Source organism: Rhodococcus triatomae (assembly GCF_014217785.1).
GTDB lineage: Bacteria > Actinomycetota > Actinomycetes > Mycobacteriales > Mycobacteriaceae > Rhodococcus_F > Rhodococcus_F triatomae.
This window is the reverse complement of sequence record NZ_CP048814.1, coordinates 3,023,217-3,078,573: the sequence shown is the minus strand read 5'-3', so window position 1 is coordinate 3,078,573 and position 55,357 is coordinate 3,023,217. Positions and strand designations below refer to the sequence as shown.

The 55,357-nt window shown below is 68.5% G+C and carries 62 protein-coding genes, 2 pseudogenes and 1 riboswitch (2 of these 65 only partly in view); of the genes and pseudogenes, 15 read left to right on the top strand and 49 right to left on the bottom strand.

Going from position 1 to position 55,357, the window contains the following annotated elements:
* Positions 1–1,935 carry the 5' portion of a phosphate acetyltransferase gene (gene pta, locus G4H71_RS14560; protein WP_072738965.1) on the bottom strand. It extends 213 nt beyond the left edge of the window, so only the first 1,935 of its 2,148 coding nucleotides appear in the window; its start codon is at positions 1,933–1,935; its stop codon lies beyond the left edge, outside the window.
* A gap of 63 nt (positions 1,936–1,998) precedes the next feature.
* Between pta and G4H71_RS14555 the strand changes: the two genes are divergently transcribed.
* On the top strand, positions 1,999–2,511 hold the full coding sequence (locus G4H71_RS14555) for a nitroreductase/quinone reductase family protein (RefSeq protein WP_072738964.1): 513 nt from the start codon (positions 1,999–2,001) through the stop codon (positions 2,509–2,511).
* Positions 2,512–2,526: 15 nt separating this feature from the next.
* Here the strand turns inward: G4H71_RS14555 and G4H71_RS14550 are convergent, their stop codons facing one another.
* The 13 genes from G4H71_RS14550 to G4H71_RS14490 all read right to left on the bottom strand — a co-directional run bounded on the left by G4H71_RS14550 (position 2,527) and on the right by G4H71_RS14490 (position 15,784).
* Positions 2,527–2,913 carry a VOC family protein gene (locus G4H71_RS14550; protein ID WP_072738963.1) on the bottom strand — a complete coding sequence of 129 codons (387 nt, stop codon included), beginning with the start codon at positions 2,911–2,913 and terminating at the stop codon, positions 2,527–2,529.
* On the bottom strand, positions 2,910–3,221 hold the full coding sequence (locus G4H71_RS14545; protein ID WP_217631333.1) for an ArsR/SmtB family transcription factor: 312 nt from the start codon (positions 3,219–3,221) through the stop codon (positions 2,910–2,912). The genes G4H71_RS14550 and G4H71_RS14545 overlap by 4 nt, the downstream gene beginning before the upstream one ends.
* 116 nt (positions 3,222–3,337) lie before the next feature.
* Positions 3,338–4,351 (bottom strand): glucose-6-phosphate dehydrogenase (coenzyme-F420), encoded by a 1,014-nt coding sequence (gene fgd, locus G4H71_RS14540; protein WP_072739035.1) that lies wholly within the window; start codon positions 4,349–4,351, stop codon positions 3,338–3,340.
* Between the two features lie 72 nt (positions 4,352–4,423).
* Positions 4,424–4,780, bottom strand: coding sequence for a YidH family protein (locus tag G4H71_RS14535; RefSeq protein ID WP_255314915.1), 357 nt, complete (start codon positions 4,778–4,780; stop codon positions 4,424–4,426).
* Positions 4,781–4,878: 98 nt separating this feature from the next.
* Positions 4,879–6,024, bottom strand: coding sequence for an LLM class flavin-dependent oxidoreductase (locus G4H71_RS14530; protein ID WP_072738962.1), 1,146 nt, complete (start codon positions 6,022–6,024; stop codon positions 4,879–4,881).
* Complete coding sequence (locus G4H71_RS14525; RefSeq protein ID WP_072738961.1) at positions 6,021–6,827, bottom strand: DUF1684 domain-containing protein; 807 nt, start codon at positions 6,825–6,827, stop codon at positions 6,021–6,023. The genes G4H71_RS14530 and G4H71_RS14525 overlap by 4 nt, the downstream gene beginning before the upstream one ends.
* Positions 6,824–8,203: an NtaA/DmoA family FMN-dependent monooxygenase gene (locus tag G4H71_RS14520; RefSeq protein WP_072738960.1), complete on the bottom strand. Its 1,380-nt coding sequence runs from the start codon at positions 8,201–8,203 to the stop codon at positions 6,824–6,826. The genes G4H71_RS14525 and G4H71_RS14520 overlap by 4 nt, the downstream gene beginning before the upstream one ends.
* Entirely contained in the window at positions 8,200–9,423 is a 1,224-nt protein-coding gene (locus tag G4H71_RS14515; RefSeq protein WP_072738959.1) for an LLM class flavin-dependent oxidoreductase, read from the bottom strand. Before G4H71_RS14515 ends, G4H71_RS14520 begins: the two co-directional genes overlap by 4 nt.
* Positions 9,416–11,047 (bottom strand): dipeptide ABC transporter ATP-binding protein, encoded by a 1,632-nt coding sequence (locus tag G4H71_RS14510; RefSeq protein WP_072738958.1) that lies wholly within the window; start codon positions 11,045–11,047, stop codon positions 9,416–9,418. Before G4H71_RS14510 ends, G4H71_RS14515 begins: the two co-directional genes overlap by 8 nt.
* Entirely contained in the window at positions 11,044–11,943 is a 900-nt protein-coding gene (locus tag G4H71_RS14505; protein WP_072738957.1) for an ABC transporter permease, read from the bottom strand. The genes G4H71_RS14510 and G4H71_RS14505 overlap by 4 nt, the downstream gene beginning before the upstream one ends.
* Positions 11,936–12,949 (bottom strand): ABC transporter permease, encoded by a 1,014-nt coding sequence (locus tag G4H71_RS14500; RefSeq protein ID WP_072738956.1) that lies wholly within the window; start codon positions 12,947–12,949, stop codon positions 11,936–11,938. The genes G4H71_RS14505 and G4H71_RS14500 overlap by 8 nt, the downstream gene beginning before the upstream one ends.
* A 5-nt stretch (positions 12,950–12,954) precedes the next feature.
* Positions 12,955–14,589 (bottom strand): ABC transporter substrate-binding protein, encoded by a 1,635-nt coding sequence (locus tag G4H71_RS14495; RefSeq protein WP_083343223.1) that lies wholly within the window; start codon positions 14,587–14,589, stop codon positions 12,955–12,957.
* Between the two features lie 142 nt (positions 14,590–14,731).
* A complete protein-coding gene (locus G4H71_RS14490) occupies positions 14,732–15,784 on the bottom strand; it encodes an LLM class flavin-dependent oxidoreductase (protein WP_072739032.1) in 1,053 nt (350 codons plus the stop codon).
* 63 nt (positions 15,785–15,847) lie between these two features.
* Positions 15,848–15,962: riboswitch (SAM riboswitch) on the bottom strand.
* Positions 15,963–16,137: 175 nt separating this feature from the next.
* Between G4H71_RS14490 and G4H71_RS14485 the strand changes: the two genes are divergently transcribed.
* The 6 genes and pseudogenes from G4H71_RS14485 to G4H71_RS14460 all read left to right on the top strand — a co-directional run bounded on the left by G4H71_RS14485 (position 16,138) and on the right by G4H71_RS14460 (position 19,158).
* Positions 16,138–16,899: a sulfite exporter TauE/SafE family protein gene (locus tag G4H71_RS14485; protein ID WP_072738955.1), complete on the top strand. Its 762-nt coding sequence runs from the start codon at positions 16,138–16,140 to the stop codon at positions 16,897–16,899.
* Between the two features lie 67 nt (positions 16,900–16,966).
* Positions 16,967–17,071, top strand: a pseudogene (locus tag G4H71_RS14480) (HAD-IIA family hydrolase); the annotation flags it as partial.
* A gap of 142 nt (positions 17,072–17,213) precedes the next feature.
* The gene (locus tag G4H71_RS14475) at positions 17,214–17,579 is read left to right on the top strand and encodes a hypothetical protein (protein WP_072738954.1); all 366 of its coding nucleotides are present in this window, start codon (positions 17,214–17,216) and stop codon (positions 17,577–17,579) included.
* The gene (locus tag G4H71_RS14470; protein ID WP_072738953.1) at positions 17,576–18,004 is read left to right on the top strand and encodes a hypothetical protein; all 429 of its coding nucleotides are present in this window, start codon (positions 17,576–17,578) and stop codon (positions 18,002–18,004) included. Before G4H71_RS14475 ends, G4H71_RS14470 begins: the two co-directional genes overlap by 4 nt.
* Positions 18,005–18,126: 122 nt before the next feature.
* Positions 18,127–18,267, top strand: coding sequence for a hypothetical protein (locus tag G4H71_RS14465; protein ID WP_169847173.1), 141 nt, complete (start codon positions 18,127–18,129; stop codon positions 18,265–18,267).
* 117 nt (positions 18,268–18,384) lie between these two features.
* On the top strand, positions 18,385–19,158 hold the full coding sequence (locus G4H71_RS14460; RefSeq protein ID WP_072739031.1) for an HAD-IIA family hydrolase: 774 nt from the start codon (positions 18,385–18,387) through the stop codon (positions 19,156–19,158).
* Positions 19,159–19,745: 587 nt separating this feature from the next.
* On the opposite strand, the gene G4H71_RS14455 is transcribed toward G4H71_RS14460, so the two are convergent.
* Positions 19,746–20,549 carry a TspO-related membrane protein gene (locus tag G4H71_RS14455; RefSeq protein ID WP_072738952.1) on the bottom strand — a complete coding sequence of 268 codons (804 nt, stop codon included), beginning with the start codon at positions 20,547–20,549 and terminating at the stop codon, positions 19,746–19,748.
* Positions 20,550–20,600: 51 nt separating this feature from the next.
* Positions 20,601–21,278, bottom strand: coding sequence for a TetR/AcrR family transcriptional regulator (locus G4H71_RS14450; protein WP_072738951.1), 678 nt, complete (start codon positions 21,276–21,278; stop codon positions 20,601–20,603).
* A gap of 109 nt (positions 21,279–21,387) precedes the next feature.
* On the opposite strand from G4H71_RS14450, the gene G4H71_RS14445 reads away from it, so the two are divergent.
* Together G4H71_RS14445 and G4H71_RS14440 are read left to right on the top strand one after the other, a co-directional pair.
* Entirely contained in the window at positions 21,388–22,890 is a 1,503-nt protein-coding gene (locus G4H71_RS14445) for an MFS transporter (protein ID WP_072738950.1), read from the top strand.
* A 13-nt stretch (positions 22,891–22,903) separates the two neighbouring features.
* On the top strand, positions 22,904–23,401 hold the full coding sequence (locus G4H71_RS14440) for a GtrA family protein (protein ID WP_072738949.1): 498 nt from the start codon (positions 22,904–22,906) through the stop codon (positions 23,399–23,401).
* A 77-nt stretch (positions 23,402–23,478) separates the two neighbouring features.
* On the opposite strand, the gene G4H71_RS14435 is transcribed toward G4H71_RS14440, so the two are convergent.
* Genes G4H71_RS14435 through G4H71_RS14420 form a run of 4 tightly spaced genes read right to left on the bottom strand, consistent with a single transcriptional unit; the run spans position 23,479 to position 26,195 of the window.
* Positions 23,479–24,063, bottom strand: coding sequence for a DUF3558 family protein (locus tag G4H71_RS14435; RefSeq protein ID WP_169847172.1), 585 nt, complete (start codon positions 24,061–24,063; stop codon positions 23,479–23,481).
* Between the two features lie 25 nt (positions 24,064–24,088).
* Positions 24,089–25,312 carry an O-succinylhomoserine sulfhydrylase gene (locus tag G4H71_RS14430; RefSeq protein ID WP_083343225.1) on the bottom strand — a complete coding sequence of 408 codons (1,224 nt, stop codon included), beginning with the start codon at positions 25,310–25,312 and terminating at the stop codon, positions 24,089–24,091.
* Entirely contained in the window at positions 25,309–25,728 is a 420-nt protein-coding gene (locus tag G4H71_RS14425) for a rhodanese-like domain-containing protein (protein WP_072738946.1), read from the bottom strand. Before G4H71_RS14425 ends, G4H71_RS14430 begins: the two co-directional genes overlap by 4 nt.
* A 50-nt stretch (positions 25,729–25,778) precedes the next feature.
* Entirely contained in the window at positions 25,779–26,195 is a 417-nt protein-coding gene (locus G4H71_RS14420) for an Rv0361 family membrane protein (RefSeq protein ID WP_072738945.1), read from the bottom strand.
* Positions 26,196–26,413: 218 nt separating this feature from the next.
* Here G4H71_RS14420 and G4H71_RS14415 point away from each other — a divergent pair, with 218 nt between their 5' ends.
* Positions 26,414–27,805, top strand: a complete 1,392-nt coding sequence (locus tag G4H71_RS14415) for an FAD-dependent oxidoreductase (protein ID WP_072738944.1) — start codon at positions 26,414–26,416, stop codon at positions 27,803–27,805.
* A gap of 116 nt (positions 27,806–27,921) precedes the next feature.
* On the opposite strand, the gene cobU is transcribed toward G4H71_RS14415, so the two are convergent.
* From cobU to G4H71_RS14340, 15 genes are all read right to left on the bottom strand, one after another.
* A complete protein-coding gene (gene cobU / locus G4H71_RS14410; protein WP_072739030.1) occupies positions 27,922–29,250 on the bottom strand; it encodes a bifunctional adenosylcobinamide kinase/adenosylcobinamide-phosphate guanylyltransferase in 1,329 nt (442 codons plus the stop codon).
* A complete protein-coding gene (locus tag G4H71_RS14405) occupies positions 29,250–30,080 on the bottom strand; it encodes an ABC transporter ATP-binding protein (RefSeq protein ID WP_072738943.1) in 831 nt (276 codons plus the stop codon). The genes cobU and G4H71_RS14405 overlap by 1 nt, the downstream gene beginning before the upstream one ends.
* On the bottom strand, positions 30,077–31,102 hold the full coding sequence (locus G4H71_RS14400) for a FecCD family ABC transporter permease (protein WP_072738942.1): 1,026 nt from the start codon (positions 31,100–31,102) through the stop codon (positions 30,077–30,079). Before G4H71_RS14400 ends, G4H71_RS14405 begins: the two co-directional genes overlap by 4 nt.
* On the bottom strand, positions 31,099–32,043 hold the full coding sequence (locus tag G4H71_RS14395; protein ID WP_072738941.1) for an ABC transporter substrate-binding protein: 945 nt from the start codon (positions 32,041–32,043) through the stop codon (positions 31,099–31,101). The genes G4H71_RS14400 and G4H71_RS14395 overlap by 4 nt, the downstream gene beginning before the upstream one ends.
* Before the next feature lie 81 nt (positions 32,044–32,124).
* Positions 32,125–32,388 carry a GlsB/YeaQ/YmgE family stress response membrane protein gene (locus G4H71_RS14390; RefSeq protein ID WP_072738940.1) on the bottom strand — a complete coding sequence of 88 codons (264 nt, stop codon included), beginning with the start codon at positions 32,386–32,388 and terminating at the stop codon, positions 32,125–32,127.
* Between the two features lie 83 nt (positions 32,389–32,471).
* Positions 32,472–32,693, bottom strand: a complete 222-nt coding sequence (locus G4H71_RS14385) for a hypothetical protein (RefSeq protein WP_139183310.1) — start codon at positions 32,691–32,693, stop codon at positions 32,472–32,474.
* The gene (locus G4H71_RS14380; RefSeq protein ID WP_072738938.1) at positions 32,683–33,237 is read right to left on the bottom strand and encodes a hypothetical protein; all 555 of its coding nucleotides are present in this window, start codon (positions 33,235–33,237) and stop codon (positions 32,683–32,685) included. Before G4H71_RS14380 ends, G4H71_RS14385 begins: the two co-directional genes overlap by 11 nt.
* On the bottom strand, positions 33,234–33,779 hold the full coding sequence (locus G4H71_RS14375) for a DUF6286 domain-containing protein (RefSeq protein ID WP_072738937.1): 546 nt from the start codon (positions 33,777–33,779) through the stop codon (positions 33,234–33,236). Before G4H71_RS14375 ends, G4H71_RS14380 begins: the two co-directional genes overlap by 4 nt.
* Positions 33,776–34,225, bottom strand: coding sequence for an Asp23/Gls24 family envelope stress response protein (locus tag G4H71_RS14370; RefSeq protein ID WP_169847171.1), 450 nt, complete (start codon positions 34,223–34,225; stop codon positions 33,776–33,778). Before G4H71_RS14370 ends, G4H71_RS14375 begins: the two co-directional genes overlap by 4 nt.
* An 11-nt stretch (positions 34,226–34,236) precedes the next feature.
* Positions 34,237–34,419, bottom strand: coding sequence for a hypothetical protein (locus G4H71_RS14365; protein WP_072738936.1), 183 nt, complete (start codon positions 34,417–34,419; stop codon positions 34,237–34,239).
* A 147-nt stretch (positions 34,420–34,566) separates the two neighbouring features.
* Entirely contained in the window at positions 34,567–35,106 is a 540-nt protein-coding gene (locus G4H71_RS14360) for a DinB family protein (RefSeq protein ID WP_059384781.1), read from the bottom strand.
* Between the two features lie 243 nt (positions 35,107–35,349).
* Positions 35,350–35,589, bottom strand: a complete 240-nt coding sequence (locus G4H71_RS14355; protein WP_226435577.1) for a hypothetical protein — start codon at positions 35,587–35,589, stop codon at positions 35,350–35,352.
* Between the two features lie 170 nt (positions 35,590–35,759).
* Entirely contained in the window at positions 35,760–36,836 is a 1,077-nt protein-coding gene (locus G4H71_RS14350; protein ID WP_072738935.1) for a flavin-containing monooxygenase, read from the bottom strand.
* The gene (locus G4H71_RS14345) at positions 36,833–38,068 is read right to left on the bottom strand and encodes an MFS transporter (protein ID WP_072738934.1); all 1,236 of its coding nucleotides are present in this window, start codon (positions 38,066–38,068) and stop codon (positions 36,833–36,835) included. Before G4H71_RS14345 ends, G4H71_RS14350 begins: the two co-directional genes overlap by 4 nt.
* Positions 38,069–38,073: 5 nt before the next feature.
* Positions 38,074–39,414 (bottom strand): FAD-dependent oxidoreductase, encoded by a 1,341-nt coding sequence (locus G4H71_RS14340; RefSeq protein WP_072738933.1) that lies wholly within the window; start codon positions 39,412–39,414, stop codon positions 38,074–38,076.
* Positions 39,415–39,514: 100 nt separating this feature from the next.
* Between G4H71_RS14340 and G4H71_RS14335 the strand changes: the two genes are divergently transcribed.
* On the top strand, positions 39,515–40,396 hold the full coding sequence (locus tag G4H71_RS14335) for a helix-turn-helix domain-containing GNAT family N-acetyltransferase (RefSeq protein ID WP_072738932.1): 882 nt from the start codon (positions 39,515–39,517) through the stop codon (positions 40,394–40,396).
* Between the two features lie 418 nt (positions 40,397–40,814).
* On the opposite strand, the pseudogene G4H71_RS22655 reads toward G4H71_RS14335, so the two are convergent.
* Both G4H71_RS22655 and G4H71_RS14325 read right to left on the bottom strand, forming a co-directional pair.
* Positions 40,815–40,976 (bottom strand): annotated as a pseudogene (locus tag G4H71_RS22655) (heat-shock protein HtpX); the annotation flags it as partial.
* Between the two features lie 249 nt (positions 40,977–41,225).
* Complete coding sequence (locus tag G4H71_RS14325) at positions 41,226–41,795, bottom strand: TetR/AcrR family transcriptional regulator (RefSeq protein WP_072738931.1); 570 nt, start codon at positions 41,793–41,795, stop codon at positions 41,226–41,228.
* Between the two features lie 98 nt (positions 41,796–41,893).
* Here G4H71_RS14325 and G4H71_RS14320 point away from each other — a divergent pair, with 98 nt between their 5' ends.
* Both G4H71_RS14320 and G4H71_RS14315 read left to right on the top strand, forming a co-directional pair.
* The gene (locus G4H71_RS14320; protein ID WP_072738930.1) at positions 41,894–42,154 is read left to right on the top strand and encodes a hypothetical protein; all 261 of its coding nucleotides are present in this window, start codon (positions 41,894–41,896) and stop codon (positions 42,152–42,154) included.
* The gene (locus G4H71_RS14315; RefSeq protein ID WP_246442139.1) at positions 42,130–42,687 is read left to right on the top strand and encodes a DUF2269 domain-containing protein; all 558 of its coding nucleotides are present in this window, start codon (positions 42,130–42,132) and stop codon (positions 42,685–42,687) included. The genes G4H71_RS14320 and G4H71_RS14315 overlap by 25 nt, the downstream gene beginning before the upstream one ends.
* A gap of 165 nt (positions 42,688–42,852) precedes the next feature.
* Here G4H71_RS14315 and relB read toward each other — a convergent pair whose 3' ends face one another.
* The 11 genes from relB to G4H71_RS14260 all read right to left on the bottom strand — a co-directional run bounded on the left by relB (position 42,853) and on the right by G4H71_RS14260 (position 53,115).
* The gene (relB, locus tag G4H71_RS14310) at positions 42,853–43,167 is read right to left on the bottom strand and encodes a type II toxin-antitoxin system RelB family anti-toxin (RefSeq protein ID WP_072739026.1); all 315 of its coding nucleotides are present in this window, start codon (positions 43,165–43,167) and stop codon (positions 42,853–42,855) included.
* A gap of 20 nt (positions 43,168–43,187) precedes the next feature.
* Positions 43,188–43,541, bottom strand: coding sequence for a type II toxin-antitoxin system RelE/ParE family toxin (locus G4H71_RS14305; protein ID WP_072738929.1), 354 nt, complete (start codon positions 43,539–43,541; stop codon positions 43,188–43,190).
* A 108-nt stretch (positions 43,542–43,649) separates the two neighbouring features.
* On the bottom strand, positions 43,650–43,997 hold the full coding sequence (locus G4H71_RS14300) for a metal-sensitive transcriptional regulator (RefSeq protein ID WP_072739025.1): 348 nt from the start codon (positions 43,995–43,997) through the stop codon (positions 43,650–43,652).
* A gap of 304 nt (positions 43,998–44,301) precedes the next feature.
* Entirely contained in the window at positions 44,302–46,539 is a 2,238-nt protein-coding gene (locus G4H71_RS14295; RefSeq protein WP_255314914.1) for a heavy metal translocating P-type ATPase, read from the bottom strand.
* Positions 46,540–46,566: 27 nt separating this feature from the next.
* Complete coding sequence (locus G4H71_RS14290) at positions 46,567–46,755, bottom strand: hypothetical protein (protein WP_072738928.1); 189 nt, start codon at positions 46,753–46,755, stop codon at positions 46,567–46,569.
* A gap of 52 nt (positions 46,756–46,807) precedes the next feature.
* Positions 46,808–47,017, bottom strand: coding sequence for a heavy-metal-associated domain-containing protein (locus G4H71_RS14285; protein ID WP_072738927.1), 210 nt, complete (start codon positions 47,015–47,017; stop codon positions 46,808–46,810).
* A 414-nt stretch (positions 47,018–47,431) separates the two neighbouring features.
* Positions 47,432–48,280, bottom strand: coding sequence for a F510_1955 family glycosylhydrolase (locus tag G4H71_RS14280; RefSeq protein WP_072738926.1), 849 nt, complete (start codon positions 48,278–48,280; stop codon positions 47,432–47,434).
* Between the two features lie 40 nt (positions 48,281–48,320).
* On the bottom strand, positions 48,321–50,513 hold the full coding sequence (locus G4H71_RS14275; RefSeq protein ID WP_083343217.1) for a copper-translocating P-type ATPase: 2,193 nt from the start codon (positions 50,511–50,513) through the stop codon (positions 48,321–48,323).
* 52 nt (positions 50,514–50,565) lie between these two features.
* Positions 50,566–51,228, bottom strand: a complete 663-nt coding sequence (locus G4H71_RS14270; protein WP_072738925.1) for a DUF305 domain-containing protein — start codon at positions 51,226–51,228, stop codon at positions 50,566–50,568.
* A 77-nt stretch (positions 51,229–51,305) separates the two neighbouring features.
* Positions 51,306–52,841, bottom strand: a complete 1,536-nt coding sequence (locus G4H71_RS14265) for a multicopper oxidase family protein (protein ID WP_072738924.1) — start codon at positions 52,839–52,841, stop codon at positions 51,306–51,308.
* Positions 52,834–53,115, bottom strand: coding sequence for an SHOCT domain-containing protein (locus G4H71_RS14260; RefSeq protein WP_072738923.1), 282 nt, complete (start codon positions 53,113–53,115; stop codon positions 52,834–52,836). Before G4H71_RS14260 ends, G4H71_RS14265 begins: the two co-directional genes overlap by 8 nt.
* 135 nt (positions 53,116–53,250) lie before the next feature.
* Here G4H71_RS14260 and G4H71_RS14255 point away from each other — a divergent pair, with 135 nt between their 5' ends.
* Together G4H71_RS14255 and G4H71_RS14250 are read left to right on the top strand one after the other, a co-directional pair.
* A complete protein-coding gene (locus G4H71_RS14255) occupies positions 53,251–54,030 on the top strand; it encodes a winged helix-turn-helix domain-containing protein (RefSeq protein ID WP_174561872.1) in 780 nt (259 codons plus the stop codon).
* Complete coding sequence (locus G4H71_RS14250; RefSeq protein ID WP_072738922.1) at positions 54,027–55,172, top strand: sensor histidine kinase; 1,146 nt, start codon at positions 54,027–54,029, stop codon at positions 55,170–55,172. Before G4H71_RS14255 ends, G4H71_RS14250 begins: the two co-directional genes overlap by 4 nt.
* A 139-nt stretch (positions 55,173–55,311) precedes the next feature.
* On the opposite strand, the gene G4H71_RS14245 is transcribed toward G4H71_RS14250, so the two are convergent.
* On the bottom strand, positions 55,312–55,357 hold the end of the coding sequence (locus tag G4H71_RS14245; protein ID WP_072738921.1) for an arsenate reductase ArsC. 389 nt of this gene lie beyond the right edge of the window; 46 of the gene's 435 nt are visible here — the last part of the coding sequence; its start codon lies off the right edge, out of view; its stop codon occupies positions 55,312–55,314.

Sequence of the window (55,357 nt, the reverse complement as noted above, 5' to 3'; positions counted from 1 at the left end):
ATCGGGGAAGATGAAGACGGTCGCCTTGCCTGCCACCTGCGAGTCGGGCATCTTCTGATCGGCCACACTCTGTTCGATCGCCGCGTCGTACTGGAGCGGCCCCTCCACCAGCAGTTCCGGTTCCCGCTCGCGGACGAGGGCGGTGGCGCTGCGCACCTTGTCGACGTCGGCCCCGTATCCGGAGTCGCCGGTCGAGTAGGACAGCATGGCGATGCGCGGGTCGATCCCGAACTGTGCGGCCGTCTGTGCCGACGAGATCGCGATGTCGGCCAGCTGTTCCGCGGTGGGATCCGGCACCACCGCACAGTCGCCGTAGGCGAGAACCCGGTCCGACAGGCACATCAGAAAGACGCTCGACACGGTCGACACCCCGGGCTCGGTACGAATGATCTCGAACGCCGGCCGGATGGTGTGCGCCGTCGTGTGCGCCGCGCCGGACACCATGCCGTCGGCAATCCCCATGTGCACCATCATGGTTCCGAAGTACGAGATGTCGGCGACGACCTCCCGCGCCCGTTCGAGCGTCATCCCCTTGTGCTCGCGGAGCTTGGCGTACTCGACCGCGAACGACTCGCTGTACGAACAGGACGTCGGGTCGAGAACCTGGGCGTCACCGATGTCTACTCCGAGTTCGGCCGCACGGCGACGCACCGACAGCTCGTCGCCGAGGATCGTGAGATCGGCGACCTTGCGTTGCAGGAGGCGTCCGGCAGCGCGCAGGATGCGGTCGTCACCCCCCTCCGGGAGCACGATGTGCTTGCGGTTGCGCCGCGCCCGGTCGATGAGCTGGTACTCGAACATCTGCGGGGTGACCACCGAGGGAATGGTCAGCTTCAGGCGGTCCAGCAAGGCCTGGGAATCGACCCGGCGTTCCATCAGGCTGAGCGCGGTGTCCACCTTCTGCTGCGACCCCACACCGACGCGGCCCCGGGTTCGTGCTGCGGCACTGGCGGTTTCGTACGTGCCGAGGTCGGTGGTGAGGATCGGCAGGCGGGGTTTCAGGCCGGCCATCAATTTCGCCACCGCCGGATGGGGCGCGATCCCGCCGTTCATGATGATCCCGGCCAGCGACGGGAACCCTTCGGCCTCGTGGGCGTTGACCAACGAGAGCAGCACGTCGGAGCGGTCGCCCGGGGCGACGACGACGATGCCCTCCTTCAGCCGTTCCAGAATGTGCTCCGCCGTCATACCGCCGACCATGACATCGAGCGCCTCCCGGTGCAGCAGCTCGGGGTCGCCGCTGTAGAGCTGCCCGTCGGTAGCGTCGAGGAGCTCCGCCATGGTCGGTGCCACCAGCAGGGGGATCTCCGGCAGGCTCCACGCCGGGACACCGGTGACCTTCAACGCCTCGGTCACCTCGTCCAGCTCGTGGGGATCGCACCGGTTGGCGACGATCGCGATGAGGTGCGCGTGCTGCGCGGCGAGTTCGACGGCGCACAGCTGCGCCAACTGGGCGACCTCCTCCGGCGTCCGGCGGGCCCCACGTACGGCGAGCAACACCGGTGCGCCGAGGTTGACCGCGATGCGGCCGTTGAACCCGAGCTCGCTGGGGCTGGCGACATCGGTGTAGTCGCTGCCGATGACGACCACGGCGTCACACTGGTCGGCGACCTCGTGATACCGCGCGACGATGGTGCTCAGCGCCGCGTCCGGGTCGCGGTGCACGTCCTCGTAGGTGACCCCGAGCGACTCCTCGTACCCGATGTCCGCGGTGGCGTGTTCGAGCATCAGCTCGAGGATGTAGTCGGACTCCTCGGTCGATCGGGCGATCGGCCGGAACACACCGACCCGCGCGACCGTGGCGCACAGCATCTGCAGGACGCCGAGCGCGATCGTCGACTTTCCGGTGTCGCCCTCCGGGGAGGCGATGTACACGCTCGACGGCGCGGGACGTGCCGGGCTGGTATCGGACTGCGATGACGCGGACGCTGCCATGGTCCTCAGCCTATCGGTGCCCGGCGATTGACAGGACCCGACTGCCCCGGGGCAAGATGTGACATGGCCGATTCCCCCTTCCCCGACGTGCGCTGGGGCAGCGAGACCACCGTGTTGCGTCGACCGGCCGAGGCATTCGCCTCCACCAAGGCCGGCTCCTGGCTGATCCGGGAGGCGGCGGGCCTGGACCGGCGCGTCCTCGAACGCACCGGGGGCCGATTCACGCTGCTCGGGCCGATCGGCGCCCCTGTCGTACTGCTGCGGACCACCGGGCGCAAGAGCGGACTGATCCGCACCTCACCATTGCTGTACTACCGGGAGGACCCCCGGATCTACGTCGTCGGCAGCAACTTCGGACAGGACAAGCACCCGGCGTGGTCGGGAAACCTGCTGGCCGAACCGCAGGCGTCGGTACTGATGGGCGGACGCGAGATCCCCGTGACCGCAACCCTGCTGGACGAACCCGAACGGAGCCGGATCTTCCGGGCGTTCGAGGAGATGGTCAGCGTGTACGGCGTCTACGGCAACCGCACCGACCGTGCGATCCGCGTGTTCGCGCTCAGCGCCGAGACCTGACCGGGCGGGCTCGGGTCACAACCGCTGCGCGATCTGGACGAGGTTGCCGCAGGTGTCGTCGAACACCGCCACCCGGACGTTTCCGAGATCGGTGGGCCCCTGCACGAAACGCACACCGAGCCCGGTCAAGCGCTCGTACTCGGCGGCGAGGTCCTCGACGCCGAAGCTGTTGAACGGGATGCCGTCCTCGACGAGGGCTTTCTTGAACGGCTTCACGGCAGGGTGCCGGTCCGGTTCGAGCAGCAGTTCCACACCGTCGCGCGCAGCGGGGGACACCACGGTGAGCCACCGGGCGTCGCCCAACGGCACATCGTCCTTGGTCTCGAAACCGAGGACCCGCGTGTAGAAGTCGAGCGCCTTCTCCTGGTCGTCGACGAAGATGCTCGCGGTGGTGACGATCATCGGTACTCCTCCGGTTCGGTGGTATCGGTATCGGTAGCGGTGTGGGCGGCGAGCCATTGCTGCGCCTCGTGCAGCGGTCCGCGGTTCAGGCGATGGATCCGGGTCCGCCCCGACCACCGGACGTCCACGACGCCCGCGCGGGACAGAACGGCGATGTGCTTGGCCACGGCCTGCCTGCTCACCGAGATCCCACGACGGGTGATCAGGGTCGTGCAGATCTCGAACAACGACTGCCCGTCGCGAGCGGCGAGTTCCTCGACGATCGCGCAGCGCGTGGAATCGGACAGTGCACGGAACACGTTCTCCACACACCCGACAATAGGCAACCAAATGGTTACCTGTCAATGGTGAGAAAGAGGCGCGCAGCCGGATCGGTCGTCCGGCCACGCGCCTCGTCGGGGCGGAGGTGGCGGCCCGGGCAGAGTCAGCGCAGGGCGCGCAAACGCGGAGCCAGATCGCGCTGGAACAGGTCCAGGAAACGCTTCTGATCGTGCCCGGGGGCATGGAAGACCAGGTGGTTCAGGCCCGCGTCCAGGTACGGCGTGATCTGCTCGACGGCCTGGTCCGGATCCGACGCCACGATCCACCGCTTGGCCACCTGCTCGATCGGCAGCGCGTCGGCGGCCTTCTCCATCTCGATCGGGTCGTCGATGGAGTGCTTCTGCTCCGCTGTCAGCGACAGAGGTGCCCAGAACCGGGTGTTCTCCAACGCGAGGTCGGGGTCGGTGTCGTACGAAATCTTGATCTCGATCATCTTGTCGATGCCGGCGACGTCACGCTCCGCCTTCTCCGCGCCCTCGGCGACCGCGGGCATCAGCTTGTCGTTGTACAGTTCCATCCCCTTGCCGGACGTGCAGATGAACCCGTCGCCCGCGCGTCCGGCGTACCGGGCCACCACCGGGCCGCCGGCGGCGACGTACACCGGGATGCCACCCTCGGGGACGTCGTAGATCGAGGCGCCGCGGGTGGAGTAGTACTCGCCGTCGAAATCGACCCGGTCACCCGTCCACAGGGCGCGCATCAGCCGGACCGACTCACGGAGCCGCGCGAAACGCTCCTTGAAGTCCGGCCACTCCGCCTGGTAGCCCGTGGCGATCTCGTTGAGCGCCTCACCGGTCCCGACGCCGAGCATGATCCGGTCCGGGTACAGGCAGCCCATGGTCGCGAACGCCTGGGCGATGACTGCCGGGTTGTACCGGAACGTCGGCGTCAGTACCGACGTGCCCAGCTGGATCCGCGACGTACGCTCGCCGACCGCGGTCATCCACGCGAGCGAGAACGGCGCGTGCCCGCCCTCGTGCCGCCACGGCTGGAAGTGGTCGGACACGGTCGCACTGTCGAGCCCGTGTTCCTCGGCGAGCACTCCCAGCTCGACCAGTTCCCGCGGCCCGAACTGTTCTGCCGACGCCTTGTACCCGAGCTTGAGTTCCTGTGCCACGCCGCGCTCCTCCACGTTCACTGTCGGCTTTCGCCCTTCGCGATCCTGCCTAACACACTAGGACCCGGCACACTAGAGCGCGGCGACCACACTGGCGACGGCCGCCGTGAACGCCACGAACGTGAGAACGACGGCGAACAACCACAACTCGTGGGGTGGCGGCATGGGCGCCCCCGACCGCAACGCCTTCTCCACCTGTGACCACCGGCGCAGTCCCACCACGGCGGCCGCCGCCGCGAGGAAGATCAGCACCAGCCCGAGGGTGGTGCGCACCCATCCGGTCGAGAACTGCGGCACCAGGTGGATCATCGCGATTCCACCGGCCAGCAGCGCCAGCGAACTGCGCATCCAGGCGAGGAACGTGCGTTCGCTGGCGAGGGTGAAGCGTTCGTCGGGACGCTGCTCGTCGGGACGCTGTTCGTCGGTCACGATCGTGATTGTCGCACCGACCACACCTCCCTGGCACGGTGTCACACCGGTTTCGACAGATCGAACCGCTGTCACATCGTCCCGGGGAGGTGGACCGATCAGGCGGCCCGGAGCGCGGGCAGACCCCACTCCCGCGCGAGAAGCCGGTACGAGCGCAACCGGTCCTCGTGGCCGTGGGTGATCCCGGTGATCACCACCTCGTCGGCACCGGTGAGCCGGCGCAACGCGTCGAGGCGTTCGGCGACCGTCGACGGCGATCCCACGAACTGGGTGACGATCCGGTCCTCGACAAGCGCGCGCTGCTCCTCCGTCAGGGCCGGTGCATCCGCCGGGTCCGGGTACGGGATCGCTCCGTGCCCGCTCCGGATGCTGTGCGCCCACACGCCGTACGACGACGCCAGCCGTCGGGCAGTCGCGTCGTCCTCGGCCACCACCGCGTCCGCGGAGACGACGACGTACGGCTTCTCGAGCACCGCGGACGGCCGGAATGCCGCCCGGTACGCCGCGACCGCGTCGACCGTGGTTGCCGGGCTCACGTGATAGTTCGCGCCGAACGGCAGCCCGAGCCGTCCCGCGAGTTCGGCGCTGGGCCCTGCGCTGCTCCCGAACACCCATACCTCGAGGTCGGCCCCCTCACCGGGACTGACGTGCAGTTCGACGCCGTCCTCGGTGCGGTAGGCCCCACCCAGCAGCGCGAGGATGTCGTCCACCTGAGAATCGAAATCCGGCGGCTGCGCGCCGGGCTGCTGTAGCACCTGGAGTGACGCGGCCACCCGCGGCGACAACAGCAGCCCCGTCAGATCGTACGGCGGCGGGATCACGACACCGTCCCGGACGACCGTCGACCCCTGCGGTCCGGGAGGAGCCGGCTTCTCGCCGCGTTTCGCGGCGTCGAGGGCCTGTGCGCGACGCTGCCCGGAACGACCGAGACCGAGGTCGATGCGGCCCGGATACAGCGCGGCGAGCGTCCCGAAGGCCTCCACCACCGCGGGAGCGGTGGTGTGCCCGAGCTGTACCGCGGCGGCACCGACCCGCAGGGTGCTGGTCGCCGCGGCGATCTGCCCGATCAGGACGGCGGGCGAGGAACTGGCCACTCCGACGAAGTGATGCTCGGCCACCCAGTACCGGCGGTACCCCCACGCCTCGACGTGACGCGCCAGATCCACCGAGTTCCGCAGCGCGGCGGCCGCATCGGATCCGGCGCTGACCGGCGACAGATCGAGGACGGACAGCGGGATCGTCATGACGGCACCTTCTCGCCCGCCTCCACGGCGAAGCTCAGCCGGTTCTCCGGCGGTGCGACCGGGCAGGTCGCGTACGCCGTGAAGGCGCAGGGGAGATTGACCGCACGGTTGAAGTCCAGGACGGCAGTTCCGTCCGCCGGGACGGCGACCGTGAGCGAACGCGCGGAGGGATAGGTACTCACACCGCTCGTCGCATCGGTGAACAACACGTGCAGTGCACCGGAGCGTCCCGCGAACGCAATCAGGGCGTGTTCGACTCCCTCGTTGCGGAATTCGAGTCTGCCGAGCGCCTGATGATGATGCTCGAGGCCCTCCACGACAGCTCCCGTGGTGACCGTGCGGGCATCGTCGAACGGCACGAACCGGGCCTCGAACACCCACCGCGGATCAGGCGCGAACGTGGGCACGCCGGAGAAATCGGCCAACGTCTGCGCTTCCGGGTCGTGCACGCGCAGCGCGAAATCCCCGGTGCGACGGATGACCTCGACGATCCGCTCGCCGTGTCGCAGCTCGATGCCCGGCGCGCCCTCGATCGCAGCGATCCGGAGCTCGCCGTCGACGGGGGCGCCGTCCCGGACCAGCCCGTCCGCGGCGGTGGCGGTGACCACGACGGCGTCGTCGTCGGCGCGCCAGCGACCGGGCAGGTCGCCGAACGTGGTGTCGGTGTCCACCAGCCAGTGCAACGCCGTCGGACTCAGCCAGCCCACACTGTCGCGAAGACCTTCCTCGCGTTCGAAATGCCATTTCTTCCAGTCGGATTCGAAGTCGGAGAGGGTGAGGTTGTCGATGGGGGAAGTGGTCATGACGCGCGGGCTCCCTTCGCCTGCTGATGGGGATGCGCCAGCCCGAGGTGGCTGCGCAGTGTCGCTCCTTCGTATTCGGTGCGGAAGCTGCCGAGTTCCTGCAGTTCGGGGACGACCCGGTCGACGAACTCGTCGAGTCCGGCCGGGGTGAGGTGCGGGACGAGGATGAATCCGTCGCACGCATCGGACTGCACGTAGCGGTCGATGTCGCGAGCGACCTCGGTCGCGGTGCCGACGAACTGCTGGCGGGCGGTGACGGCGATGATCAACTCGCGAATACTGAGCTTCTCCGCCTCAGCGCGCTCACGCCACGCGGCGGCCACCTCCCGGGGATCCTTCACGTGTCGCACCCGCCCACGGGTGATGTCCGGGTTGTCGGCCGGGTCCACGTCCGGAAGCGGCCCGTCCGGGTCGTACTCCGAGAGATCGCGCCCCCACACCTGTTCGAGAAAGGCGATCGCCGTCTGCGGGCCGACCTGCTGGTGCCGGATGTGGTCGGCACGCTCGGCAGCCTCCGCCGCGGTGTCGCCGAGCACGAAGGTGGCGGCGGGCAGCACCTTCAGTTGGTCGTGGGTACGTCCGTACCGCGCGAGCCTGCCCTTGACGTCGCGGTAGAACGCCTGCCCGTCCTCGAGGGTGCCGTGCACGGTGAAGATGGCGTCGGCCTGCGCGGCACCGAACTCACGCCCCTCGTCCGAGTCCCCGGCCTGGAGGAGCACCGGGTACCCCTGTGGGCTCCGAGGCACGTCGAAGTGGCCTCGGATGTCGAACTGACTGCCGGAGTGCACCACCTCGCCGATCGCCTCGTCGGGGACGAACACTCCGCGAGCCCGGTCGACGACCAGTGCGTCGCCGGCCCAGCTGTCCCAGAACTTGCGTGCACCGACGATGACCTCCTCGGCCCGAACGTAGCGATCCGAGCGATCGAGATAGCCACCACGACGAAAGTTCTCGCCGGTGAAGGCATCGGACGAGGTCACCATGTTCCAGGCTGCGCGACCGTCCGACAGATGATCGAGGGAGGCGAACTGCCGGGCCAGTTCGTACGGCTCGTTGAAGGTGGTGTTGATGGTGCCGGCCAGCCCGAGACGAGTCGTCGCGCCGGCGAGCGCTGCGAGAACGGTCAACGTGTCCGGACGGCCCACGACGTCGAGGTCGTGGATGCGCCCACGGTGCTCGCGCAGCCGCAACCCCTCCGCGAGGAAGAAGAAGTCGAACAATCCTCGTTCGGCCGTCTCCGCGAGATGGACGAACGAGGAGAAGTCGATCTGACTCCCCGACTCCGGGTCGCTCCACACCGTCGTGTTGTTGACGCCCGGGAAGTGAGCGACGAGATGGATCTTCTTGCGCTGGGCGCCCGTTCGGGTGTCACTCATGTCGTCGGTCCTGTTCCACGAAGTGCCTGTTCCACGAAGAGATTCGCCGGCCGGACGACACCGAGTCGGCGACGGAGCGCAGTGGCGTCGGGCGGTGTGGGCTCCGTGGCTGATACGTCTCGCCGTAGCCGAGGCAACACCCGATCCGCGAGCAACGCGACCGCCGACGCCAGAGCCAGTGGCCTGACCGTCACCCCGTCGAGGTGCCCGGCCTCACCGGTGGGCGATCCCGTGACGGTGTCGATCAGATCGACCAGTCCGTCCGTGTCGCCGACGTAGAGAAGCGATTCCGGCGCGTACCGCGCATCGGCCCACTGTTCGAGTTCGGCCAGATCACGTTCGGCGACATCCGCATCCGCCGCGGTGAGCACCTCGACGTCGAGCAGGATCCGGACATCGTCGGCTCGTCGTCCAGCTTCGACAGCGGCCGCGCGGACCTGCTCCGAGCGCTCACGCGCCGTGGCGGCATCGAGCGCGGACACCCGCACCACATCGGCACGGGCAGCGGCGAGACGAAGTGACTCGGCGTCGTCGACCGACACCACGACGAGAGGATGGCCCTGCGGAGGTCTCGGAGTGATCGACGGACCCTTCACCGAGAAATATGTGCCGACGAAGTCGATGTAGTGCAGTTTGTCCCTGTCGACGAACCGGCCGCTGTCGAGATCACGGATCTCCGCGTCGTCCTCCCAACTGTCCCAGAGTCGGGTGACCACCTCGATCGCCTCTTCGGCTTCGGCCCAGAGGTCGGCGGTGTCCTGAGCGTCCTTGCGCCCGAACAGCCGCGCCTGAGTTGCCCCCTCGGACACCGCGACCTGCCACCCCGCTCGACCGAGCGTCGTGTGATCGAGACTGGCGATCGCCTTCGAGACGTGGAACGGCTCGGTGTGGGTGACGGTCACCGTCGGGACCAGCCCGATCCTGTGGGTGGCTGTCGTGGCACGCGCCGCGATCGAGACGGCGTCGAGACGTCCCCGCTGAACGGCGTCACCGTGCTCGGCCAGGGCGAACGAATCGCCGATGAAGGCCAGATCCGCGCCGGATCGGTCGAGCGAGGCGAGCAGGCCGGTCCAATATCGCGCCGAGAACACGTCCTCGGCCTGCGAGTCCACGCGGCGCCAGGCGCTGGGGTGGATGCCCGTACCGTGGAGATCGACCCCGATCAGCGGAGACGCCTTCGCGGCGGTATCCGAGTCCTGAGACGCCTTCGCGTCAGGCATGTGCGGCTTCCTCTCGTACGGACACAGCGCTGCCCGGAATGGCATCCAGCAGCTCGCGCGTGTAGTCGTGTCGTGGTCGGTCGAAGATCTCTGCCGCGCTGCCGATCTCGACGATGCGGCCGGACTTCATCACCGCTACCGTGTCGCTGATCTGCCGGACGACGGCGAGGTCGTGCGAGATGAACAGGTAGGCCAGACCCAGCTCTTCCTGCAGCTTCCCGAGCAGTTCGAGGATCTGCGCCTGCACCGACACGTCCAGCGCGGACACCGGCTCGTCGAGCACCACCAGTTCCGGATCCGGTGCCAGCGCCCGGGCGATGGCCACCCGCTGACGTTGTCCGCCGGAAAGTTCGGCCGGCGTACGGTCCAGATACTCGGGGCCCAGCGCAACCTGTTCGAGCAGAGTCCGTACCCGCTCCGTACGCTCGGTGCGGGTCCCGATGTCGAACGCCACCAGCGGCTCGGACACGATGTCCGCCACCCGGAGTTTGGGATTCAGCGAGGCGAACGGATTCTGGTAGACCATCTGGATCCGCCGACGAAACGGACGCAGTCGACGGCCGTGCAAGGCGGTGACATCGGTGCCGCCGAACTCGATCCGGCCGCCCGTCACCGTCTCGAGCCGCGTCGCCATCCGGGCGAGCGTGGACTTGCCGGAGCCGGATTCGCCGACGATCGACACCGTACTTCCGCCCGGAACATCCAGCGAGACTCCGCGTACCGCGTCGATGCTCGCTCGGCGGTCGATCCGGAACGTCTTGCTCACCTCGGTGATCCGCAACAGCGGTTCGCTGCGGTGGTCTTCCTGTCCCGCCGGACGGACCCGGCTCGTCGCCAGGCTGGGTGCGGCGGCGAGCAGCGTCCTCGTGTATTCGTGACGCGGACGGGAGAGAACCTCACCGGTGGGACCGGTCTCGACCACACGCCCGTCCTTCATCACCACGATCCGGTCGGCGCGGTCCGCAGCGACCCCGAGGTCGTGGGTGATGAGCAGAACGGCGGTGTGATGCTCGGCGATGCGGGCATCCAGATGGTCGAGGATGCGCTTCTGCACCGTGACGTCGAGTGCGCTGGTCGGCTCGTCCGCGATGACGAGATCCGGATTGCAGGCGAGCGCGATCCCGATGAGGACCCGCTGCCGCTGGCCACCGGACAAATCCTGCGGGTACTGCCGGGCCCGCGTTTCCGGGTTGTCGATACCTGCCTCACGCAGAATCCGGATCGCCTCGACCCGCGCCGAGCGACGGTCCGCGAGGCCGTGGATACGGAGTACCTCGGCAACCTGTTCACCGATGCGGAGCACCGGGTTCAGCGCCGCGGCCGGATCCTGCGGGACGAAACCGATCCGGCGGCCGCGCAACCGTTCCTGCGCCCGGTCGGGGAGGCCGTCGATACGCTGGCCGTCGAAGGTGACGGTGCCCCTGGTGATCTGGGCGGAACCGGCGAGCACTCCGATGATGGCCTGTGCGGTGGTCGACTTCCCCGATCCCGATTCGCCGACGAGTGCCACCACCTCTCCCCTGCCGACGGTGAGATCGACCTGCGACGTCGCCGCCACGTCACGGTCACGGGTGCGGTAGTGGACGGACAGCCCCGAAACCTCCAGCAGTGGTCTGCTGCTCATCGGCCGTCCCTCTCGTCGATTGCGTGTCCCAGCCGGTGCGCCGCGAGGACCACGGCAACGATCACGAGCCCGGGAAGGGTGGTCATCCACCAGGCGGTGGCCAGATAGTTGCGCCCCTCGGAGATCAACGACCCCCACTCCGGGGTGGGCGGAACGGCACCGAACCCGAGGAAGCTCAGGGACGACACCGCGAGCACGGCCATACCGAACTCGACGGCGGCCAGGGCGATGACGGGCGGGTACGCGTTGCGCAGGACGTGCCGAGTCAGGACCACCGGCCAGCGCACCCCCGAGGCGACGGCGGCCTCGACGTACGGTGCCCGGCGAACCCGCAGTACCTCCGAGCGCATCACCCGGGCGAAGTTCGCGATGAGCGACACTCCCACCGCGATCGCAACGTTCACCGTGCCGAATCCGAGGGCGGTGACCAGAGCGAGCGAGAGCAGCAACGTCGGGATCGACAGCATGACGTCGACCACCCGCATGAGCACGGCGTCGACGACACCGCCGATCGCCCCGGACAGCAGGCCGAGAACCGAACCGACGACGAGTGCGATGGTCACGGCGAGGAGCGTCGCCGTCAGCGACAGGCCCGCGCCGTGCACCACGCGAGTGAACACGTCCCTGCCGATGTTGTCGGTGCCGAACCAGTGTGCACCGCTCGGCGGCTGCAACTTGTCCGCGGGGACCCCCACGAGGGGATCCCCCGACGCGAAGAACGAAGGGAAGAGCGCGAAGCCGGCAGCCAGCAGCAGGACGAACGCCGAGACCGCGACCACCCCGTTCCGGCGCACCGTCCGAGCGATGCCACGGCGCCCGGCCCGTCCCGGCGCCGCGTCGGGCTCGGCGGGGCCCGTACCGCCGACGACCGGTTCTCGAACCAGCAGGTCAGACATGGACTTCCCTTCCCGCGGAGTCGACCTCACGGTCGACGAGGTCATCCGCGTCCGACTCGTCCTTGCGGCGCCTGCCGTCCACGATGCGCGGATCGATCAGCGGATACAGCAGGTCGACGATCAGATTGACCGCGACGTAGACGACGGCCGTGAAGACGACGATGCCTTGCACCACCGGGATGTCCTGGGCGAGAACCGAGGTCTGCGTCAGCCGTCCCACCCCGGCACGGGAGAAGACCGTCTCGACCACCACGGAACCGGCCAGGAGGTTGCCGACGAGGACACCGGCGATGGTGAACGCCGGAATGCTCGACAGGCGCAGCGCGTGCCGGATCTGGATGTGCCAGCGCGACGCCCCCTTGGCCCGGGCGGTGTCGATGAACGGTTGCCGCCAGGTGGTGGTGAGGCTCGCGGCGAGCACCTGGGCGATGACCGCCCCGGTCGGCAAGGCCAGCGTCACTGCCGGGAGGACCAGTGCCGAGGCGGTGGCATCGCCGAAAGCGGGGAAGATCCGCAGCTGGAAGGAGAACACCTGCAGCAGGATCAGGCCCACCCAGAAGGTCGGTACCGCCACACCCAACGGCGGGAGCGACAGCAGCAGGCTGTGCAGCCACCGAACCCGAGTGTATGTCGCGAGTATCGCCACCGACGCACCGAACAGGACGGCCAGTACCAGCGCGGTGCCGGCGAGCGCGAGGGTGCTCGGGATCGCCGCCCCGATGGCCGCCGTCACCGACTGGCCGGTGGCGATCGAGTACCCGAAGTCACCGCGAACGGCGTGACTGAGCGAGGTCCAGTACTGCACCCACACCGGCTGATCCAGGCCGTAGCGTGCCTGGAGTTCGGCGATGGCCGCGGGGTCGACGGCCTGTCCCGAGCCCGCCGATTCCACCGCGATACTCACCGGGTCCGAGGGCAGCAGGTACAGCACCGCGAACGACACGGTGAAGGCCGCCCACAGGACGCCGAGCGCCTGCGCGAATCGAAGTGCCAGGTAGCGGGTCATCGCCGTTACTCGCTGATCCAGGTGTCGAAGAACTGGAGCCGCGACGACGCCTCGAACTTCAGGTCCTGCACGCGCGGTCCCGCCCCGATGGCCTGGGAGAGCTCGACCGTCGGGATCCACAGCCCGTTGTCCAGGACTAGTTGCTGCGCGCGAGCGAGGATCTCGTTGCGCTCGTCGGCGTCGATGGTGGTCAGCTGTCCCGCCAGAGCCTCGTCGAGGTCCGGGACGGGCCCGCGGTTGTTGAGGTTGCGCTGGTCGAGCCCGAACGACGTGCGCAGGATGTCGCCGTCGGCGCGGGTGCTGTTGTAGTAGGTGGCGACGAAGTCCTTCGAGGCCTGCCGCGCCTGCGTCTCCGGGGTGGGCACCAGATCCAGTTGCAGGTCGATGCCGACGTTGCGGACCTGCTGCTGCACCAGTTCGAGAATCGCCTGGTTACCGGCGAAGACGGAGCTGAACATCACCGGGAAGGCGAGTGGGCGTCCGTCGCGCTCGCGGATCCCGTCCGGACCGAGTGTCCAGCCGGCCTCGTCGAGCAGAGTGTTCGAGCGGTCGGGGTCGAACGTGACGTCGTCGAGTGCGACATAGCCCGGGGTCCGGCTCGCGAGGGTACTGGTCGCGGGCTCGAAATCGGGTCCGAGCACGGTGTCGACCAGTTCCTGCCGGTCGATCGCGGAGACCAGCGCGGCGCGGACAGCGGGATCGTCGAGCGGCGCCTCGGCGATGTTCGGCTGGAATCCGAAGGGAGTGCCGGGGTTCGAGATGGTCAGGATCTGTCCACCCACGGCCTCGATCTGCGGCGCATCCTGCGGGAGCGCATCACTGATCGCGTCCAGCTGGTCCGAGGCGAGAGAGCCGGTGCGCACGCCGGATTCGGGGACGATGGTGAACTCGATCCGGTCCAGATAGGCCTCGCCCTCGTGGCCGAACACCTCCGAGCCCCAGTCGTATCCGGCGCGCTTGGCCAGCGTCACGGACCGGTCCTGCTGATAGTCCTCGTACACGAACGGCCCGGTTCCCGCGATGTCGCCGGTGCACCTCTCCTCCGCGGTGAGCTCAGTCGTCGCGGCCGAGAGGATTCCCAGCTGGGGAGTGGACGAGGCCTGCAGGAACTGTGCGTTGGGAGCGTCGAAATCGACCTGGGCGGTGGTGTCGTCGATTGCGGTGGTGCCCGCGTACCCGCTGAGATAGCTCGCGCCGAGCGGTGCCTTCGCGGCAGTGAGCGTGTCGGCGATCGAGTCGAAGGTGCGTTTGACGGAGTCGGCGGTGAACGGCGTCCCGTCACTGAACGTGACTCCCTCCCGGAGACGGAAGGTGAAGGACGAGGCGTCCTCGTTCACCTCCCAGCTCTCGGCGAGCCAGGGCGTCAGCTCACCGGTGTCCGGGTCCTGGTCGGTGAGCGAATCGACGACCTGACGCGTGACGTAGATCGTCTGGTTGGTTCCCGACTGGGCGGGATCCGCGCACGTCGGAGCCTGGGACAGGCCGTAGCGCAGGGTGCCACCGGGCTGGGCGGGGCCGGCGGCGGCGCTTCCCGAATCGGTTCCGCCGCAGGCGGCGAGGGTCGCAGCCAGCACCGCGACGCCGACGACACCTCCGACGCGGGTTCGGCGAAGCGGCGACGGCAAGGACGTGTGGGACACAGGGATCTCCGTGATCTCGATGGGAAGGATCGGGAAGGGGGAACGGTGCGGCGAGACGCGGGTCAGCGTCGACAGATCGACGCAGACAGCCGGCCCAGGTCGACGTGCCTGCGCGCCCAGGCTCCGGTGAAGCCCTCGCTCGTCATCGGCCGACCGCCCCGAGTGGCCGGCTCGGCAGGTCCCGGCGCAGCACCGGAGCCACACTCGACTGGAAGAGCTCGAGGCCGCGGCGATGCTCCTTGTCGGGCAGACCGTTGCGCTCGGCGGAGAGATGGATCACCTCGTGACCGAACTGCTCGTGGTAGCGGTGCACCTTGTCGATCACCTGTTCCGGACTCCCGATCAGAGCCGAACTGCGCTCGACGAAGTCCTCGACCGTCTCGAACACGACGGGCAGTCCGTGCCCGCGGGCGAAGTCGAGTTGGGCAGCGTGGATCGGCCGCCACGCGTCGATCGCGTCCTGCGAGTTCTCGGTCACGTGGAAGCCCGCGGTACCGGCTCCCACGAGGGCGTCGACCGGGTCGTGGCCGTAGTGGACCCACCGCTCCCGGTAGTACCGGACGAGTTCCGCGTACGGCTCGATCGGATTCGTGACGTTGGCGGAGAACAGCGGGTCCCCGTACCGAGCGGCGAGGTCCACGGACTCGCGGCTGGTCGCGCTGCCGTGCCAGATCCGCAGCCGCGGTTGCAACGGCCTCGGAAGAGTCACCGCGTGCTCGAGCGGGGGACGGAAACGTCCCGTCCAGGTGACGTCCTCGCTCTCCCACAGCCGCCGCAGCAACTCGTACCCCTCGCGATTGCGCTCCCACTGGTCGTCCGGGGTGACGTGGAACAACTCGGCCTGCGCGGTGCCGTTTCCCTTGCCGATGATCAGCTGCAGCCGACCACCGGACAGGTTGTCGAGCGTCGAGTAGTCCTCGAACGCCCGCACCGGATCCAGCAGGCTCAACGTGGTGACCGCGGTCCAGAGCGCCAGGGTCTCGGTGCGTGCCGCGATGTTCGAGAGCACGACCGGCGGCGACGACGACAGGAACGGATGCTCGTGCCGCTCACCCACCGCGAACCCGTCGTATCCCAGTTCCTCGGCGAGCACGGCGGCATCGACCACCTCGCGCAGCCTCTCGGAGGTGGACTGCTTCTCGCCCGTCACCGGATCCGGCCTGTGCACGATCAGGCTCATCAGCAGGAACTTCACGAATACACCCCCGACACGGCGGGGCGGGCGCACGAACACGCACGAGAGTTCACAACGATTTCCTTCCCATCGATCCCGGCGGTAGCACCCGCACCCGAATCCCCGCGGCGAATGCGCGAAGTCCGGAGGGTTGCTGCGACGTCAACGAGCCAGGTCTCTCGGTCGCTCTGGATGGCAACCCGAACTCTAGGCCCGGCCGGCCAGGTCGTCAACTCGTCAAACACTCACTCCCGCAATGATTTAGCCGATAGAATCTGGGTGAATTCAAACCGTGACGACGGGCCGCGAATGGTGTTCGATGGGCCTCTCACCCGTCCGTCACCTACTCGGGACGGGCCGGTAACGTCGCTGTGATGACTTGGTGGGAATCGCTGGTGATCGTGCTCGCCGGCCTCGGCGCCGGGGCGATCAATGCCCTCGTCGGCAGCGGCACCCTCATCACGTTTCCCACCCTGGTCGCGTTCGGGGTGCCGCCGGTGACCGCGACCATGTCGAACGCCGTCGGGCTCGTGACCGGCGGGATATCCGCAACCTGGGGGTACCGGCGCGAGCTCGCCGGTCAGGGCTCGCGACTGAAGTGGCAGATCCCGGCATCGCTGCTCGGTGCACTCGGCGGCGCGTGGCTGCTGCTGCACCTGCCGGAGACGGTCTTCGCGCGCGTCGTGCCCGCACTACTCGTCGTCGCTCTCGTCCTGGTGGTGTTGCAGCCGCGGATTCAGCGTTGGGTCGGTGCCCGCGAGGATCTGCCGCTGTCCCGGACGCGGCTGCTGCTCCTCACCGTGGGCACCTTCGCCGTCGGTGTCTACGGCGGCTATTTCACCGCGGCCCAGGGCATCCTGCTCATGGGCGTGATGGGTGCGATCCTGCCCGAGTCCGTGCAGCGGATGAACGCCGCGAAGAATCTGCTCGCGCTCGTCGTCAACATCGTGGCCGCGGCGGCCTACATCGTCGTCGCGGGCGACCGGATCAACTGGCAGGCGGCCGGGCTCATCGCCGTCGGATCGGTGGTCGGCGGGGTCCTCGGCGCCCGCTACGGGCGGCGACTGTCCCCCGCGGCACTGCGAGCGACGATCGTGGTCGTCGGCCTCGTCGGGTTGTGGCGACTACTGGCCTGACCGGTCACACTGCCAGCGCCCTGGCAGGGTGACGGACGACGAGGAACGCCCCGGCTGGACCTACCTCATGGACATGGACGGAGTCCTGGTCCACGAGGACAAGCTCGTGCCCGGCGCCGACTCCCTCGTCGCCGAGCTGCGCGAGAACGGGACGCCGTTCATGGTGATCACCATTGAGGAATAACTTCTCAGCTGGCAAACCACCCGGAGATCGAGGTCAGGATGATTTCCCAGAAGTTCCACACGTTCACGGCTAACCCTTTCGACCTGGTGAACGATACGCTCTGTGATGCCCGTCACACAGGAGAAGCGCGATGCCACTCGACTCCCGGGTTCGCTGGTTTCAAACGATCGGTGATCGCCCCGAAGAAGATTTCGGATGCGATCTCGAAGGCGTCGACCAACAGCAGGCGAAAGACTATATCCGCCAGACTTGCAACTACGTCCGGGCCGACTTTCCGTCTGTCGACGTGAACCTGCGGATCTTTCGGAAGTTCGACCAGAAGGTCACCAGCCTCGAAGTCGAAGCCGCCCTCTCCGATGGAACCGTCATCGTCCACCGGTGGGTCATCGAGCGGGCGTGCCACGTCGAAGGGTGCCCCGAGGTGTCCGTCGCTACCGAGAAGAAGGCCCGGGTCTGCGACACCCACCGCACACCGAAGAAGGAGAAGGCCACATGAGGAAGAACAGCGCCTGGCTGGGGATCGTCGCCGGAGCGCTCGGACTGGGTCTGATCCTGGCGCTGACGATCGGGTGCAGCAGCAGCGATGCCGGATCCGGACCACCGACAGCGGCCTACACGGGAGAGGTGGTCCCGCCGCACGATCCGTACAGCACTGCCGGCGTGTGGAAGGTGCCCGAAGACATCAAGCCGGGGCGATACGCGGTCACCGAGGGATTCGGGGCGATCACTCTGGCGTGGGTGGGGATCTGCCCCGACCGCTACTGCGACGCCGGCTCTACAAGCTTCCCGCCTGCGCTTCGCGACACCGGGTTCGCCTACGCGCCGTCCGGTGGGGGTACGGCCTACATCGTGGTACCCGACGATCCCACAGTACTCGCCGTCAGGAACATGGGCGTGATCCTGACACCAGTGGAGGAATGATGACCACAGCCAAGCAAGACCCGCCGGGTGTCGCCCTGATCGAGCTGGACCGGTGCCGCCGAGGTGTCGCCCGCTGGAGCGCCTGGGATCGCACGTTCTGATTCGGCAGACGAGTCGCGCTGATGCTGTTCCTGTCCGGGCTCGGACTGTCCGTGGCGCCCCAGGTGTTCGGGCTGAGCCTGATCGGCACCGCGGCACAGTTGATGGGGATTGGTGTGCTCATGGGGTTCGTCAGCTGTCCCCGAACGCGCTGCGTGCCGTGATCGTCGGGTTGTGGCGACTGCTGGCCTGACCGGTCACACCGCCAGCGCCCGGCGGGGTCTGCGGCGCATACTGGCAGGGTGACGGACGACGAGGAACGCCCCGGCTGGACCTACCTCATGGACATGGACGGAGTTCTGGTCCACGAGGACAAGCTCGTGCCCGGCGCCGACTCCTTCGTCGCCGAGCTGCGCGAGAACGGGACGCCGTTCATGGTGCTCACGAACAATTCGATTCGTACGCCACGGGATCTTCGCGCCCGGCTGCTGCAATCCGGTCTCGACATCCCGGAGTCCTCGATCTGGACGTCGGCGCTGGCCACCGCCAAGTTCCTCGGCGACCAGCGCCCGGGCGGCACCGCGTACGTCGTCGGCGAATCGGGGCTCACGACCGCGCTGCACGATGCCGGGTACGTCCTCACCGACAACCACCCCGATTATGTCGTGCTCGGCGAAACCCGCACCTACTCGTTCGAGGCGATCACCAAGGCGATCCGCCTGGTCGAGGGTGGCGCCCGGTTCATCGCCACCAACCCCGATCCGACGGGGCCGTCGCGGGACGGGGTGCTGCCGGCGACCGGATCGGTGGCCGCCCTGATCACGAAGGCGACCGGCCGCGACCCCTACTACGTCGGCAAGCCGAACGCCCTGATGATGCGTTCCGCGTTGCGCGCCATCGGTGCGCATTCCGAGCACACACTGATGATCGGGGACCGGATGGACACCGACGTCGTCTGTGGGCTCGAATCCGGCATGCGCACCATCCTCGTCCTCACCGGTATCTCGAGTACCGCATCGGTCGAGTGGTTCCCCTACCGGCCGACCGCCGTCATCGGATCGGTCGCCGATCTGGTGGGCCGCACCGACGACCCGTTCGGCCCGCCAGGGGACTGACCCGCTCGGTGGCATCTTCGCCCACGGCTCCGTATCGGTGGGTACTGGATAGTGGATCTCCACAACATTCATCGAGGCGTATTCGTCGACACCACAACTCGTCCTCGGCGAACGCGCATTTCACAGGCCCGCAAGGCATCCCGTACCTTGTTCACCAACCTACGGTGCAGTAACCTTACTAAGTAGTAACTTAGTATCCGGCGACGCCACATGCGCGGAAGGAGACCACGATGCCGATACCGCTCCGCAGGGTTCACGAAATCCGAGATCTCCTCGACGCTGCGGGAGACGAATGGCGAAGCAGGGCAGCGAAACTCCCGGAGATCCGGACGGTCAGCGAGCCCGGACTCACACCTGAGATCGCGTGGCTCGACGACAGGGTCAGCCACGCGACCGGAGATCAGCATTCACTTCTCTACCGCGACTACCTCAGCGGCCGTTGGTATTCCACCGGTTCGGTGGATTCGGATCCGCCCACGCCCGGACAAGCATCAGGGGCACTGCCGAGGTGGTCACGGCGCAGCGGGCCTACCGCCCCCGACCAGAGTTCACCGCACTCGAGGTGACCGAGCTACGGAGCTGCGTGGTCACGCCGCCCGGCCGCGCTCCAGCACTCGCACGCTGACGGCAGCGAGCAACGCAACGGCCGCCACCACCGCGCTCGTCACCGCGACCGCGGTCGACGGCGCCGTCGCCTCGTCGCTGCGGGCCACGGCGATCCATACGAGCCCCCAGGCAATCGCCACTGCCGGCGCGAGCCGTCCGTGGCCGGCGGTGGCCAGCACGACGGAGACGACGCCCACGACGACGAGCACCACGATCGCCCACGTCGTCGCTCCCAGCCCGAACGGATCGATGCCCTCGGACGCGAGTGCGGCGGCGATGTTCGCCACCACCGCCACGCACACCCACCCGAGGTACAGGAACATCGTGCCGTCGGCGACCACGGCCTCCACCGTCGACGCCGGCGGATTCGACACGAACGATCGGAAGATGACGACGAGGGTCGCCAGGAGCGCGAGGATGACCAGCACACTGACCCACAGCAGGTCGAACTGGATCGACAGTATCCAGGCGGCATTGAGGATCATCGCGAGCGCGATCCACCAGCCGGCCCGCCGCTGGCGTTCGTTCGCCCGCTGGGCGGGGAGCGCCTGCCAGATCGCGTAGGCGACGAATCCGACGTAGACGACGCTCCAGATCGAGAATGCCGGACTCGCGGGCGCGACGGCCGTCGCGCCCGGGGCGAGAGCCCCTCCCGCCGCCTCGGCGACGGGCGTGCCGACCACCACGCCGGAGCCGACGAAGGAGCCGACGATCGCAAGGACCGTTGCACCGACGACCGCGACGATCCGGGCAGTGTCGGAAGAGGCCGCGGAGTGCGTGTCCATGACCCGACGCTAACGGATGTCCAGCCGCCCAGGGACCGTATCGGTCGTCGGTCAGTGCCTCCGCCGGCTTCGCACACTCGCCTTCTTGGCCTCGTGGACTTCGCTCATGGTCAGGGCCGGCTCGGGGAGCGGCAGCCGTCCGCCGGCGTCCGCGCGGAGCCCGTCGAGCAGCAACGCGAGGTATCGGCGCCACGAGCCCGGAACGACGGGCTGGACGAATTCCGAGATCGCTCCCACCATGAAGAGCAGGCTGAAGAAGTCGCTCGGCACCGCGTCCGCCCGGAGCACACCCGCCACCTGTGCGCGCCGGAACAACTCCTCCACCGCGGGCTCGATCCGCGAACGGTGGCAGGCGACCTGCTCGCAGCCGTCGTCCAGGCCGTTCATCACGTCGACGAGACCCTGGTTCGCCGACATCGAGCCGCAGGCGAAGTCGAAGAATCCGACCAGCGCCTCCCACGGGTCGTCGAGAGTGAGGGCGTGGTCCGCCTGCTCGGCGATCTTCTCGAAATGCCGCTGGAACACCCCGTCGATCAGCTCTTCCTTGTTCGCGAATCGGCGGTAGACGGTCCCCACGCCCACTCCGGCGCGCCGCGCGACGTCGTCCAGGGTGACTTCGATCCCGCGTTCGGCGAACAACTCACGTGCCGCGTCGATGATCAGCAAACGGTTTCGCGCAGCGTCGGCGCGCAGTGGCCGGGGTGCCGTGACGTCTCTCACCGTGCTCACTCCTCCACCCTACCCGACAAGCGGAGGTGACACCTCCATTTACGTGCTAGCCTCGGTGACTAACCGGAGACGCCATCTCCGCATATCCGTTGCGAGGAAGAAAAGACACATGACAGATATCCATGAGCAGGAACGGTCGAGCCTTCCCGACCTCCCTCCACACACCGACGGCAACCACGCCAAGAGGTGGCTCGTCCTCGCAGTTCTGGGAATCGCCCAGTTGATGGTCGTGCTCGATGCCACGATCGTGAACATCGCACTGCCCGCGGCGCAGCGCTCACTCGAGTTCGGCGACGCCGACCGGCAGTGGATCATCACCGCCTACGCGCTCGCCTTCGGCAGCCTGCTCCTGCTCGGCGGGCGCCTCGGCGATCTGTTCGGCCGCCGCAAGGTCTTCATCGTCGGCCTGGTCGGGTTCGCCGTCGCCTCCGCGGTCGGTGGCGCGGCCGTCAACTTCGAAATGCTCGTCGCCGCGCGGGCGGGTCAGGGCGTGTTCGGGGCGCTTCTCGCGCCCGCGGCACTGTCGCTGCTTTCCGTGACGTTCACCGATCCGGCCGAACGGGCCAAGGCATTCGGAATCTTCGGTGCCATCGCGGGAGCGGGCGGCGCGCTCGGGCTCCTCCTGGGTGGCGCGCTCACCGAGTGGGTCGACTGGCGGTGGACTCTCTTCGTCAATCTGATCTTCGCCGCGGTCGCCCTCGCCGGCGCAGTGGCGCTGCTCTCACCCCAGCGCAGCGAGCACCGGCCCAAGCTCGACATTCCGGGTACGGTCACCGTCTCGATCAGCCTGTTCAGCATCGTCTTCGGCTTCTCCAAGGCCGAATCGAACGGCTGGAGCTCCTCCACCACCATCGCCTGGCTCGTCACCGGTGCCGTCTTCATGGCGTTGTTCGTCTTCCTTCAGACCCGGGTGGCCAACCCACTGCTGCCGCTGCGGGTGGTGCTCGACCGCATCCGCGCAGGGTCGTACCTTGCGATCTTCATCTCCGGCGCAGGCATGTTCGCGGTGTTCCTGTTCCTGACCTTCTACATGCAGTTGATCCTCGACTACTCGCCGATCGTCAACGGTGTGGCATTCATGCCGATGGTGGCCGGGATCGTGCTCAGCTCGACGATCTCGACAGCGGTACTGCTGCCACGCGTCGGACCGCGCATCCTCCTCACCAGCGGCATGATCATCGCTGCGGTCGGCATGGCCCTGCTGGCACAGATCGAGGTACACAGCAGCTACCTGCCGGACATCCTTCCCGGCCTGATCGTCATGGGACTCGGCATGGGAACGATCTTCGCACCGGCTATGCAGGGCGCGACTTCAGGTGTGCAACCGGAAGACTCGGGTGTAGCCTCAGCGACCGTGAACACGATGCAGCAGGTCGGTGGCTCCATCGGCACCGCACTGCTCAGCACGGTCGCCGCGACCGCCTCGACCAACTACCTGGCGGACCGGGCACCGAGCCCGGAAGCGATCGCCCAGGCCGCCGTCGAGAGCTACACCACCACCTTCTGGTGGGCTGCCGGGATCTTCGCGGCCGGAGCAGTGCTGGTGGCACTGGTCATGCGGTCCGGCCTGCTTCCCGCCGCCGCAAAGGGGGAACCGGTACTCGTGCACTGAGTCCCACGACGACATGAACACACCGACAGAACTCGGCGACCACGGCGGCCAGGCCGTCCTCTCCCCTCGCACCACGTATCCGTGGTGCGGGGGGAGAGCCGATCGCTGTCGACTGCGAGGCGACGGCGTCATCGCTCAATTCGTGCGGTTCGCACTCGTCGGCGGGTCGAGCAACATCGCCTACGTAGCCCTGTTTCTCCTCCTCGACTCGAACAGCGTGTTCGTGGCCAATGCGGTCGGCGCCGTCGCCAGCACCATCCTCGCGAACGAGCTCCACCGCCGACTGACCTTCCACGCGGCAGATCGGGTGCACTGGCTCGTCGCGCAGTGGGAAGCGGGCGGGCTGGCCCTGGCAGGCCTGATGCTCACCACCGTTGCGCTCGCCGTTCTCGGCGCCACGTTTCCGTCCGCAGCGGGCACCACACAGGTGATGCTCGTCATCGCGGTCGGCGCAGTGGTCGGCACCCTGCGATTTCTCGCGCTGCGGGGCTGGGTCTTCTCCGTACGCTAGCGATCACCCCCGCGCACCGCCGTTCTTCCCGGATCCGCGAGCAAACTCCGCGAGATCACCGCTCGGAACTCCTCCGACTACTCCCAGCCCACGCGGGTGATGACGTCCCGAAGAAGAGGGACGGAGCGGTCACAGACCGAATTCGATTCGTCGACAGGCTCGTTCGCGAGCGTCCTGGTGGGGGGTGAAATCGAGACGGTCAGCACGCGATCGTCGGTGAACGATATCGCCGCGAGGCACGAACCCGGGTCGCCCGAAGCGGAGTTCGCCGGCCGGCCCACCGCGCCGCTCAGCCGTGTCGACGCAGAATCCTCCCGGGCTTCGAATTCACCGACATCGAACCAGATACGCAGATACGTGTCGTCCCAGCTGCAGCTGTCGCCGAGGGGGTCGCTCTGGAGTTGCGGGCCGAGGTCACGCCTGGCCTTTCCCACGGGGGCACCTGAGAACTCACGTGCTTCCTCGGAAGTGACCAGGCTGCACGGATCGACGCCCTCGAACGCCCCTGAAGGCTGGCGTACGGCCGAGGACGGTTGCCGATCCGCCTCCGTGGCCTCGCCGTCGACGGCGTGCGCACAGGACACCTGTGTCACCAGGGCGAGCGCGCACAGTGCCAATCCGGCGCGGCTCACTCCCACTCGACGGGACAGGGCTCGTCCCACGGATCCTCCCCGCTTCACCTGGCGATCAGCCCAGCGCCTGCTCCAGGTCGGCGAGCAGGTCCTGCGTCTCCTCGAGCCCGACGGACAACCGGACCACACCGTCGGTGATGCCCACCGCGGCACGACCTTCCGGCCCCATCGCGCGGTGCGTCGTCGTCGCGGGATGCGTGACGAGCGACTTCGCGTCCCCCAGGTTGTTCGAGATGTTCACCAGCCGCAGGCCGTTGAGCAGCTCGAACGCACGCTTCTTCGCCTCGCCCTCGGGGGCGTCCAGCTCGAACGTGACGACCGTGCCGCCGCCGCTCATCTGCGAGGTGGCCAGTTCGTGCTGGGGATGCGACTCCAGGAACGGGTAGCGCACCCACCGCACTGCAGGATGCTGCTCGAGGAACCGCGCGACCTGCAACGCCGAATCCACCGAGTACCGCACCCGCAGCGGCATCGTCTCGAGGCCCTTGAGCAGGGTCCAGGCGTTGAACGGACTCAGCGCAGGCCCGGTGTGCCGCATGAGGTTCTGGACCGGGCCCTCGATGTAGTCCTTCGGCCCGAGGATCGCACCGCCGAGGACGCGGCCCTGTCCGTCGATGTGCTTGGTTCCGGAATAGACGACGACGTCCGCACCGAGTTCGAAGCTACGTTGCAGCAGCGGTGTCGCGAAGACGTTGTCCAGCACCACCTTCGCCCCGGCAGCGTGCGCGAGTTCGGTGACCCGCCGCACGTCGACGAGCGTCTGCATGGGGTTGGAGGGCGTCTCGAAGAACACCGCGGTGGTGGGCTCCGACAGCGCCCGCTCCCACTGGTCGAGATCCTCACCGTCGACGAAGACGGTCTCGACTCCCCACCGCGGCAGGATCTCGTTGCACACCACGAAGCACGAACCGAACAGGCTCCGAGCCGCGACCAGACGATCGCCGGCCTTCAGCAGCGCGCCGAGGGCGGTGAAGACCGCGGACATCCCGCTCGCCGTGCCGAACGCGGCTTCCGCGCCGTCGATCAGCCGCAGCCGCTCCTCGAACATCTTGACGGTCGGGTTGCCGTAGCGGGAGTAGACGAAATGGTCGAGGTCGCCGGTGAACGACGCCTCGGCCGCCTCGGCACTCTCGAAGACGAAGCCGGAATTGAGGAAGACCGCCTCCGACGTCTCCTCGAACCCCGAACGCAGGGTTCCGCCGCGCACGCTGATGGTGCCCTGACCGATGCCGTCGGGAAGCGCCTTCTCGAACGCGCCGCCCTGGGGGATGGAACTCACGATTGCCTCCACGGCAGGCCGTGCGCCCGCCAACCCTCGGACCCGCGGTGACCTTCGGCGTCCAGTGCGCCTTCGAACCCCTCGAGCACGTTGTACGACGGGCCGATACCCGCCGCAGTCGCGGCCTCCGCCGCACCGATGGACCGCTGGCCGGAGCGACACAGGAAGATCACGGGCGCGGCCTCGCCGCCGGTGATGCCGGCTTCCTTCAGCTGGTCGACGAAATTGTCGTTGCGGCTGCCGGTCGGGTAGCTGACCCACTCGATGAGCACGGTACGGCGGCCCAGTGACGTGATGTCCGGGACGCCCACGTACTTCCACTCGGCATCCGTGCGCACGTCGACCAGGACGGCGTCGGGGTGTTCGCCGAGCAGCTCCCATGCGTGCTGGGGCGTTATGTCACCTGCGTAACTCACGGTCCAAGCTTTCCACAGGCCCGGGCGTCGCGCCGCCCGGGCGGTCGGTATCAGTTGCAGACGCGCCACATGTCGCCGGAACGAGCGTACTGCCAGGTCCCGGTGCTGTCGCCGCCGTCGGCGGTGACCCGGACCTGCGCGGTCGCCCGGTCCCCGTCGAACGTGATGTCCTCGACCGCATCGAGGGTGACGTCGCCGTCGCGGTCCGCGAGCGGCGAACGGTCCTCGTCGTATGCGGGGCACACGATCTTCTCCCGTGCTTCCTCGTCGTCGTTGTTGTGGACGAGGACGAAATCCGCGGTGACCCGGCTGACGCGATCGGCGTCGGAGAGGGTCTCGTCGGAGGAGAACCAGCTCGACACGACGATGCCGACGAGGAGAACGACCACGATGACCAGTGCGGCGATGAAGGGCGTGGCCGTGCCGCGGCCGCCGCCGTCGGCCGGCTGATCACTCGAGTCGGACATGATTTCCTTTCGGCGAACGGTGCGGCTGCGAGTCTATCCACCACCGCCCACAAACCAATTTTGTGACCCCTCAACCGCGAGCGGGCTACCGCTCGACGCGGAGAGGGAGGACGATCGACGATGCAGCACCCTGCCCGGCCCGGTTAGGCTGGGCTCAACTTAAGCTGAAGCTTCGATGTCAGACCCCGTCCACCCATCAGTAAGGTAGCTCGCCCCAGATGACTGACCAGACACGTCCGCTCCGCGTGGCGATCGTCGGTGCCGGCCCGGCCGGAATCTATGCCGCCGATGCGCTGATGAAATCCGACTACGCTGCCGGCCCCGGCGTCAGCATCGACCTGTACGAGCGCATGCCCGCTCCGTTCGGTCTGATCCGCTACGGCGTCGCCCCGGACCACCCGCGCATCAAGGGCATCATCACCGCGCTGCACAAGGTGCTCGACAAGCCGCAGGTCCGGTTGCTCGGCAACATCGACTACGGCACCGACATCACGCTCGAGGATCTGCAGAGCTTCTACGACTCGGTCATCTTCTCGACCGGGGCGAACGCGGACCGTGCCCTCAAGATCCCCGGCATCGAACTCGACGGCAGCTACGGCGCCGCCGACTTCGTGTCCTGGTACGACGGCCACCCGGACGTGCCGCGCAACTGGCCGCTCGACGCCGAGAAGGTCGCCGTGCTCGGCGTCGGCAACGTCGCCCTGGACATCGCGCGCGTCCTCGCCAAGACCGGCGACGAACTTCTGCCGACCGAGATCCCGCCGAACGTCTACGAGGGCCTGAAGAACAACAAGGCCGTCGAGGTGCACGTGTTCGGCCGCCGCGGACCCGCCCAGGCCAAGTTCACCCCGCTCGAACTCCGCGAGCTCGACCACTCGCCGAACATCGAGGTCATCGTCGACCCCGCGGACATCGACTACGACGAGGGTTCCGAGGCCGCGCGTCGCAACTCCAAGCAGATCGACATGGTCGCCAACACGCTGCAGGACTGGGCGATCCGCGACGTCGGCGACCGCCCGCACAAGCTGTTCCTGCACTTCTTCGAGTCGCCCTCCGAGATCCTCGGCGAGGACGGCAAGGTCGTCGGCCTCCGCACCGAGCGCACGCAGCTCGACGGCACCGGCAATGTCAAGGGCACCGGCACGTTCAACGACTGGGAGGTCCAGGCCGTCTACCGCGCCGTCGGCTACCTGTCGCAGAACATCGCGAAGCTGCCGTTCGACGACCAGGCGGGCACCGTGCCCAACGAGGCCGGCCGGGTCATCGCGGACGACACCGTCGAAGGTGCGGGGCGGTTCATGCCCGCCACGTACGTCACGGGCTGGATCAAGCGCGGCCCCGTCGGCCTCATCGGCCACACCAAGGGCGACGCCAACGAGACGGTCGCGAACCTGCTCGAGGACCAGCCGAACTTCCCGGGCGCCGAGAACCCGGCCGAGGAAGCCGTCATCGAGTTCCTCGAGGGCAAGGGCGTGCCGTACACCACCTGGCAGGGCTGGTACCGCCTGGACGCGCACGAGCGCAGCCTCGGCGAGCCGGAAGGCCGCGAGCGCGTCAAGGTCGTCGAGCGGCACGACATGCTCAAGGCCAGCGAGCCCGACAAGGCCTGACCCACCGGCAGCCCCTGATCTCCACCGGATGAATGGCACTTTCATCGCCTCTGAGGCGATGAAAGTGCCATTCATCCGTGAGGGGCGGTGGCAGGCGGTGGCCGCCCGGGTCGGGGTCAGCGGAGGGGGACGGGAAGGCCGGCGACGAGCAGCGTCACCGTGTCGGACCGCTCGGCGACGGCGGCGTTGACGCGCCCCAGCAGGTCGCGGAACAGGCGGCCCGACGCCGACGCCGGAACCACTCCGCTGCCGACCTCGTTGCTCACCGCCACCACCGGCACCCGGCAGGCCGTCCATGCGTCGAGCAGATCGTCGACGTCCCGCGAGGTGGCCGTCACGTCGCCACCGTCCCACACCCCGTGCCGGTCCAGCATGGCCGTCAGCCAGGTACCGAGACAATCGATGAGCAGCGGTTCACGAGCTTCCCGGAGCACCTGCGCCACATCGACGGTCTCGAGCGTCGACCACGACGACGGACGACGATCGCGGTGCAGCGTCACTCGCTGCGCCCACTCCGCGTCGCCCTCCCGGATGCCTCCGGTCGCCACGTAGGTCACCGCGCCGTACGGTTCCAGGAGCCGCTCCGCGTGCCGGGACTTCCCGGACCGCGCTCCCCCCAGCACGAGCGTCCTCCGTCCGATCGGTTCGCCCACGACCATCACCTCTCCGTCCGTCCCCGGCCGGGCCCCGGATTCCGAGAGCCGGAGCCGCAATGTGTCGATGTCGGGATTGTGATGCCCCAGGTGCACGGCGACGACGTCGGTGTCGTCCCGGACCGCCCCACATTCGCGCAGCTTCTCGACGGTGTGCGCGAACGCCGGGAGATCGTGATGATCGGTGCCGTGGTCGAGTCGGTCGCCGAACGTCTCCTCGAGGAACACCGCATCGAATCCGGCGTCGGCGACGTGCCCGTACCAGTGCGCGGGAAGCGGCCCGGTGTCGCACGCCCACAGGATCCGGCCGCCGGCCCCTTCGACGTCGTACAGCACCGCGTCGCCGTCACGGAACACCCGGTGTTCGGCAGCCAGCACCCGGACGCGGTAGTCGCCGACCGTGAGGGAATCACCCGCCGCGACGGGCACGAACCGAACCGGATCGTCCGGGCCCACCCAGGTGCGGCACGCCTCCAGCGCATCGGCCGGCCCGACCAGGTCCAGCGGCCCGGCACCGTCGGCCCACGAGCGCTGCAACAGCGCCTGCGGACCGAGGTGATCGAAGTGCGCATGCGTGATCAACAGATGCCGGACACCGGACAGCGAGCGCCCGTACCGCAGCGCGGCCCGGGGCACCTCGGGGCCGCAATCCAGCAACAGCGTCTCGTCCACCAGCGCCGCGGTCTGTTCGCGAATCCGGCCGTGCGCCAGCGCCTTCCGGCACGACGCACAGGTGCAGAAGGGGTTGGGCCAGCCGTCGGCCGCCCCGGTGCCCAGCAGCAGCACCTCCATCACTGTCCCTCCCCGCCGGCATCCCCGGCTCCGGCCGAGTCGTTCCCAGTCTCACCCGCAGCCGGCAGCGGCAGCACGGCGGGGGTGCTTCCCGGACGGTGTAGAACTTCCACCCTGGCCCCGTACACCTGGGCGATCCGCGACGCCGTCAGGACCTCCGCGGGTGACCCGTCGGCGACCACCCGGCCGCCGTCGAGCAGCACCAGACGCTCGCTGTACTGCGCCGCGGACGTCAGATCGTGCATCGCCGCCAGCACGGTCAGCCCGTGCTCGCGTCGCATCGAATCCACCAGGTCCAGTACCTGCTGCTGGTGGCCGATGTCGAGCGCGCTGGTGGGTTCGTCGAGCAGCAGCACCTCGGGCTCCTGCGCGAGTGCACGGGCGAGAACCACACGCTGCAACTCGCCCCCGGACAGCGCACCGGCCGGCCGGGCCGCGAGCGGTTCCAGATCCAACCGGTCCAGCACCTCCTCCACGACCTCCCGGTCGTGAACCGATTCCACCCCGAAGCGGGCGATGTGCGGGGTCCGGCCGAGCCGGACGAGTTCGCGCACGCTCACCCCCTCGGGAACCGTCGGCCGCTGCGGCATGAGCGCGACGGCCCGTGCCGTCGCCCGGCGGCCGGTCCGCTGCGGGTCGACACCCGCGATCCGCACCTCGCCCGACGCCGGGATCAGCCCCGCCAGTGCGTGCAGGAGTGTGGTCTTGCCGGACCCGTTCGGTCCCACCAGCCCGAGCCACTCGCCCTTCCGCACGGTGAGATCCACCTCGTGGACCACCGGGACCGACCCTCGGGACACACCGACCCGCACACACGACACCGCGGTCACGACACACCTCGACTCCGCCGCAGCACCACGAGGAAGAACGGTGCCCCGATCGCCGCCGTGACCACACCGATCGGCAGCTCTGCCGGCGACATCACGGTGCGCGCCAGCACGTCCGCCAGCACCAGGAACGCCGCCCCGGCCATCAGCGACAGCGGGAGCAGCAGCCGGTGCCCGGGCCCGACGATCAGCCGCACCGCGTGCGGGACGACGATGCCGACGAACCCGATCAGTCCACTCGCGCTCACCACGGCAGCCGTCCCCAGAGTCGCCACCGCCACCAGGATCAGCCGCACCCGCGCCGGGTGGACACCGAGGCTCGCCGCCTCGACGTCGCCGACCGCCATGACATCGAGCGTCCGCCGGTACAGCAGGATCACCAGGGCCGACACCACCACGTACGGCAGGACGATCAGCACGTCGGACCAGCCGTCGGTGCTCAGTCTGCCGAGCAGCCACGCGTACACCTGCCGCAACGAATCGTCGTGGAACTGCTGGAAGAACGTCTGAGCGGCGTTGGCGAACGCCGCCACCGCCACACCGGCGAGGATGATGACCACCTCGGACCGGGCGCCGCCGACGGTCCGGCCGAGGGCGTAGGTCGCGGCAACCGCGAGCAGGCCGCCGACGAACGCGGCCACCGGGACACCCACCATGCCGAGCACTCCGCCCGTGGCGATCGCCAGCGTCGCACCCAGCCCCGCTCCGCTCGAGACACCGAGCAGGTAGGGGTCGGCCAGCGGGTTCCGGAACACTCCCTGATACGCGGCTCCGGCGATGGCGAGCATCGCGCCGACCAGTGCGCCGAGCACCACCCGGGGCATCCGGATGTCCCACAGGATGGCCTGCTGCCGGGTGGTGAGTCCGGAATCGACGTCCACGAAAGGCAGTGCGTCGACCAGTTCGAGGACCACACCCCGGATCGTCAGATCGGCAGGGCCGACGAGGATTCCGACCGAGATCGCGACCACGAGCACCGCGGCCGCGCCGAGGACGGCGACCGCCGGGTGACGCGGTGACGTCACGGGGCGGGTGCGGCCGCGGGTATCGCCGCGACGATCCCGCCCACCTCACGCATCAGGTCGACGACGCGCGGGCCCCACCGGCTGGCGACGTCCTCGTCCAGGACGAAGACGCGCCCTTCACGCACGGCGGTCAGCTCGGGCCAGCCGGCCCTCTCGGCGACGGTCTCGGGGGTGACACCGCAGCACTGTCCGTCGGCCAGGAAGATCACGTCGGGGTCCGCCTGCAGGATGAACTCGGCCGACAGTTGTGGATACGCGTCGGGGCCCTCGGCGATCGACCGGAGCCCGAGCATCGAGTAGATCCCGCCGATGAAGGTCGCGTCCGTGACGCTGAAGTAGGTGTCGTCGAGTTCGTGGTAGTACGTCAGCGGCACCTCACGGTCCGGCAGTCCGTCGAGGATCTCTGCGATGTCGGTCTGCATACCGGCGACCACCTCCGCGGCGTCGCCGACATGCCCGGTGGCGGCACCGACCTGCTCGATCTGTACATACACGTCGTCGAGGGTCTGCGCCGCGGGAAGCACCAGGGTCGGCACCCGTGCCGTCGCCAGCCCCGACACCAGGTCGGCCGAGTCCTCGGTGGTGACCACCAGGTCCGGCTCGTAGCCGAGGACGGCCTCCACGTTCGGGGTGTAACCGGACAGAGCCGTCCGCGGCGCGTTCTCCGGATAGTCGGACCGGTCGTCGACGGCGACCACCTGGTCGCCCGCGCCGACGGCGTAGAGCATCTCGGTGGCGGTGGGGCCCAGGGAGACGACGGACTCCGGCCGGGACTCGATCGTCACCGATCCGTCGCCGGTGCCGATCGTCACCGGAAAGGCGCCGTCGCCGGTCGGCGGGGAATGCGCTTCCGGCGAGTCGGTGGAGGTGCCGCAGGCGGCCGCGGTCGTCACGATCGCGGCCAGGACGAACACGAGCCCGCGTCGCAGGTGGGGGGTCATTTTCGCAGCCTAACCCACCCGCGACGCGGATTTCTCGAACGGTGCCGAAGCCCTGAACCTTCAGCGGGACGCAGCGATAATTCAGCGGGACGCAGTGACCTTCTTGACGGCGAACAGGAGAATGACCGCACCCAGGAGGCAGGTCAGGAAGCTGAAGAACATTCCGCCCCCGGCCACGTCGACGCCGAAGAGGTTGAGCAGGAAGCCGCCGAGCACGCCGCCGATGATTCCGACGACGATGTTGAGCACGATGCCCTGCTGCGCGTCCGTTCCCATGATCTTGCTTCCGATCCATCCGGCGATTCCGCCGATGATGATCCAACCGAGAATTCCCAGACCCAACATGTTTTCTCCTTCAGAAGTTCCGGTGCCGACCCGTGCCGGCACCTGGGGTGTGTCGATGTCGGTCTCGCGACCTGGTGCCGCCCTCAGCGATGCCGCGCGCGGCGGCCTCGACGCAGGGCGAGAACGGTTCCCCCTGCGCACAGGCCCACACCGGCCCACAGTGGCGGCACCACCGACATGCCGACGAGAACGGCGGCGACGGCACTGATTCCGAGCAGGTCCAGCACGAGCTTTCCCGGTGCCTGATCGACCAGCGCCTCGGACTGCGGTGAGTGGAGCGACCTGCCCGGAGCCTCAACGGACACGGGCACCTCGCTCGACCCGGACCCGGGTACGGGTCGCGACGAGCGGACCGACCATCGCCGAGAGCTGCTCGCGCACCTGCTCCGTCGAGGCGAGCGCGGTGTCGATGCCGCCGGCAAGGGAGACGGTCACGTCGAGTTCCACGGTGGGCACTCCACGATCGACCACGGCTCGGCCGTCGGCCGAGAGCACCTCCGGCACCGACTCCGCCGCGACCGCTGCCGCCGAGGCGATCTCACCGACGTCCACGGACACGACACCACCGGCGCCGTCCGTGGGAACCACCAGCCGCCGCACCTTCGACGCGGGCCCGTGCGCGAACAGCCAGCGCAGAGCCAGCAGTGTCAGCGCGAGACCGGCGCCGCCGAGCAGCCAGGGATACCAACCGGCCGCTCGAACGGAGTCGAACCACGGAGTCGTGAGGTGTTCCGGAGCCCCGGAGACGAGATCGGTGTTCCACACGATCGCCGCCGCACCCGCGGCGAGGAGGGCCAGACCCACCAGGAATGCGACGACACGGTCCACCGCTGTGGCGATTCTGGTCACGGCCGGTTCCTCCGAGTTCGTATCCGTACTTTCGGCGGTGTCTCCATCGCCGAGAATGCCTGGTTCACGGCGTCTTCCACCGGGTTCGTGTCGACGGAGTCGTCCGAGGTGGTGACGAGCACGGAGACCTTGCGCCGTGTCGCGGTGGAGCGGGCTTCGACGACACCGGGAACGGATTCGGCGGTCGCGGTGGCCAGTCGGGCGATGTCGCGGGGTTCGATCCACACTCCTGTGGTCGTGGACACGGCGGTACCGACCTTGCCGCGCGGCTTCACCGCGACGACGAGCGCCAGCACTCCCGCCACAGCGAGCAGCACCCCCACCGGCACCATCCAGGTACGCGGACTCGCTCCGTCCACGGCCCTCACTCCGGAGTCGATCCATCGCTCGCCGTCGAGCCACGGTGTCGACACCGCGGCATCCCGGAGTGCGATCACTCCGACGGCCAGTAGGGCGATCGCCACGAGCGCGCCGACGTATCCCGCAGCCGCGGGGCGTACCGGCTCGCGGCCGGTACGCAGGATCGCGTCGTCCGTCGTCATTCCGGCCCCTCTCCCGTGTTCGCACGTTCCGGAACGATCCGGGCGACGGCCACGTCCACACCGTGCACCGCGAGCCCACCCAGTTCCGTCAGCGCCTCGGAGACGTTTCTGCGCACCGCGGTACCCACTTCCTCGACGGATCGGCCCCAGCCGACCGCGATGTCGACGCGCACCCGCGCCCGCCCCGAGGACACCGCCACCCGTACCCGGGGGAGCTCACGGGCCGCGAGCCGCCCGAACGGGCCGGAGGATGCCGATACCAACACCCCGTCCGTGCCGGTGGTGGCACGCTGCGCGATCCGCTGTGCGGCCTTCTCCCGCACCACCAGCGCACCGCGGTCGTCGAGGTGCGGGGTGCGTACCGGATCGGGTGCGACACCGGAGTTCCCGAGATCCCCGACGGCGAGCGTCGGGCTCGTCGGCGTGGTCGTCGTCGTGTCAGTCACGTGTGTTCCCCTCATCCACGGCCGCGCCCCCGGAACAGCATGGCGAGATCGATCTCGCCGTCCCGGTGTCCTCCGACGAGGTACCCCACCACGCCCAGGACGAGGGCGAGGAGGAACCCGGTGAGTCCGCCGGTGGCCCCGGCGACTCCGAGCAGCTGTAGGTTCCCGCCGGAGGTGTCAGTAGTGCGGCGCACGGGCCTGCGGCTTTCCAATTTCGTGTCAGTCAGGGATTCTCACGATCTTGTCGGAATCCTCAGGCATCCCGGACGATGTTTCGGTCCTGTGCCCAAGCCGCGAGAACCGAATCGAAGAGTCTGCTGCCTCGAAGCCTGAGTTCTGACTCAATGCGGACGATCGAGAGTGAGCTGTCGTTCGTGGAAATCGAAATGTCTGACGGGATATCGGTACAGCTCACCAATGGTCATGTAATCGGTGAAGAACGGGTCCCAGCGCACCGGGAAGAACATTCCCCGTCCCAACGCCTGCTCCGATTCGCGTTGCAGTCGGCGGCTCAGCGCACCGATGACCCGGTCGGCTTTCGTGCCCATCCGGTTCCGGTCAAACACCAGGGCTGCAGCGCATGAACCGTAGTAATTCACCACGTCAAAAGGCCGCGTACCGGCATCGAGGACCTGGGCGAATCGACGCTCCACTCCGGCGGGCAGCCGGCTGACCATCCGCACCAAGGGCAGCAGCGCCGCCACCACCATGTACCCGAAGACCATGTGGAACAACAGTTGCTCGTTGGTCCACCGCGTCCCCGCCGATCGACTCCGCAACGAGGTGTCGGAAGCGTCGGCGAGGAGCCGGTGCAGATGCACACGGGTGCGTTCGAGCTCGCCGGCGATAGCGGCCCTGTCCACCCGCTCGGAATGGCCCATGATCCACCACCTGTCCAGGGAGCCGACGGCACTCGATGGCCGTCGATACCAGACTTCCCCCTCCCGGGCGGCCTCCACAACTGCCGGCCGAATTCAGTCTCATGTCGCGAATCGATATAGCGCCCCCGTCGACCCTCGGATGCCACGTCGGACGTACCTGCCGCAGTGGCGCGGCGCGGATCGCCGTGTCGTGACCGCCGGACGGCTGGCGTAACAGCAGCAGCGCGGGATGACGTGCGCCGCTCAGAGATCGAACAGCGAGAATTGGTCCTTCTGTGCTCGAGTCTCGGAGTCGGCGAGGTATCGGTCGGCCATGGCCCGGGCGACGGTTTCGTCGCAGCCGAGCTCGGCGGCGACTTCACTCCAGTCGTGTCCGTTGTGCTGGAGTTGCCACGCCAGCTGGTGCAACTGTTCGTCCATGTCCATCAGCGCCGCTCCCGCGGTCGTGTCGGCCGGAACCCGTTCGACGACGCGGGTTCTCATTGAGACAGATGGTAAACGCGGATGCGGGCATGCGGCGGCAGACATGCCGCCCACCGTCTCGAATCGGCGACGGATCGCACGAGAGATAGGTAAACCCGCCCCCGAGGGGACGGGCGGTGTGCCGTCCATGGTGTCACCGTTTCCGTGAACATCTATGGACGCAGCGCCGGTCAGGGACGGATAGGCAGTGCGCGGCGGGACCGGGCGGCGGCGACCACCCGATCGGCGACCCGGCCGGCGTCGCGGCCGACCCCGCGCAACGACGCCGACGACAGGCTGCGCTGCCATTCGAGACCGACATACCCCAGCCCCAGATGAGTGGTGGAGAGACCCTGCCGGTGCCGGGGCCGGCCCGTCTCGTCGAGAGCGCCGAGACCGGTCAGATAGGGCAGGTGCGGGCGATAACCGGTACCCAACAGCACGGTGTCGGCGGTGGTGGCGGCGCCGTCGGGCCAGAACACCCGGCGGTCGTCGAGGCCGGTGAACAGCGGCCGCGGCTGCGGGTTGCCGCTGGCCAGGGCACGCCGGTAGCGGCCGGTATCGAGGACCTGCTGGGTCGGCGACGCAGGCAGCCACGGCCCCAAGGGGGCGCGGTCGACTCCGGTGACCGTGAGCCAGAAGTGCACATCACGGCCGAAGATCCGCTGCGGCAGGAACTTCGGCGGTCGGCGGCTGGCCAGAGTCACAGTAGCGACCTCGGCGAGTTCGGTGGCGATCTGCACCGCCGAGTTACCGGCACCGACCACCACCACGTTCTGGCCCGTGAGTGCAGCGGGGTCGCGGTAGTCGCCGGTGTGCAGCACCGTGCCGCCGAACGTGTCCAGCCCCGGCAGCGGTGGGATATTCGGGGACCCGAGATAGCCGGTGGCCGCGATCAGAATCGGCGCGGTGACACTGCCGCCGACAGCGGTGTGGGCGGTGTAGACGCCCCGCTCGCAGGTGACGGTCTCGACGCGGGAGCCGGTCACAATGTCGACGTCGAGTCCGGCGGCGTAGCGGCGCAGATACTCGATCACCTCATCGCGCCGCGGATAGCGATCCGGATCGCCCGGAAACGCCAGGCCCGGTAGGGCGCTGTATTTCGCCGGGGAAAACAGGGTGAGGCTGTCGTAGTAGTGCGGCCACGCCCCGACGGGCTCGTCGCCGGCTTCGAGCAGTCCGGTGCGCAGGCCTCGGGTGGATAGGGCGTGGGCGGCGGCGAGGCCGGACTGGCCACCACCGATGACGAGGGCGTCGTAGTCGGTCATGAGGTTCCTTCGACAGTGTCGGTGGGGGTCAGCCGCGGCACGGACGCGATCGCCAGGAGTGCGGCGAGCGCGGCAACGACCGCGAGCACGAGGTAGGCGGTGGCGTAGCTGCCGGTCGCGCTGGCCAGGGCCGTTCCCGCCCACGGCGCCAACGCCATCACCACCACGATCGGGGCGGACATCAGCCCCCCGAGCCGGCCGTAGTGGGTCGAGCCCCACCGGTCGGTGATGGCGGTGGCCTGGATCAAGGTGAACAATCCGCGCACCAGCCCCGCGCCGATCGCCGCGCCGACCAACGCAGCGGCCGTGGTCACCGCCCCGAGCAGCGCGGTGGTTGCCGCGGCGGCGGCCAGGATCACCACGATGCGGCTGCGGACGCTGGTACGGGCGACCAGGGTCAGATAACCGAGACGACCGAGGACCTGTCCGCCGCCGCCGAGCCCGAGCGTCACCGCCGCCACCGACGGGGAAAAGCCCTGTTCGAGCAGCAACGGCACCAGGTTGAACACCCCGGCGAAGGCGGTGAACGCACCGAGAGCCAACGCGGCCACCAGCGCGAAGAACGCGGGGCTGCGGGCGATCTCCCGGTGCCCCAGGGCCGCGCCGTTCGCCGGTGGGGCCGCGGCGGGCCAAGATCCGCGCAGTCCCCACCAGTGCCCGGGGATCGTGATCGCGGCGAGGATCGCCGCGAGAATCAGGTAGGTGGTGCGCCAGTCCGACTGCTGATCCACTGCGGAGGTCAACGGGGCGAAGACGGTGCTGGCCAGGCCCGCGGCGAGGGTCAGGATCATCAGGGCGCGGACGGAGCGGTCGCCGTACCAGCGGGTCAGCGCGGCGAACGCCGGTGGGTAGAGCACCGCGCCCATCGCGGTGCCGGCCAGCAGCCACCCGGCGTAGAACACCGGCAGCGTGGGGGCGAGCGCGATCAGGACCAGCGCGGGGACGGCGAGGACCGAGCCGGCGGTCATGATCGTGCGCGGTCCGACCCGGTCGAGGATGCGCCCGACCGGGATACCCGCGAGCGCGGTGGCGAGCTGACCGAGCGAGAACGCCGCGGTGATCGCCGTGGGCGACCAGCCGGTCTCGGCGGAGATCGAGACCGACAGGACCGGGAACGCGTAGTACAGGATGCCCCAGCTGGTGATCTCGGTCAGGCACAGCACCGCCAGCACCCGCCGCAGCCCGGCCCCGGTGAGGGCACCGGGCTGCGGGCGGATCGAGGTGTCGGTCACCGGCGTTATCCGCCGGCGCGGGCGGAGAGGGTGACCAACGCCGGCTCCGCGGGGCCGCAGCACCCACCCGCGTCGGCGGTGTCGGCGGCGGGGTCGTCGAACACTCCGGCGCCGCCGCACACTCCGGTCTCGGGCAGGGTCAGCTCGACGCGGGCGGCGGCATCATGATCACCGGCGAGGGCGGCGGCGATGCTGCGGACCTGCTCGTAGCCGGTCATCGCCAGGAACGTCGGGGCCCGACCGTAGCTCTTCATCCCGACCACATAGAAGCCGGGTTCGGGGTGGGTGAGCTCGGCGACGCCGTGCGGGTAGACGGTCCCGCACGAGTGCACGTTCGGGTCGATCAGCGGGGCGAGCGCGGTCGGGGCCTGCAGCACCGGGTCGAGGTCGAGACGGATTTCCGAGAGCCACGACAGGTCCGGCCGGAAGCCGGTGGAGGCGATGATCTCGTCCACCGCCTCGAGGCGGGCTCCGGTATCGGAGACCACCGCGACCTGACCGTCGGTGGCGGGTTCGACGGCGGCGGTGCGGAACCCGGTGACCACGGTGAGCAGCCCGTCGTCGACGGCCTTTTTCGCGCGCAGTCCCAGGGCGCCGCGGGCAGGCAGTTGGTCGTCCTGGCCGCCGCCGAACGCGGCGCCGACCTCGCCGCGGCGCACCGCCCAGGTCAGGCGGGTGCCGGAGGCGGTGCGGGCGAGCTCGGCCAGCGCCACGATTGCGTTGAGTGCCGAGTGGCCGCTGCCGGCGATGACGGTGTGGCGGCCGGCGTAGCGGGTGTGCACCGCATCGTCGCCCAGGTCGGGGACGCGGTAGGTGATGGTCTCGGCTGCGGCGCGTTCACCGAGGGCGGGCAGGCCTTCGCCGCCGAGGGGGTTGGGAGTGCTCCAGGTGCCGGAGGCATCGAGGACGGCGCGGGCGAGCAGGCGGGTGTCGGTGCCGTCGCGGTGGCGGATGTGCACCGACAGTGGTTCGGTGTCGCGGCCGGCGTCGACGATGCGGTCGCGGCCGCGGCGGGCGATGCCGACGACCTCGTGATCGAGGCGGACCGCGTCGCCGAGGGCGGTGGCCAGCGGGCTCAGGTACTGCCCGGTCCAGTCCTGGCCGGTGGGGTAGGCGTCGTCGTCGGGGGCCTTCCAGCCGGTGGTGTCGAGGAGGCGGCGGGCGGCGGGGTCGATCAGTTCGGCCCAGCGGGAGAAGGTGCGGACGCTGTGCCATTGCGTGATGGCGGCTCCGACGACGTCGCCGCGTTCGAGTACCAGCGGTTCGAGGCCGCGTTCGCGCAGGTGGGCGGCGGCGGCCAGGCCGATCGGTCCGGCTCCGACGACGACGATGGGCAACTCGCTCATGACAGATCCTTTCATCGATGGGTATCGATCTAAGCTGCTGTCAGGGTATCGATGGTCGTCGATGTATGCAACCATCGATGCTGATCGATACAGTGGGGGTATGACAGCACTCGGCTTACCGATCACCGCTCCTGGCGCGGAGGTGGACTTCGACGCCCTGAGCCCGCAGGATGCGGCCACCTACGCCGGATGGTTCGCCTGCCTGGCCGAACCCACCCGGGTGCGGCTGCTGCACCACGTCGCCGCCCATCCGTCCGGCATCACCGTCGGCGAACTCGCCGACAGGCTCGGGATCGGCCAGCCCACCATCTCCCATCACGTCCGCAAACTCGCCGACGTCGGCTTCGTCACCACCGGAAAACACGGCACCAGCACCGTGGTGCGGATCAACCCGAGCTGCTGCAGCGACCTGCCCAGTGCCGCCGACGCGGTCATGGGGGTGCTCACCGCCCGCCCGTGCTGCCCCGAGGACGTCCCCGCCGACGTGGCCGTGCGCCCACTCGCAGGCGGTGACTGGGAGGCGGTGCGCCGCATCTACGGCGACGGCATCGCCACCGGCACCGCGACGTTCACCACCGAGGCCCCCAGCCGCAACCATCTCGAGCAGCAGTGGCTGCCCGAGCATCGCTGGGTCGCCGAGATCGACGGTCAGGTGGTCGGCTGGGCGGCGTTGAGCCCGGTGTCGACCCGCGAGTGCTACCGCGGGGTAGCCGAGAACTCGGTGTATGTCGGCGACGGCATGCGCGGGCGCGGCGTCGGCAAGGCCCTGCTGCGCACCCAGGTCATCGCCGCCGATGCGGCCGGGTTGTGGACGTTGCAGACCTCGATCTTCCCGGAGAACCGGGCCAGCCTGGCGCTGCACCATTCGGCGGGCTTCCGCACCGTGGGTGTACGCGAACGTATCGGCCGGCTCGACGGCATCTGGCGCGACACGGTGCTGCTCGAACGCCGCTCCGAGGCCGTTTCCGCCGCCGAGAACTAGTGAAAGCGACTCAGATGAAGATGGACATCGAACTGCTGTACTTCGACGGCTGCCCGAACTGGGAGGAGGCCCGGGGCCGCCTCGCCGAGGCCCTGGCCGCGACCGGCAACGCCGGTACCCCCGATCCGGCTGCGCCGTATCGAGACCCCGGAGGCCGCCGAACGCGCCGCCTTCCCCGGATCCCCGACCATCCGCATCGACGGGACCGATCCGTTCGGCCCCACCGACGGTGTCGGGTTGACCTGCCGCGTCTACCGCACCGCCGACGGGCTCGAGGGTGCCCCTAGCACCGCCGATCTGATCACCGTGCTGCGGCTCGGTAGGGATCCGGTGTCGCACGTGTGAGCGGTGCACCGCCGATGGACTCCCAACAGGCGTCGACCCGGCGACGATCAGGTCATCGAGAGTGCCAGGACACTCAGGCGCGGGCGACGTCGAGAACGAGCTCGGCGATCAGCGCCTCGACCTTGACTTGATCTCGTCGCGGATCGGACGCACCGCCCCCACCCCTCGGCCGGCCGGATCCTTGAGCACCCCATCCCGATACGACGTGCCCGGAAACCACCGGGCACGTGTCACCGCGAATGTCGCGCACCGTCTCGAGCGACTCGTCGTCCGGATCGATCAGTCGAGGTAGCGCATATCTTCGGGAAGGGGCTACTGTCGCACGCCACCGTCGACAGCACCGACGTTGTCGGCCCGGGCGGAGCGGCGAACGCTCGCCGACCTCGGCGTCACCGCGGCGGATCGTGGCGATCTGCTGTCTCTTGCGCCCGCCGACCCGGCCCGAGACCCGCACCTGCCTTCGGTCGGCAGTACGAGAGTGCGGTCAGCGCTGTGGTTCCAGCCCGGTCAGGATGATCGCAACAAGCCGGCGCACGGCAGCGGGTGAGTCGAGCCCTTCGGCCGCCGAGATTGCGTGCAGCACGTATCGGGTCAGCTCATCGGCAGTGGCATCGTCGCGGATTTCACCCGCCCCCGCTGCGTCGGTGAGCAGGTCTCGGACGAATTCGTGCAGACGTTGCTGGGCGTCCACCGTGTGCTCACCGCGATGCAGCCCGGCCGCGATCGCCCCGCCGGGATGATGAGCGAGGATCTGGGCATATGCCGCGAGCACCGCCGCGAGCCGGGCGCCGGGGCCGGCGGCGTGATCGCGGATCTCAGCGAGATGGTGCAGATGACCGGTGATCTGGCGTTCGTGCCAGGCGGACAGGACAGCGTCGACGTCGGCGAAGTACTTGTACAGCGTGGCCCGGCCGGTCCCGGTGCGTTCGGCGATCTTCGACATCGTCACCGCGGCGAGTCCGGACTCGGCAACCACTGCCGCGGCCGCGTCCATGGTCGCTTCCCGCACCGCACGGCGATGCGAGGCGATGGTCTCGTTCCATAGCTTCGGCACCCCCGAAGCATACGCAGTGGCGCCATATCGACACACTGATGTCGTCTGTGACAGTGTGTATCGAAAGAGTCGTCTTTGTGTTGAGGGGGCTACCGCCGGTGACCGATCCCACTCCCACCTCACCGCCACCGCGCCGCACTGTCGGCGGCCCGGAACACCGCACGCCACGCTGGGTGAAGGTGGTCGCCGTCGTCGTCGGCGTTCTCATCGTGCTGGTCGTCGCCGTGATGCTGCTCAGTGGCGGCAACCACGGTCCGGGCCGGCATCTGTCCGCTCCTGCCGCGGTGATGCACCCGATGATCAGCGCCGACGGCGTCGAGTCCTCACCGGACACATGGACCGGACCGATCCTGCGGTGACGATGACGCCACGGGCGCGCACCCTCGCGCGAGCCGTGCACATCGGTGCCTCGGGAGGATGGCTCGGCGCCGTCATCACCTATCTTGTGGTGGCTGCGGCCACGTTGATCAGCGCCGATCCGGAACAGGTACGCGGGAGCTATCAGGTGATGGCGATGCTCGCCGACGCGATGCTGCTGCCGTTCGCGGTGGCCTCATTGGTCACCGGGTTGATCTGCTCGCTCGGCACCGCGTGGGGGTTGCTGCGCCACTACTGGGTGCTGTTCAAGCTGGTGCTCAACCTGGTCGCCGCTGTCGTTCTGGTGCTCTACACCCGCTCGATCGAACACGCCGCGACCGTCGCGGCGCAGCCGACCTGGTCAGAGGCCGACCGGGCCGTCCTGCAGGATCCGGCCCATCTGGTTCATGCCACCGCCGCGCTGATCGTGGTGCTCGCTGCGCTGGTGCTGGCGGTATACAAGCCGCGCGGGATGACCGCATACGGGCACCGCAGGGCACTGCGGAACCGGGCGGCGCCCAGTGTGTCCGCCTGAGTCGCGGTCGCGACGTTCTGCCTGACAGGCCCCGAGAAGGCACGCCCAAGGCGCGATTCCCCCATTCCGTGTCACCAAGCGCCAGGAGGCGAACGTGGGATCTTGGGCGGAGCGGCCCCTACCGCCAGTCCTCGTGCCGCAGAGCGTCTGGGCCGGTGTCAGTCCTCAACCCAAGGTCAGGGAGCGGTCGCCGAAATCGGCGACGACGCGCAGGTGACCGCCGAGAGCTTCCACATAGGACTCCAGAGTGCCGAGCTGGGTGTGCCGAAGGTCGCCTCGCTCGATCTGGGAGACCCGGGACTGGGAGATCCCCATCACCTCGGCCACCGCGTCCTGACGAGTCCACCCTTGCTCGCGACGGATCTCCACCAAACGGTGGGCCCGGACTTCTTCCTGCATCGTCTTGCTGGCATTGCTGACGGCCTGCTCATCGAGTTTCTCGGCGACCTCCGCCCGCACCTCGCGCCAGTGTCGAGCCATGTTCCACACCTCCTGGTGCCTTAGCGTTTTTGCTCTTCGAGCCACATGTCGTAGCGATCCTCGGCTATGGGGATGTTGTCGATGTACCACTGTTTCCATTCGCCGGCCTTGTCTCCTGCGATCAGCAGGACCGCCTGCCGCTGGGGATCGAACACGAACAGGATCCGGATGGAGGTTCCACTGGGGCGCAGCTCTTTCATATTGTGGACTCGGGAACCTTTGACCTTGTCCACCACAGGCCGACCCAACGTCGGCCCTTCACGTTCCAAGTAATCAATGGCGGCGGTGACAGCAGCCGCGTCGCCGTCATCGGATTCGACCAGACGGAGGTACCACTGCTCCACGTCGTCCAGGAGCACAACCTCGCACTCCATGGACCGACCGACCTCCGCAATCCTGTGTGACCCTTCGTGGCCAGTGAGCCACCAACAATATAACGCTGAACTTCTATTTTTGGTAGAGGTGCGCCTCACATACTCCGGTCAGGACCGGACTAAACGGGCGATGGCGTCGGTGGCTTCCTTGATCTTCGCGTCCGCTTCCGGTCCGCCGGCGACGGCGGCGTCGACGACGCAGTGACTGATGTGGTCTTCGAGCAGGCCCATCGCGACGGCCTGCAGAGCCTTGGTCATCGCCGAGACCTGCGTGAGGATGTCGATGCAGTACTTCTCGTCTTCGACCATGCGCTGGAGTCCGCGGGCCTGGCCCTCGATGCGCTTGAGTCGTTTGAGGTAGTCGTCCTTGGCGGTGATGTATCCGTGTCCCGCGTGCTCATGGCAGTCGGCTTCGGGAGCCTCGGGTGGTGTGGCCGCGGGGGTGGGGGTGGCCATGGTGTCCTCCTGGAATCCGGCTGTCACGGCGGGCATCGTCGATTATGTCCGTCGGGGGGTATGCGGACGGTTCAGGTGCGAATCCTCCACGCGGTGGCCGATCGCCGCTGCGGCGCACCCGGCTGCGCACCGGGCCGCCGCCCGGGCGGCGGGATGGCGGACGATCCGGAGCAGAGCCGTGGTCACTGTCGACATGTTCTTTCTCCTGGTCGTGCGGTGCTGAACGAGGCAGGTGTGTGGCGCGGCGCGCCACACACCGGTTCCCGTGTGTCTTCGGGTGCTTCCGGTCCGATTACCGTGCGGTTCAGTGGAATCGGCGCAGTCGCAGGCTGTTGCTGACCACGAACACCGACGAGAAGGCCATGGCGGCGCCCGCGATCATCGGGTTGAGCAGACCCATCGCCGCCAGTGGCAGTGCGGCGACGTTGTAGGCGAAGGCCCAGAACAAGTTGCCCTTGATGGTGCCGAGGGTGCGACGGGACAGGCGGATCGCATCCGCTGCCGCCCGCAGGTCACCGCGGACGAGTGTCAGATCGCTGGCCTCGATCGCGACGTCGGTGCCGGTGCCCATCGCGAGCCCGAGATCGGCCTGGGCGAGGGCGGCGGCGTCGTTGATCCCGTCGCCGACCATGGCGACGACCTTGCCCTGATCCTGGAGACGCTTGACGACGTCGACCTTCTCCGCAGGCAGAACCTCCGCAATGACCTCGTCGATCCCGACTTCACCTGCGATGGTCCGGGCTGCAGCGGCGTTGTCTCCGGTCAGCATGATCGGCGTCAGCCCGAGACCGCGCAGCTGGGTGATTGCTTCGGCGGAGGTCGGTTTGACGGCGTCCGCGACCACCAGGACCGCGCGGGCGGCACCGTCCCAGCCGACTGCGACGGCGGTCTTGCCATCGGCTTCGGCGGCCTGCATGGCGTCGGCGAGGTCATCGGGCAGGTGATGCGCGTAGTCGGCGAGCAGTCGCGTGCGGCCGACGAGTACCGCATGACCGTCCACTGTGCCCTGCACCCCAAGTCCCTCGAGGTTGGCGAATTGCTGCACTGCCGGCAGGCCACCCACCTGATCTCGGGCGCCCTTGGCGATGGCCTGTGCGATGGGGTGCTCGGAGGAGTCCTCCACTGCCCCGGCGAGCCGGAGTACCTCGGCTGTGTCCTCGCCCTCGGCGGTGATCACGTCGAGCAGGGTCATCTTGCCGGTGGTGACCGTTCCGGTCTTGTCGAGCACGACGGTGTCGATTCGCCGGGTGGACTCCAGCACCTCGGGGCCCTTGATCAGGATGCCGAGCTGGGCGCCGCGGCCGGTACCGACCATCAATGCGGTCGGGGTTGCCAGGCCGAGGGCGCAGGGGCACGCGATGATCAGCACGGCGACGGCGGCGGTGAACGCGGCGGCGACCGAGCCGCCGGTGCCGAGCCAGAATCCGAGGGTGGCCACCGCCAGGGCGATCACGATCGGGACGAAGATCCCGGAAATTCTGTCGGCCAGCCGCTGGGCCTGGGCCTTCCCCGTTTGGGCGTCCTCGACGAGCCGGGCCATCTGGGCGAGCTGCGTGTCGGATCCCACGCGGGTGGCGCGCACGAGGATTCGTCCGCCCACGTTGACGGTGGCACCGACGACCTGGTCGTCCGGACCGACTTCCACCGGGACGGATTCGCCGGTGATCATGGCTGCATCCACTGCGGAAGAGCCGTCGACGACGACACCGTCGGTGGCGATCTTCTCTCCGGGGCGGACTACGAACTCGTCGCCGACGGTGAGCTGATCGACCGGGATGCGTTGTTCGACTCCGTCCCGGAGAATCGAGACTTCCTTGGCGCCGAGGTCGAGCAAGGCGCGCAGTGCGGCGCCGGCGCGGCGTTTGGCGCGAGCCTCGAAATACCGGCCGGCGAGGATGAAGGTGGTGACCCCGGCAGCGGCCTCGAGATAGATGTTGCCGGTGCCATCGGTTCGGGCGATGGTGAATTCGAAGGGGTGCGTCATGCCGGTCACGCCGGCGGTGCCCCAGAACAGCGCGTAGATCGACCAGCCGAGAGCTGCGAGGGTGCCGATGGACACCAGGGTGTCCATGGTGGCGGTACCGTGCCGGAGATTGATGTAGGCGGCCTTGTGGAACGGCCATGCACCCCACACGACCACCGGGGCAGCGAGGGTGAGCGAAAGCCACTGCCAGTTCGGGAACTGCAATGCCGGGATCATGGCCATGGCGATCACCGGGACGCTGAGGACCAGCGAAACCAGTAGCCGCTGTCGGAGAGCGGCGGTCGGATCGGGTTGCGCAGCGGGTGCGGATTCGGTGGCGGTGGGGGGCGCAGGAACCGAAGCCGTGTATCCGGCCTGCTCGACGGAGGCGACCAGGTCGGATGCCGAGATGTCACCGACATAGTCGACACGTGCCTTCTCGGTCGCATAGTTCACCGAGGCCGTGACGCCGTCCATCTTGTTGAGCTTCCGCTCGATCCGGTTGGCGCAGGACGCGCAGGTCATGCCCCCTATATCGAGTTCGATCCGGCCGTCGGCGGGATGCGTGACGGGATTCACCTGTGTGCTCCTCTCGAACTGCGATGGTCAGTGTCCGTGCCCGGCAGGAGCCGGATCGGTGGTGTCGAGCGTGGGTGTGGTGTCGAGCGTGGGTGTGGTGTCGGTGTGGGTCGTCGGGGTGGCCTCGGGGCCGAACGCAGCGCCTGCCCCGAAGGCGAGTGCGAAGACCACGGCCAGTCCGGCGGTGAATCCAGCAAACTTCGATGACGCCTTCATCGTGAGAATCTCCTGTCCGGGTCCGATAGGTGGGGTTGACTCGAGCGGGTTGTCAGTCGGCGAGCTGGTAGCCGGCTTCGTTGACTGCTGCGGCGATGACGGCACGGTCGACCTCGGCCGACGAGTCGATCTCGACCCGGCCGCTGGCCACATCGACGTTCACACCGGTTACCTGGGGAATCCGGCCGATTTCTTCACGGACCGACGAGGCGCAGTGTCCGCAGGTCATGCCGGTCACGGTGATGGTGGTGGTGGCGCTCATGTCGAAACCTCTTCTCGATCGATGGGGGACACAGAATCCGTGTCGGGGCAGTCTCCTGGTCGGAACCACAGCCATTTTTACCATACCCCCCTAGGGTATGCAATGGAGATGATGTTGCCCTGCGTTCGCTGCGGTCGAGCCGTTGTACTCCGTGCACCGAAAGGAGTGTCTGCAAAGGTATTTTCAGGAATCAAGACGGATAGGACCCGTCCCGCGCCTCAACCGGGCTTCTTTGCTTCGTTCAGGTCAGAGATACCCCTTACCCGTATCTGTTGCGCAGTGTTGGGGTCGGCGCAGTATTGGGGGCCGCAGTTGCTGCCGGCCGGTACATCGGAGAGGACCACGCTGGGACCGCGTGGTCCCCACTGGAATGTGTCTGCAGTTCCGCAGGGCCCGGGCCACTGCTCACCGGGGTCAGTTCAGCGGATAGAGCATCTGCGCGGTCGCGGCGTAGGCAGTGTCGAAGTCGACGGCGAGCACTGCTTCGACCGGCCCGAGCACCGCATGCTGCTCCCAACTCTGGCCAGTACGGCTGCGCCACGCAGCGCCGGCCGTGTCGATGCCCCACACTGAGCCGTCCTGCGCGGCAGACAGCAACGCCAGCGGTGGGGCGTCCGGCACCACAGTGAAGGTGCGCCCGCCGTCGGTGCTGTGCTGCAGCCCGGCGGTGGTGCTCGCCCACACCCCGGCGTCGGTGACGGCGAGCGCGGCCGCAGCCACCGGAGCGCCCGCGGTCCAGCTGCTGCCACCGTCGGTGGAGATCAGCAATCCGGTCACGCCGTCGAAGCCGACCAGCAGTTCACCGTCGGTGGCCAAGGCGTGAAAATCCACCTCGCCGGTCAAGGATTTCGGCGTCCAGGTGCGGCCGCGATCAGTGCTGTCGATCAGCCCTAACGGATTCGGCGCCGAACTCGACGGACCCGGATGCCCGGACGCGAACAGACGGTCGGTGCCCGGCGTCCCGGTCAGTCCCATGAAGTCGTCGTCGGAGTCACCGACGCGGGTGGTGCGCCCGTTCGCGGTGATCTCGACGAGGCCGGTGTGGGTACCGGCCAGCACCACACCGCCGGAATCGAGGTGCAGACCGTGCAGATGATCGAGTGCCGGTTCCAACGCGACGCCGGGCACCTCCGAGGCCACGGGGGACGAAGCCGAACCCGCTGATGCTGCGGGTTGCTCGCCGGTCGCACAACCGGCAAGCACCGCCGCGGCAGCAACAGGCACCAGGACATGCGCCCACCGGCGCAGGGGAAAACTCGACATGAGAAGCAGGAACTCGTTTCGGATCGATCGGGTGACCGGCTCAGGTGTGAGCCAGACGGCTGGGGTCGAGGTCGAGGCGGCGCAACAGTTGGGCGTTGAGCGCCACGACGATGGTCGAGACGGACATGAGAATCGCGGCGACCGCGGGAGAGATCGCGACGCCGGCGAACGCGAGCACACCCGCGGCCAAGGGCACGGCGATGATGTTGTAGCCGGTGGCCCACACCAGGTTCTGCCACATCTTGCGATAGCTGGCATGCGAGAGTGCGATGATCGAGAGCACCGCTCGCGGATCGTTCGCTGCGAGCACGACCCCGGCGGATTCGATGGCCACATCGGTGCCGGCGCCGATCGCGACACCGACATCGGCGCGGGCCAGGGCAGGGGCGTCGTTGACGCCGTCGCCGACCATGGCGACCGTGTGCCCGCGCTGCTGCAGTTCGGTGACCTTGGCGTCCTTGTGCTCGGGCAGCACCTCGGCGAAGACTTCGTCGATCCCGAGGTCGGCTGCCACGGCGTCGGCGACCTGCCGGGCGTCGCCGGTGATCATGGCGACCTTGACCCCGCGGGCGTGCAGGGCGTCGATGGCCTGACGGGATTCCTCGCGGACGGCGTCTTCGAGCGCGATGGCCCCGAGGACTCGGTCCCCTTCGGCGAGGTGCAGCACCGAGGCTCCGCGCGCCACCCACTGCCCGGTCACGGCGGTGACGTCGGCGGGCACCGACAACCGCAGATCGCTGAGCATGGCCGGGCCGCCGATGGTGATTTCGGTGCCGTCGACGAGGGCGCGCACCCCGCGGCCGGGCAGCGACCGGAAGTCGGTGGCGGCGATCCGCTCGTCTGCTGGGACACGGGTCTCGGCGGCGGCGACGATGGCCCGGGCGACGGGGTGTTCACTGTCGGCTTCGACGGCCGCAGCCAGCGCGAGCAGGTGCTCGTCGGTGATCTGGTGGGCGCTGGCGACGCCGGTGACCTGATGCCGGCCCTGGGTCAAGGTGCCGGTCTTGTCGAACAGGACCACGTCGACGGTGCGCATGCGTTCGAGCGAGAGCCGGTCTTTGACCAGCACCCCGGATTTGGCGGCGCGTTCGGTGGAGATCGCGATCACCAGCGGGATCGCCAATCCGAGAGCGTGGGGGCAGGCGATGACGAGCACGGTGACGGTACGGACCACCGCTTCGTCGACGTTACCGACGAGCAGCGTCCAGATCGCGAAGGTGAGAACGCCCGCGATGGTGGCGAAGTAGAACAGGAACGCCGCGGCCTTGTCCGCCAATGCTTGCGCACGCGACGAGGAGGCCTGCGCGTCGGCGACCATCCGCTGGATACCGGCCAGGGCCGTGTTCTCGCCGACCGCGGTGATGCGCACCCGCAGGGCGCTGTCGGTCGCGACGGTGCCGGCGACCACCGTGTCACCCACTTCGCGAACCACGGTCTTGGATTCGCCGGTGATCATCGATTCGTCGACTTCGGCGCGGCCGTCGGTGACGGTGCCGTCGGCGGGCACCCGGGCTCCGGCGCGCACCAGCACCAGATCCCCGAGCGCCAGTTCCGACAAGGGCACGTCGGTGGTGCCGGTCTCGGTGATCTTCTCGGCGGTGTCCGGCAGCATCGCGGCGAGTGCGTCGAGGGCGCCGGAGGCGGAGCCGAGGGCACGCATTTCGAGCCAATGCCCGAGCAGCATGATCACGATCAGCAGGGCCAGTTCCCACCAGAAGTCCAGGTTGAACCCGCCGAGACCCAAGGTGGTGACCCAGGACGCGAGGAACGCGACGCTGATCGCCATGGCGATCAGCAGCATCATCCCGGGCCGGCGTGAGCGGAGTTCGGCCCAGCCTCCGGTGAGGAACGGCATGCCGCCGTAGACGAAGATCACCGTGCCCAGCACCGGGGGAATCCACATGGCGCCGGGGAAGTCCGGCATGGTGTAGCCGAGCAGGTCGGCGACCATGTGACTGAAGAACACCACCGGTATCGCCAGCACCAGCGACACCCAGAACCGGCGGCGGAACATCTCCCCGTGTGCACCGTGCCCGGCGTGCCGATCGTGACCATCGTGCCCGGCGTGCCGATCGTGCCCGGTGTGCTCACCCGGTCCGACGTGGGCGAGGTGCTCGCCGTGCCCGGGGTGAGCATCGTGCTCGTCGGGGGGCGGGCTCTGGGCATCGGCGCCGTGAACGTGTCCGGCGGGCGCCGGGTCCGGGTGGGGGTGTCCGTGCTGCGGGTGCGACATCGAAAGCCTCCTGGGATGGCGAACGGGCCGAGAGGAACCGGGCGGGGCGTGGTTACAGGGTGCTCAGCAGCTCACGCATGGTCTCGATCTCCTGCTGCTGGGTGTCGACGATGGTGCGGGCCATCTCGACGGCGTCGGGGAACTGTCCGTCCTCGATCTCGGTCTGCGCCATGTCGACGGCGCCTTCGTGGTGGGCGATCATCTGCTCGAGGAACAGTCGGGCGGCGTCGGCGGCTTGCGCATCGGACAGCGCCTGCATGTCCTCCTCGCTCATCATCCCCTCCATACCTTCCATACCTTCCATGCCGCCGTCCATGCCCTCGTCCATGCCGGGCATGTCGTGGCCTGTTTCGGGCATCTCGGTGGGCTCGCCCCACTGCCCGAGCCAGGACTCGAGTTGTTCGATCTCCGGGCCCTGAGCGGCCTTGATCTGCTCTGCCAGGGCGGTCACGTCGGCGGGGATGTCCTGCTTGGCCAGCAGCATGTCGCTCATCTCGATCGCCTGACTGTGGTGCGGCAGCATCATCTGCGCGAACATCACGTCGGCGTCGTTGTGCGCCGCGGCCTCGTCGGTAGCCGAGGTGGTGGCCGAGGTCGTCGCGGGCGAGGTCGCGACGGTGGTGTCGGTGTCGGTCCCGGTGTCACTGCACGCGGCCGCGGCGAACACCACCGCCAGTGCGGTGGCGCCGACGGCGAGAATCTTCTTGTTGTTCATGGGATGTGGTCCTTTCTCGAACGGTCACAGACCGCCATGGCACCGGGGCCCGGGCACGGCCGGTCGGCAGGCGGGGATCAGGCCAGGTAGGACACGGTGGTCATCATTCCCGCTTCCTGGTGATACGCGTTGTGGCAGTGCAGGGCCCACTGGCCCGGGTTGTCGGTGTCGAATTCGATCTCCACGGTGCGCATCGGCCCGATCGTGACGGTGTCCTTGAGCAGGCCGGTGTCGGTGAGCGCGAAAGTGTGCCCGTGCAGGTGCATCGGGTGGAACATGTCCGACATGTTCCGCATCCGCATGCGCACCCGCTGCCCTTCGTTGACGTTCAACGGCGGGATGTCGGGGTGGGCGCGGCCGTTGAGGGTCCACCGGTACGGCGACATGGTCCCGCCCATGTCCACGCTGTGATACACATCGTGCTCCTTCTCGGCCAGGCGCACATATTCCCGGGGCGCGAGGTCGATGCCGAGCAGCACCTGCCGGTCCAGCTCGCCCGGGCGGGTCTGTGCGGGCAGCTCCCCGACCGCGGTGCGTACAAGGGCCTGCCCGTGCCCGGTCTTCCCTTCGGCCTGCGCGAACAACGGGAAGACGCCGTCGCCGAGGGTGACGAGCACATCGACACGCTCGCCCATGCCCAGCAGCAGCGCGTCGGTGTCCTGCGGCACGACCGGGAAGCCGTCGGTGTGGGTGACGGTCATCCGGTGCCCGCCGAGCGCGACGCGGAAGGCGGTGTCGGCGCCGGCGTTGATGAACCGGATCCGCGCCCGCTGCCCGGGTGTCGCGGTGAACACGATCGGGTCCTCGGGGACGCGCCCGCCGACGAGGAAGTGCGGGTAGGTCACGTCTCCGGCGCCGCCGAGCAGTGGGGAGAGCATGGTTTCCTCGCCCATGTCCATGCCGTCCATGTCCATGGCGCCGTGGTCCATGGCGCCGTGGTCCATGCCGCCCATCCCGCCGTTGCCACTGTCACCGGTGGCGGCGCCGATGCCGAGGTCGCGGGCCACGTCGTCGGGGGTGCGGCCGGTGCCGTCGAGCCAGTCGTCGAGCACCACGATCCATTCGTGGTCGTAGCCGCCGGGCTCGTTCGGGTCGTCGATGACCAGGGGCCCGTAGAGGCCGCGGTCGAGCTGCAGTCCGGAGTGCGAGTGGTAGAAGTAGGTGCCCGGATCCGGGACCGTGAACTCGTAGGCGAACCGGGCCCCGGGGGCGATGGGGTCCTGGGTCAGCCCGGGCACCCCGTCCATGTCGTTGCTCAACGCCAGGCCGTGCCAGTGCACACTCGTCTCCGCCGGCAGCTGGTTGTCCACCTCCACCCGCAGCAAGTCTCCGGCGCGGGCCCGGATCAGCGGACCGGGCAGAGTGTCGTCGTATCCCCAGGTCGAGACGATGCGTCCGCCGAGGTCCACCTCGATCGGACGCGGCGTCAACCGGGCCGAGACCACCTGCTGGCCGCCCGGGCGGCGGCGCGCCTGCTCGACACGGCGGACCGCATTCGACGTCGGCTGCACAGGGGCGCCGGTCGGCGAGCCCGATCCGGAGCAGGCCGCCACGATTCCGGCTCCGGCGAGGACCGAGCCGAGAAGGAAGGATCGGCGGGTCACGCTAGCCACGGCCCTGCCCCTGCCTGAATTCGGGCATGCCGGTGGTCTGTGTCAGCACCTGCCGACGGGCCACGAATTCGTCGGAGTCGATGTCGCCGCGGGCGAACCGTGCCTCGAGCAGCCGCAGCGGATCGGCCTCCACGGTGGCGCGGCCCGGCCCGTTCACACGATCGGTGCGGAACATCATGGCCACCAGATAGAGCACCACCGCCCAGAACGCGAACATGCACACGGCCATGACGACCCATCCGGTCCAGGTCAGCTCACCTGCCCAGCCCATCATGATCGCCTCCTTTCTCCGTTCATGTCTTCAGCCTGACGCCCGTACCCCCCGATTCCTGTGGAGGTCGTATGAAGATTTGCTCAAGAAACCCCACCGCGTCGTCGACAGCGATACTCGCCGGTGAAGATGGACGCCATGGACTCCTCCGCTCGCCCTCTGACTGCGGCCAGCGACCCGGCGCCGCCGCCGCGTCCCGCGACGGGGTTGCGGGCGATGGTCGTCGAGGACGAGGCACCGTTGGCGAACCTGATCGGCTCGTATCTCGAACGCGACGGGTTCGAGACCGCGATCACCGGTGACGGCGCCGACGCCGTTACCCTCGCCCGGCAGGTCGACCCCGACGTCGTGGTCCTCGATCTCGGTTTGCCAGGAGTCGATGGGGTCGAGGTGTGCCGGCAACTGCGGACCTTCTCCGACGCCTATGTCGTGATGCTCACCGCCCGCACCGAAGAAATCGATACCCTCATCGGGCTGTCGGTCGGCGCGGACGACTACATGAGCAAACCGTTCAGCCCCCGCGAGCTGATGGCCCGCATCCAGGCCATGCTGCGCCGTCCCCGCACCGGGATCGCCGCACCCGGACCGGCCGAGAACACCACCGGCGCTGATCCGATCCACCGTGTCGGGAACCTGACCCTCGACATCGATGGCCGCGAGGTCACCGTCGACGGGAAGCCAGTGCCCTTGACCCGCACCGAGTTCGATGTTCTGGCCGCGTTGGCACGCGATCCCGGCGTGGTGCTCACCCGGGCCCAGCTGATCGAGGCAGTGTGGGGGCCGAGCTGGACCGGCGACGCGCATCTGGTCGACGTACACATCGGTCATCTGCGCCGCAAACTCGGCGACGACGCGACCCGCGGCCGCTACGTGCGCACCGTCCGTGGAGTCGGCTACCGGATGGGCACGGGAGCATGAATCCCCAGATCCCCGCTCCACGAGGGTCGGTGCGGCGGGCACTGGCGGGGTCGAGTTTCGGCACCCGATTGTTCCTGGCCCTGACCGTGGTGGTGGTCGGCTGCGCCGCCAGTGCCTGGCTCGTCGCCTCCGCCCTTGCGCCGGGTATCTTCCACGATCACCTCGGTCAGGCCGGCATCGACCACAACTCCAGCCAGGCCGCCCATGTCGAAGAGGCGTTCGCCTGGGCAATCGTCCTGGCGTGGGGTCTGGCGGTGGGGATCGCGGTGCTGCTGGCGTTGGCGGTGAGCTGGTACATCACCCGCCGTGTCCAACGCTCGCTGACCGCGGTGACCACCTCGACCGCCCGGATCGCCGGCGGCCGGTACGACACCCGCGTAACCAGCCCCGGACTCGGCCGCGAATTCGACGACCTTGCCCTCACCGTCAACGAACTCGCCCGCCGCCTCGACGCCACCGAAAGCACCCGTCGCCGGATGCTCGCCGACCTCGGCCACGAGATGCGCACCCCGATCGCCACCCTCGACTCCTATCTCGAAGCCCTCGACGACGGCGTCCGCACCTTCGACGACGACACCCGACAGATCCTACGCGCCGCCACCCACCGGCTGGGTCGTCTCGCCCAGGACATCACCGCGGTATCGCGCGCCGAAGAACACCTCACCCGCATCCGGCCGGTGCCCACCACCACCGGCGCCCTCGTCACCGCCGCGGTCGATGCGGTGCACGAACGGTACGACAGCAAAGGCGTCGCACTGCACAGCCGTGTCGACGACTCCGTGGTCGTGACGGTCGATCCCGACCGGCTCGGTCAGGTCCTGGGCAACCTGCTCGACAATGCCCTGCGCCACACCGCCTGTGGCGGCACGGTCACCGTCGCCAGCAGAAAAGCGCACACCGACAGGGTGGAGATCACGGTGGCCGACACCGGCGAGGGCATTGCCGCCGATCACCTCGACCACCTCTTCGACCGGTTCTACCGCGCCGATACTGCCCGCGATCGCCGACACGGCGGCAGCGGTATCGGCCTGACCATCACCCGTGCCCTCGTCGAGGCCCACCACGGGCGCATCCGAGCACACAGTGACGGGCCGGGCCGTGGGGCACGCTTTACGATCGAACTGCCCGTCATTGCAGTCTGACCTCGGAGTCTGCTTCGGTGTTGCCGTATCCGGTACATCTCAATCCGTGGACTCACGACCTCCGAGCGCGGGCCCTCGACTTGAGGGACTGAACGCCTCCGTCATGTTTGTTGTCATCGGCGCCGACGGACCACCCCTGTCAGGCGTGGGCGCCGTCAGGGACGAGTTCGGCGATCAGCGCCTCG

Bases quoted from the DNA above. Each gene is read 5' to 3' on its own strand.
- G4H71_RS14530 (WP_072738962.1), bottom strand. From the start codon at position 6,024: ATGACGATCCCGCTGTCCGTCCTCGATCTGTCGCCGGTCAGCGCCGGA.
- G4H71_RS14300 (WP_072739025.1), bottom strand. From the start codon at position 43,997: ATGGCCACCCCCACCCCCGCGGCCACACCACCCGAGGCTCCCGAAGCC.
- G4H71_RS14415 (WP_072738944.1), top strand. From the start codon at position 26,414: ATGACTGACCAGACACGTCCGCTCCGCGTGGCGATCGTCGGTGCCGGC.
- G4H71_RS14290 (WP_072738928.1), bottom strand. From the start codon at position 46,755: ATGAAGGCGTCATCGAAGTTTGCTGGATTCACCGCCGGACTGGCCGTG.
- G4H71_RS14335 (WP_072738932.1), top strand. From the start codon at position 39,515: ATGACAGCACTCGGCTTACCGATCACCGCTCCTGGCGCGGAGGTGGAC.
- G4H71_RS14375 (WP_072738937.1), bottom strand. From the start codon at position 33,779: ATGACGACGGACGACGCGATCCTGCGTACCGGCCGCGAGCCGGTACGC.
- G4H71_RS14260 (WP_072738923.1), bottom strand. From the start codon at position 53,115: ATGATGGGCTGGGCAGGTGAGCTGACCTGGACCGGATGGGTCGTCATG.
- G4H71_RS14515 (WP_072738959.1), bottom strand. From the start codon at position 9,423: ATGCCTGACGCGAAGGCGTCTCAGGACTCGGATACCGCCGCGAAGGCG.
- cobU (WP_072739030.1), bottom strand. From the start codon at position 29,250: ATGGAGGTGCTGCTGCTGGGCACCGGGGCGGCCGACGGCTGGCCCAAC.
- G4H71_RS14440 (WP_072738949.1), top strand. From the start codon at position 22,904: ATGAACACACCGACAGAACTCGGCGACCACGGCGGCCAGGCCGTCCTC.
- G4H71_RS14270 (WP_072738925.1), bottom strand. From the start codon at position 51,228: ATGAACAACAAGAAGATTCTCGCCGTCGGCGCCACCGCACTGGCGGTG.
- G4H71_RS14395 (WP_072738941.1), bottom strand. From the start codon at position 32,043: ATGACCCCCCACCTGCGACGCGGGCTCGTGTTCGTCCTGGCCGCGATC.
- G4H71_RS14460 (WP_072739031.1), top strand. From the start codon at position 18,385: ATGGACATGGACGGAGTTCTGGTCCACGAGGACAAGCTCGTGCCCGGC.
- G4H71_RS14465 (WP_169847173.1), top strand. From the start codon at position 18,127: ATGCTGTTCCTGTCCGGGCTCGGACTGTCCGTGGCGCCCCAGGTGTTC.
- G4H71_RS14275 (WP_083343217.1), bottom strand. From the start codon at position 50,513: ATGTCGCACCCGCAGCACGGACACCCCCACCCGGACCCGGCGCCCGCC.
- G4H71_RS14485 (WP_072738955.1), top strand. From the start codon at position 16,138: ATGACTTGGTGGGAATCGCTGGTGATCGTGCTCGCCGGCCTCGGCGCC.
- G4H71_RS14255 (WP_174561872.1), top strand. From the start codon at position 53,251: ATGGACTCCTCCGCTCGCCCTCTGACTGCGGCCAGCGACCCGGCGCCG.
- G4H71_RS14455 (WP_072738952.1), bottom strand. From the start codon at position 20,549: ATGGACACGCACTCCGCGGCCTCTTCCGACACTGCCCGGATCGTCGCG.
- G4H71_RS14475 (WP_072738954.1), top strand. From the start codon at position 17,214: ATGCCACTCGACTCCCGGGTTCGCTGGTTTCAAACGATCGGTGATCGC.
- G4H71_RS14550 (WP_072738963.1), bottom strand. From the start codon at position 2,913: ATGATCGTCACCACCGCGAGCATCTTCGTCGACGACCAGGAGAAGGCG.
- G4H71_RS14470 (WP_072738953.1), top strand. From the start codon at position 17,576: ATGAGGAAGAACAGCGCCTGGCTGGGGATCGTCGCCGGAGCGCTCGGA.
- G4H71_RS14360 (WP_059384781.1), bottom strand. From the start codon at position 35,106: ATGGGCCATTCCGAGCGGGTGGACAGGGCCGCTATCGCCGGCGAGCTC.
- G4H71_RS14315 (WP_246442139.1), top strand. From the start codon at position 42,130: ATGGACCGGACCGATCCTGCGGTGACGATGACGCCACGGGCGCGCACC.
- G4H71_RS14520 (WP_072738960.1), bottom strand. From the start codon at position 8,203: ATGAGTGACACCCGAACGGGCGCCCAGCGCAAGAAGATCCATCTCGTC.
- G4H71_RS14510 (WP_072738958.1), bottom strand. From the start codon at position 11,047: ATGAGCAGCAGACCACTGCTGGAGGTTTCGGGGCTGTCCGTCCACTAC.
- G4H71_RS14505 (WP_072738957.1), bottom strand. From the start codon at position 11,943: ATGTCTGACCTGCTGGTTCGAGAACCGGTCGTCGGCGGTACGGGCCCC.
- G4H71_RS14355 (WP_226435577.1), bottom strand. From the start codon at position 35,589: ATGAGAACCCGCGTCGTCGAACGGGTTCCGGCCGACACGACCGCGGGA.
- G4H71_RS14280 (WP_072738926.1), bottom strand. From the start codon at position 48,280: ATGTCGAGTTTTCCCCTGCGCCGGTGGGCGCATGTCCTGGTGCCTGTT.
- G4H71_RS14500 (WP_072738956.1), bottom strand. From the start codon at position 12,949: ATGACCCGCTACCTGGCACTTCGATTCGCGCAGGCGCTCGGCGTCCTG.
- G4H71_RS14250 (WP_072738922.1), top strand. From the start codon at position 54,027: ATGAATCCCCAGATCCCCGCTCCACGAGGGTCGGTGCGGCGGGCACTG.
- G4H71_RS14445 (WP_072738950.1), top strand. From the start codon at position 21,388: ATGACAGATATCCATGAGCAGGAACGGTCGAGCCTTCCCGACCTCCCT.
- G4H71_RS14525 (WP_072738961.1), bottom strand. From the start codon at position 6,827: ATGACCACTTCCCCCATCGACAACCTCACCCTCTCCGACTTCGAATCC.
- relB (WP_072739026.1), bottom strand. From the start codon at position 43,167: ATGGCTCGACACTGGCGCGAGGTGCGGGCGGAGGTCGCCGAGAAACTC.
- G4H71_RS14350 (WP_072738935.1), bottom strand. From the start codon at position 36,836: ATGACCGACTACGACGCCCTCGTCATCGGTGGTGGCCAGTCCGGCCTC.
- G4H71_RS14285 (WP_072738927.1), bottom strand. From the start codon at position 47,017: ATGAGCGCCACCACCACCATCACCGTGACCGGCATGACCTGCGGACAC.
- G4H71_RS14555 (WP_072738964.1), top strand. From the start codon at position 1,999: ATGGCCGATTCCCCCTTCCCCGACGTGCGCTGGGGCAGCGAGACCACC.
- G4H71_RS14340 (WP_072738933.1), bottom strand. From the start codon at position 39,414: ATGAGCGAGTTGCCCATCGTCGTCGTCGGAGCCGGACCGATCGGCCTG.
- G4H71_RS14305 (WP_072738929.1), bottom strand. From the start codon at position 43,541: ATGGAGTGCGAGGTTGTGCTCCTGGACGACGTGGAGCAGTGGTACCTC.
- G4H71_RS14420 (WP_072738945.1), bottom strand. From the start codon at position 26,195: ATGTCCGACTCGAGTGATCAGCCGGCCGACGGCGGCGGCCGCGGCACG.
- G4H71_RS14390 (WP_072738940.1), bottom strand. From the start codon at position 32,388: ATGTTGGGTCTGGGAATTCTCGGTTGGATCATCATCGGCGGAATCGCC.